The 57671-nt window shown below is 55.0% G+C and carries 36 protein-coding genes and 15 pseudogenes (1 of these 51 only partly in view); 19 read left to right on the top strand and 32 right to left on the bottom strand.

Annotated elements, in window-relative coordinates; translation table 11 throughout:
- From TKWG_RS09420 to rpsB, 5 genes are all read right to left on the bottom strand, one after another.
- Window positions 1–566 carry the 5' portion of an isoprenyl transferase gene (locus TKWG_RS09420; RefSeq protein ID WP_041709281.1) on the bottom strand. It extends 202 nt beyond the left edge of the window, so 566 of the gene's 768 nt are visible here — the first part of the coding sequence; it begins with the start codon at window positions 564–566; the stop codon falls past the left edge of the window.
- A 51-nt stretch (window positions 567–617) separates the two neighbouring features.
- A complete protein-coding gene (gene frr, locus TKWG_RS09415; RefSeq protein WP_014750613.1) occupies window positions 618–1178 on the bottom strand; it encodes a ribosome recycling factor in 561 nt (186 codons plus the stop codon).
- A 9-nt stretch (window positions 1179–1187) separates the two neighbouring features.
- Window positions 1188–1901, bottom strand: a complete 714-nt coding sequence (pyrH, locus tag TKWG_RS09410; RefSeq protein ID WP_014750612.1) for a UMP kinase — start codon at window positions 1899–1901, stop codon at window positions 1188–1190.
- 200 nt (window positions 1902–2101) lie between these two features.
- Window positions 2102–2977, bottom strand: coding sequence for a translation elongation factor Ts (tsf, locus tag TKWG_RS09405; RefSeq protein ID WP_014750611.1), 876 nt, complete (start codon window positions 2975–2977; stop codon window positions 2102–2104).
- Window positions 2978–3170: 193 nt separating this feature from the next.
- Window positions 3171–3920, bottom strand: coding sequence for a 30S ribosomal protein S2 (gene rpsB, locus TKWG_RS09400; RefSeq protein ID WP_014750610.1), 750 nt, complete (start codon window positions 3918–3920; stop codon window positions 3171–3173).
- A gap of 483 nt (window positions 3921–4403) precedes the next feature.
- On the opposite strand from rpsB, the gene map reads away from it, so the two are divergent.
- The 4 genes and pseudogenes from map (at window position 4404) to TKWG_RS09380 (ending at window position 9050) form a co-directional block, all read left to right on the top strand.
- Entirely contained in the window at window positions 4404–5207 is an 804-nt protein-coding gene (map, locus tag TKWG_RS09395; protein ID WP_014750609.1) for a type I methionyl aminopeptidase, read from the top strand.
- A gap of 37 nt (window positions 5208–5244) precedes the next feature.
- Window positions 5245–7846: pseudogene (locus TKWG_RS09390) on the top strand ([protein-PII] uridylyltransferase).
- Between the two features lie 6 nt (window positions 7847–7852).
- Complete coding sequence (locus TKWG_RS09385) at window positions 7853–8566, top strand: MarC family protein (protein ID WP_014750606.1); 714 nt, start codon at window positions 7853–7855, stop codon at window positions 8564–8566.
- Window positions 8563–9050, top strand: a pseudogene (locus tag TKWG_RS09380) (disulfide bond formation protein B). The gene TKWG_RS09385 and the pseudogene TKWG_RS09380 overlap by 4 nt, the downstream one beginning before the upstream one ends.
- A 36-nt stretch (window positions 9051–9086) precedes the next feature.
- Here the strand turns inward: TKWG_RS09380 and TKWG_RS09375 are convergent.
- From TKWG_RS09375 to aceE, 9 genes and pseudogenes are all read right to left on the bottom strand, one after another.
- Window positions 9087–10312 (bottom strand): annotated as a pseudogene (locus tag TKWG_RS09375) (multidrug effflux MFS transporter).
- Window positions 10305–10760, bottom strand: a complete 456-nt coding sequence (locus tag TKWG_RS09370) for a MarR family winged helix-turn-helix transcriptional regulator (RefSeq protein ID WP_050981712.1) — start codon at window positions 10758–10760, stop codon at window positions 10305–10307. Before TKWG_RS09370 ends, TKWG_RS09375 begins: the two are co-directional and overlap by 8 nt.
- A gap of 303 nt (window positions 10761–11063) precedes the next feature.
- Complete coding sequence (purF, locus tag TKWG_RS09365) at window positions 11064–12581, bottom strand: amidophosphoribosyltransferase (protein ID WP_014750601.1); 1518 nt, start codon at window positions 12579–12581, stop codon at window positions 11064–11066.
- A gap of 109 nt (window positions 12582–12690) precedes the next feature.
- Window positions 12691–13116: a CvpA family protein gene (locus TKWG_RS09360; protein WP_407636903.1), complete on the bottom strand. Its 426-nt coding sequence runs from the start codon at window positions 13114–13116 to the stop codon at window positions 12691–12693.
- Window positions 13117–13131: 15 nt separating this feature from the next.
- A complete protein-coding gene (locus tag TKWG_RS21435) occupies window positions 13132–14088 on the bottom strand; it encodes an SPOR domain-containing protein (protein ID WP_014750599.1) in 957 nt (318 codons plus the stop codon).
- Window positions 14089–14120: 32 nt separating this feature from the next.
- Window positions 14121–15428: a bifunctional tetrahydrofolate synthase/dihydrofolate synthase gene (folC, locus tag TKWG_RS09350; protein WP_407636918.1), complete on the bottom strand. Its 1308-nt coding sequence runs from the start codon at window positions 15426–15428 to the stop codon at window positions 14121–14123.
- 206 nt (window positions 15429–15634) lie between these two features.
- Window positions 15635–17514 (bottom strand): annotated as a pseudogene (gene lpdA / locus TKWG_RS09345) (dihydrolipoyl dehydrogenase).
- Window positions 17515–17523: 9 nt separating this feature from the next.
- A pseudogene (aceF, locus tag TKWG_RS09340) lies at window positions 17524–19288 on the bottom strand (dihydrolipoyllysine-residue acetyltransferase).
- Between the two features lie 11 nt (window positions 19289–19299).
- Window positions 19300–22001: pseudogene (gene aceE / locus TKWG_RS09330) on the bottom strand (pyruvate dehydrogenase (acetyl-transferring), homodimeric type).
- Between the two features lie 291 nt (window positions 22002–22292).
- On the opposite strand from aceE, the gene TKWG_RS09325 reads away from it, so the two are divergent.
- The 7 genes and pseudogenes from TKWG_RS09325 to TKWG_RS24795 all read left to right on the top strand — a co-directional run bounded on the left by TKWG_RS09325 (window position 22293) and on the right by TKWG_RS24795 (window position 29248).
- Window positions 22293–24047, top strand: a complete 1755-nt coding sequence (locus TKWG_RS09325) for a PAS domain-containing sensor histidine kinase (RefSeq protein ID WP_041710047.1) — start codon at window positions 22293–22295, stop codon at window positions 24045–24047.
- Window positions 24044–24648, top strand: a pseudogene (locus TKWG_RS09320) (response regulator transcription factor). Before TKWG_RS09325 ends, TKWG_RS09320 begins: the two are co-directional and overlap by 4 nt.
- 15 nt (window positions 24649–24663) lie before the next feature.
- The gene (folD, locus tag TKWG_RS09315) at window positions 24664–25527 is read left to right on the top strand and encodes a bifunctional methylenetetrahydrofolate dehydrogenase/methenyltetrahydrofolate cyclohydrolase FolD (protein ID WP_014750590.1); all 864 of its coding nucleotides are present in this window, start codon (window positions 24664–24666) and stop codon (window positions 25525–25527) included.
- A 2-nt stretch (window positions 25528–25529) separates the two neighbouring features.
- Window positions 25530–27689 carry a M3 family metallopeptidase gene (locus tag TKWG_RS09310; RefSeq protein ID WP_014750589.1) on the top strand — a complete coding sequence of 720 codons (2160 nt, stop codon included), beginning with the start codon at window positions 25530–25532 and terminating at the stop codon, window positions 27687–27689.
- Between the two features lie 18 nt (window positions 27690–27707).
- Window positions 27708–28331: an SCO family protein gene (locus TKWG_RS09305; RefSeq protein WP_014750588.1), complete on the top strand. Its 624-nt coding sequence runs from the start codon at window positions 27708–27710 to the stop codon at window positions 28329–28331.
- 162 nt (window positions 28332–28493) lie between these two features.
- On the top strand, window positions 28494–28886 hold the full coding sequence (locus TKWG_RS24800) for a glutathione S-transferase (protein WP_238534349.1): 393 nt from the start codon (window positions 28494–28496) through the stop codon (window positions 28884–28886).
- Window positions 28883–29248: a glutathione binding-like protein gene (locus TKWG_RS24795; RefSeq protein ID WP_238534348.1), complete on the top strand. Its 366-nt coding sequence runs from the start codon at window positions 28883–28885 to the stop codon at window positions 29246–29248. The genes TKWG_RS24800 and TKWG_RS24795 overlap by 4 nt, the downstream gene beginning before the upstream one ends.
- Before the next feature lie 81 nt (window positions 29249–29329).
- On the opposite strand, the pseudogene TKWG_RS09295 reads toward TKWG_RS24795, so the two are convergent.
- The 6 genes and pseudogenes from TKWG_RS09295 to proC all read right to left on the bottom strand — a co-directional run bounded on the left by TKWG_RS09295 (window position 29330) and on the right by proC (window position 34543).
- A pseudogene (locus tag TKWG_RS09295) lies at window positions 29330–30029 on the bottom strand (ABC transporter ATP-binding protein).
- Window position 30030: 1 nt separating this feature from the next.
- Window positions 30031–30798: a high-affinity branched-chain amino acid ABC transporter ATP-binding protein LivG gene (livG, locus tag TKWG_RS09290; protein WP_014750586.1), complete on the bottom strand. Its 768-nt coding sequence runs from the start codon at window positions 30796–30798 to the stop codon at window positions 30031–30033.
- Complete coding sequence (gene livM, locus TKWG_RS09285) at window positions 30795–32033, bottom strand: high-affinity branched-chain amino acid ABC transporter permease LivM (protein WP_014750585.1); 1239 nt, start codon at window positions 32031–32033, stop codon at window positions 30795–30797. Before livM ends, livG begins: the two co-directional genes overlap by 4 nt.
- Window positions 32030–32955: pseudogene (gene livH, locus TKWG_RS09280) on the bottom strand (high-affinity branched-chain amino acid ABC transporter permease LivH). Before livH ends, livM begins: the two are co-directional and overlap by 4 nt.
- Before the next feature lie 157 nt (window positions 32956–33112).
- Window positions 33113–33673 carry a queuosine precursor transporter gene (locus TKWG_RS09275; RefSeq protein ID WP_238534347.1) on the bottom strand — a complete coding sequence of 187 codons (561 nt, stop codon included), beginning with the start codon at window positions 33671–33673 and terminating at the stop codon, window positions 33113–33115.
- 1 nt (window position 33674) lies between these two features.
- Window positions 33675–34543 (bottom strand): annotated as a pseudogene (proC, locus tag TKWG_RS09270) (pyrroline-5-carboxylate reductase).
- A 227-nt stretch (window positions 34544–34770) separates the two neighbouring features.
- On the opposite strand from proC, the pseudogene ugpB reads away from it, so the two are divergent.
- From ugpB to TKWG_RS09250, 4 genes and pseudogenes are all read left to right on the top strand, one after another.
- Window positions 34771–36080, top strand: a pseudogene (gene ugpB / locus TKWG_RS09265) (sn-glycerol-3-phosphate ABC transporter substrate-binding protein UgpB).
- A 239-nt stretch (window positions 36081–36319) separates the two neighbouring features.
- Complete coding sequence (ugpA, locus tag TKWG_RS09260) at window positions 36320–37201, top strand: sn-glycerol-3-phosphate ABC transporter permease UgpA (RefSeq protein WP_014750581.1); 882 nt, start codon at window positions 36320–36322, stop codon at window positions 37199–37201.
- A 12-nt stretch (window positions 37202–37213) separates the two neighbouring features.
- Entirely contained in the window at window positions 37214–38059 is an 846-nt protein-coding gene (ugpE, locus tag TKWG_RS09255; RefSeq protein ID WP_014750580.1) for a sn-glycerol-3-phosphate ABC transporter permease UgpE, read from the top strand.
- 12 nt (window positions 38060–38071) lie between these two features.
- On the top strand, window positions 38072–39154 hold the full coding sequence (locus TKWG_RS09250) for a sn-glycerol-3-phosphate import ATP-binding protein UgpC (RefSeq protein WP_014750579.1): 1083 nt from the start codon (window positions 38072–38074) through the stop codon (window positions 39152–39154).
- Between the two features lie 215 nt (window positions 39155–39369).
- Here the strand turns inward: TKWG_RS09250 and TKWG_RS09245 are convergent, their stop codons facing one another.
- From TKWG_RS09245 to TKWG_RS09225, 5 genes and pseudogenes are all read right to left on the bottom strand, one after another.
- On the bottom strand, window positions 39370–40491 hold the full coding sequence (locus tag TKWG_RS09245) for a high-affinity branched-chain amino acid ABC transporter substrate-binding protein (RefSeq protein WP_014750578.1): 1122 nt from the start codon (window positions 40489–40491) through the stop codon (window positions 39370–39372).
- A 131-nt stretch (window positions 40492–40622) separates the two neighbouring features.
- Window positions 40623–41569, bottom strand: a pseudogene (locus TKWG_RS09240) (LysR substrate-binding domain-containing protein).
- A gap of 128 nt (window positions 41570–41697) precedes the next feature.
- Window positions 41698–43752 carry an ATP-dependent DNA helicase RecG gene (gene recG / locus TKWG_RS09235; protein ID WP_014750577.1) on the bottom strand — a complete coding sequence of 685 codons (2055 nt, stop codon included), beginning with the start codon at window positions 43750–43752 and terminating at the stop codon, window positions 41698–41700.
- A 13-nt stretch (window positions 43753–43765) separates the two neighbouring features.
- Window positions 43766–44152, bottom strand: coding sequence for a Rid family detoxifying hydrolase (locus TKWG_RS09230; RefSeq protein WP_014750576.1), 387 nt, complete (start codon window positions 44150–44152; stop codon window positions 43766–43768).
- A gap of 88 nt (window positions 44153–44240) precedes the next feature.
- Entirely contained in the window at window positions 44241–44528 is a 288-nt protein-coding gene (locus TKWG_RS09225) for a hypothetical protein (RefSeq protein WP_014750575.1), read from the bottom strand.
- On the opposite strand from TKWG_RS09225, the gene TKWG_RS09220 reads away from it, so the two are divergent.
- The 3 genes and pseudogenes from TKWG_RS09220 to TKWG_RS09210 all read left to right on the top strand — a co-directional run.
- Complete coding sequence (locus TKWG_RS09220; RefSeq protein WP_014750574.1) at window positions 44527–45558, top strand: Fe(3+) ABC transporter substrate-binding protein; 1032 nt, start codon at window positions 44527–44529, stop codon at window positions 45556–45558. The genes TKWG_RS09225 and TKWG_RS09220 overlap by 2 nt on opposite strands.
- A gap of 138 nt (window positions 45559–45696) precedes the next feature.
- A pseudogene (locus tag TKWG_RS09215) lies at window positions 45697–47360 on the top strand (ABC transporter permease).
- Window positions 47360–48030: pseudogene (locus TKWG_RS09210) on the top strand (ABC transporter ATP-binding protein); the annotation flags it as partial. The pseudogenes TKWG_RS09215 and TKWG_RS09210, both read left to right, overlap by 1 nt.
- 85 nt (window positions 48031–48115) lie before the next feature.
- Here the strand turns inward: TKWG_RS09210 and ntrC are convergent.
- The 6 genes and pseudogenes from ntrC to rph all read right to left on the bottom strand — a co-directional run bounded on the left by ntrC (window position 48116) and on the right by rph (window position 55568).
- A complete protein-coding gene (ntrC, locus tag TKWG_RS09205; RefSeq protein ID WP_014750572.1) occupies window positions 48116–49681 on the bottom strand; it encodes a nitrogen regulation protein NR(I) in 1566 nt (521 codons plus the stop codon).
- Complete coding sequence (locus TKWG_RS09200; RefSeq protein WP_014750571.1) at window positions 49678–50817, bottom strand: two-component system sensor histidine kinase NtrB; 1140 nt, start codon at window positions 50815–50817, stop codon at window positions 49678–49680. Before TKWG_RS09200 ends, ntrC begins: the two co-directional genes overlap by 4 nt.
- A gap of 192 nt (window positions 50818–51009) precedes the next feature.
- Window positions 51010–52421 (bottom strand): annotated as a pseudogene (gene glnA, locus TKWG_RS09195) (type I glutamate--ammonia ligase).
- A 251-nt stretch (window positions 52422–52672) separates the two neighbouring features.
- On the bottom strand, window positions 52673–53890 hold the full coding sequence (gene hemW / locus TKWG_RS09190) for a radical SAM family heme chaperone HemW (RefSeq protein ID WP_014750568.1): 1218 nt from the start codon (window positions 53888–53890) through the stop codon (window positions 52673–52675).
- Window positions 53887–54480, bottom strand: coding sequence for an RdgB/HAM1 family non-canonical purine NTP pyrophosphatase (rdgB, locus tag TKWG_RS09185; RefSeq protein ID WP_014750567.1), 594 nt, complete (start codon window positions 54478–54480; stop codon window positions 53887–53889). Before rdgB ends, hemW begins: the two co-directional genes overlap by 4 nt.
- Window positions 54481–54821: 341 nt before the next feature.
- Window positions 54822–55568: a ribonuclease PH gene (gene rph / locus TKWG_RS09180; RefSeq protein ID WP_041709267.1), complete on the bottom strand. Its 747-nt coding sequence runs from the start codon at window positions 55566–55568 to the stop codon at window positions 54822–54824.
- A gap of 159 nt (window positions 55569–55727) precedes the next feature.
- On the opposite strand from rph, the gene TKWG_RS09175 reads away from it, so the two are divergent.
- Window positions 55728–56660 (top strand): YicC/YloC family endoribonuclease, encoded by a 933-nt coding sequence (locus TKWG_RS09175; protein ID WP_014750565.1) that lies wholly within the window; start codon window positions 55728–55730, stop codon window positions 56658–56660.
- Between the two features lie 26 nt (window positions 56661–56686).
- Here the strand turns inward: TKWG_RS09175 and TKWG_RS09170 are convergent, their stop codons facing one another.
- Window positions 56687–57580, bottom strand: coding sequence for a pirin family protein (locus TKWG_RS09170; protein WP_014750564.1), 894 nt, complete (start codon window positions 57578–57580; stop codon window positions 56687–56689).
- Window positions 57581–57671 lie beyond the last annotated feature (91 nt).

The raw sequence follows: 57671 nt of genomic DNA, 5'->3' as shown, positions 1-57671 counted from the left end.
AAATCCGGTTCGGGCGCCCAGTTCATACATAGATATTCGCTAAGCATCTGCTCGGAGACCTGCGCTGCATCCTGAGCCAATTCCGGGTGCGCCTGCAGCATTTTGCGAAATGCCTGCAGGATATCCCAGCGTCCTCCGTAGTTTGCCGCAATAGTCAACGTCAGGCCGGTGTTGCCGTTGGTGGTGGTTTCGGCATCACGAATCAGTTTCTGCAAATAAGGCTCAAAGGGTGAAAGATCACCCACTACCCGCAATCGAACGTTATTGCTGTTCAGACGGGAAACTTCCTTTTCCAGCGCCTGCACAAAAAGCTTCATCAACAGCGACACCTCTTCTTGCGGCCGGCGCCAGTTTTCGGAACTGAAGGCAAACAAGGTCAGGTAATCAATACCATTGGCACCGCAATATTCCACAACCCGCCGCACCGCCTGCACGCCTTTTGCATGACCTGCTGTTCGCGGCATGAACCGGCGTGTTGCCCAGCGCCCGTTTCCGTCCATAATTATTGCAATATGCCTGGGGATGTTGCCGGTCTCTGGAACGCAGAGTGTGGAACTTGGATTCATGAGTTGATCTATTCAGTTAAAAACAATGCCGTCGGAAAGGTGCCGGCACGATCAAACCGTCATGATTTCGGCTTCTTTCTGTGTAACAACCTTGTCGATTTCAGCAACAAAGCGGTCAGTCATTTTCTGGATGACATCCTGAGCGCGACGATCGTCATCTTCAGAAATCTCCTTGTCTTTAAGCAATTTCTTGAAGCCGTCATTGGCATCGCGACGCAGATTGCGCACTGCAACCTTGGCATCTTCGCCTTCGCTCTTGACGACTTTGGCCAGGTCACGGCGACGCTCTTCGGTCAGCGCCGGCATGGGAACGCGGATCGTCTCGCCCATACCTACCGGATTGAGACCCAGATCGGACTCGCGAATCGCCTTTTCAATCGGGCCCGCCATCTGTTTTTCCCAAGGCTGGACGCTCAGTGTACGTGCATCAACAACATTGACCGCGGCGACCTGGCTGACCGGCACCGCAGAGCCGTAATAGTCCACATTGACCTGATCCAGAATGCCAGCGTGCGCACGACCAGTGCGGATTTTGGACAGGTTTGTTTTAAGGGTGTCCAGTGATTTGTTCATGCGGCTCTCGGCCGATTTCTGCAATTCGGAGATACTCATTTCTTTCCTTTATACGTGTACAAGCGTGCCTTCATCTTCACCGCAAATTGCGCGGGCAAGCGCGCCCGGTTTGTTGATATTGAACACCTTGATAGGCAGTTTCTGGTCGCGACAAAGCGCAAATGCTGTAGCATCCATGATTTCCAGGCGACGCGTAATAACTTCGTCAAAACTGATACGGGAATAGCGCGTAGCGGTGGGATCCTTGTTTGGATCAGCTGAATAGACACCATCGACCTTGGTCGCTTTCAGGACGATTTCTGCGCCTATTTCTGCGCCGCGCAAAGCCGCAGCCGTGTCGGTCGTGAAAAACGGATTACCGGTGCCGGCCGCAAAAATGACGACTTTTTTCTCTTCCAGGTAACGCAGCGCCTTGGGGCGGATGTAGGGTTCGATGACCTGGTCAATATTCAGGGCCGATTGCACACGGGTGACCACGCCATGCGCCTTGAGCGCATCCTGCAGCGCGAGCGCATTCATTACTGTAGCCATCATCCCCATATAGTCGGCGGTTGCGCGGTCCATTCCCTGGGCGCCGGGCGCTACGCCCCGGAAAATATTGCCGCCACCGATCACGATGGCCAGCTCCACGCCCATGCGGGAAACTTCAGCGATTTCACCGGTCATGCGATTGATGGTGCTGCGGTTGATGCCATAGGCGTCGTCGCCCATTAACGCTTCACCCGAAAGTTTTAAAAGCACACGTTTGTATTTGCTGCTCATGGCCGAACTACCTTTGAAAATTGACACGCTATTGTAACCACTCTGGCTATGACATTTACGGAATTCAAAAAGAATCCCCTTAAAAGGGGATTCTTTGCACTGACAACCCGTAAGTGATCAGGTGGTCTGTATTGGACGACTGTTTTATAAACGGTGACGCCAGCGGCCCAGCCGCAACACGCAACCGCAATAATGAGAAGTTAGTTACCGGCAGCGGCAGCGGCTACTTCTGCCGCAAAGTCAGTCGTTTTCTTCTCAATGCCCTCGCCAACAACAAACAGAGAGAAGCGATTGATGCCGCTCTTTTTCTCTTTGAGCATTTGCTCAACGCTTTGCTTGTCATTTTTAACGAAAGGCTGGTTCATCAATGTCACTTCCTTGAGGAATTTAGCGACAGAACCTTCGACCATTTTGGCAACGATCTCGGCAGGCTTGCCTGATTCAGCTGCTTTCTGCTCAGCAACAGAACGCTCGGCATCGATATCAGCCTGAGCAACACCGCATGCATCCAGCGCTTTAGGCTTGGTCGCAGCAACGTGCATGGCCAGGTCTTTACCCACTTCGGCATCACCCTTATAGTCAACCAGAACGCCGATACGGCCGCCGTGAACATAGCTGGCCAGTTGGTCTTCGGTCTCGAAACGGGTGAAGCGGCGAATGGCCATATTTTCACCAACTTTGCCGACCAGCGCAGCGCGCGTGGTTTCAACCGTACCCTCGCCCATTGGCAAGTCGGCCAGGGCCGCAACATCGGCAGGGTTCTTTTCAGCAATCAGTTGAGCAACGCTATTGACAAAATTGATGAAATCTTCATTTTTGGCAACAAAGTCTGTTTCGCAATTGACTTCAACAACGGCGCCGGTTTTTGCGTCCTGGGCAATATACAGGCCGATGAGGCCTTCAGCAGTCACGCGCGTAGCGGCTTTGCTGGCTTTGCTACCCAATTTGACACGCAGAATTTCTTCTGCACGTGCCATATCGCCCTCTGCTTCGGAGAGGGCTTTTTTGCATTCCATCATGGGGGCGTCGGTTTTTTCCCGTAACTCTTTGACCATTGAGGCGGTAATCACAGCCATGATAACTCCAGTTAAATTTATTAAACGATCCTGCGATGGCAGGAAAGAGAAGCGACCCGGAACAGGCCCGTGCCACTCGAAACGGTGACAATAGCAGGCGCGGATGACATGATAGCGGCAAACCACGCTGCAGGTATTGACGAATTTGACGAATGCGCCCGTGAGCTACGGGCGCATTGTGCTGCAGTAAAACTTAGTTGTTTTCCGGTACTTCTTCGACGAACTCTTCTTCACCTTCGACAATGGTTTCAACCACGCCGTTCAGGTTCTGCTCGCGGCCTTCCAGAACTGCGTCCGCAATGCCTTTTGCGTACAGCGCGATCGCTTTGGCAGAGTCATCGTTACCTGGGATAACGTACTCAACACCATCCGGAGAGTGGTTGGTATCGACCACGGCGATAACGGGAATACCCAGTGTGCGGGCTTCCTGAATGGCGATTTTGTGATAGCCAACGTCGATTACAAACAGCGCGTCAGGCAAGGTGTTCATATCCTTGATGCCGCCGATGGATTTGTTCAGCTTGTCCATTTCGCGGTCGAACATGAGGCCTTCTTTCTTGCTCATGCGCTCTTTGCTGCCATCGGCAACAGCGGCTTCCATGTCCTTGAGACGCTTGATGGACGTTTTGACCGTTTTGAAATTGGTCATCATGCCACCCAGCCAGCGGCTGTCTACAAAAGGCATACCGCAGCGTGCCGCTTCTTCGGCAATAATTTCACGGGCAGCGCGTTTTGTTCCCACGAGCAGGATGTTGCCGCCACGTGAGGCAATTTGGCGTGCAAATTTCTGGGCTTCCAGAAAGTTGGCAACGGTTTTTTCCAGATTGATAATATGGATTTTGTTACGGTGGCCGAAAATGTACTGAGACATTTTAGGATTCCAGTAACGGGTTTGGTGGCCAAAGTGCACACCAGCTTCCAGCATTTCACGCATTAATGACATGATTTATAACTCCAAAGGGTTAAGTTCCAGCACCGTCTTGATATTGATTTTGTTGTATATAATCAACACCCTAGGAAAAACGGCGCGCTATTAAAATAAAAAACAAACTTTGCTGACATTTTTTTCAGCACTTCTTTCCCATCGCCTGCCTTAACCTACCATTGGTAGTGAGGGTCTGAGGTTACCCAGCCCGGTGGCCGATTTTGCGAATCAGGGCTATTGCCCTGTACACTATGCAATAACGCCTGGCAGCCTTCCAGCAGTCCCAACGAGCAACTCCTGTACCACTAAGGGTGCCCATGAGCTACTATCATGAGCTACTTACCCTGAGCTACTACTTTCAGCCACTCCCGAGTACCTCTGAGCCACCAGCCAACCATCAGATCCGGTAGCCAGATCCGGCGGCTTTTACCAAAGATTCGCCAAACAAATCCGGGAAAGCCTATAATTCTACTATTATTTCACTCATTTACTCAAGCAGTTATGGCCACACTCACAAATCAGCAGGACATCAATGCCATGCGGGCAGCCTGCGAAGACGCCGCCCGGGTCCTTGATCATATCGCTCCGCAGATTAAACCGGGCATCACCACCGGTCAAATTAACCAAATCTGTCACGACTTCATGACAGAGCTGGGTGTCGAATCGGCCACTATCGGCTATCAACCGCCAGGCTACCCCCCCTTTACCGGCGCAGTGTGCACTTCGGTCAATCATGTCATTTGTCATGGCATCCCGGGGGACAAAAAGCTCAAGTCGGGCGATGTGCTCAATATTGATGTCACCATTATCAAGGATGGATGGTTCGGCGATACCAGCCGCATGTTCTACGTGGGTGCCCCGTCCATTCTGGCCCGGCGCCTGACCGACATTACCTATGAATGCATGTGGCTTGGTATAGAACAGGTGCGTCCTGGCGCAACCCTGGGCGATATCGGTCACGCGATTCAAAAACACGCTGAAAGCAACGGTTTTTCCGTTGTTCGGGAATATTGCGGTCATGGTATCGGCCAGCGCTTTCATGAAGACCCACAAGTGCTCCACTATGGCAAACCCGGCGAAGGCCTTACCCTGAAACAGGGCATGGTCTTCACGATCGAACCCATGATCAACGCCGGCCGCCGGGAAACGAAGGTATTGGCCGACCAGTGGACGGTCGTCACCCGCGACCACAGCCTGTCTGCCCAGTGGGAGCATACACTGATCGTGACCGAGAACGGCTACGATGTATTGACACGCTCGCCGGGCATGCCCGCCCCGCCCGCTTTCGTCAAGAGCCTGCCCTGACTGCCAGTCTGCCCGCCATGAGGCCCGAAGGACATTCATGAACATTGTGAGCCCGGCTATCGCGATCCGCAACCGTTTGCAGGCGCTGAAAACGCAGGCCCTGGACAATTACCGCCAGCACCGCTCGCGTCCAGACTCATTGCTGGTGGCGCTCAGAAAACACACCGACCAGGCCATGAAGGAGATGGCAGCCAGCTTTCCCTTGCCGGCCGGCGCCAGCCTGTGCGCCATCGGAGGATATGCCGCGGCGAACTGTTTCCCTATTCGGATATTGACCTGCTTATTCTTTTGCAGCGAGCGCCCGAGGATGGCGACAAAGTACTTCTGGAGCAATTCGTATCGTCCTTATGGGACCTGGGCCTGGATATCGGCCATAGCGTGCGGACCATTGACGAATGCCTGAGCGAGAGCGCCGCCGACATCACGATTGAAACCGGCTTGCTTGAGTTGCGTTTCATTCTGGGCAATCGCAAGCTTGTATCCACGCTGCAGACGCGGTTTCGCGAACAATTGAATCCCCAGGATTTCTTTCTGGCCAAGCAGCTCGAGTTACAGCAGCGATATGCACGTCACAGTGACACACCCTATTCGCTTGAACCCAATTGCAAGGAGTCCCCAGGGGCTTTGCGCGACCTGCAAATGATCCGCTGGATCAGTCTTGCGGCAGGGCTGTCCGGCAGTTGGCGCGATCTGGTCGCACACGGCATGATGACGCGCGACGAAGCCGCCAAATGCGCCAAGGCCGAACAGGCTTTCAAGCGCCTGCGCATAGACCTGCATCTTCTTGCGGGAAAACGTGACGATCGCCTGATGTTCCACAACCAGCCGCTGTTGGCCGAGGTGTACCGCATCAAGGCCACCGATACGCGCGCCCGGGCGAAATCCTCATGCAGCGCTATTACTGGGCGGCCCGAATCGTCTATCTGATGAACCACATCATGATGCAAAGCTTCCGGGAGTACTTTTTCCCGGTCAAAGATTGCAGCGTCATGATCGATGAAGATTTCTGCCGTGTCGGCCAGCAGCTTGATCTTGTCGCAGACGATGCCTTCGAGCGAAAGCCGCAGTTGCTTCTTAAAGCCTTTCTGGTATTGCAGCAACATCCAGAAGTCAATGACATGTCGGCCAAACTGCAACGACAAATCTGGAGCTCACGTCATCGGATTGACGCGCAGTTTCGCCGCAACCCGGTTAACAAATGGCTGTTTCTGCAGATACTGCAACAGCCCACCGGTATTGTGCACAGCTTCAGGCGAATGACCATGCTCAGCATTTTGCCTCAGTACATTCCGGTGTTTCGGAAAATCGTGGGACAAATGCAGCACGACCTGTTTCACGTCTACACCGTAGATCAGCACACGCTGATGGTGATCCGCAATATCCGTCGCTTTACCATGCCTGAACATGCGCAGGAGTATCCTCTGGCCAGCCGGCTGATAGCCGACATGGACCAGCACTGGCTGCTGTACGTGGCCGCCCTGTTCCATGACATCGCCAAAGGACGTGGCGGCAATCACTCGACGCTGGGCGCATTGGAAGTACGTAAATTCGCCCGCGATCATAATCTGGATCCGCAGGATCGTGCGCTGGTGGAGTTTCTGGTAGAGCACCACCTGACCATGTCTGCGTTTGCCCAGAAACGGGATCTGTCCGAGCCCTCGGTCATACAGGAATTTGCCGATATTGTTGGCACGGAACGCCGCCTGACCGCTCTTTATTTGCTGACGGTCGCCGATATTCGCGGCACCAGCCCCAAAGTGTGGAACGCATGGAAAGGCAAACTGCTTGAAGACCTGTACCATTACACGTTAACGGCCCTGGGAAGCAATGTATTTGACCGGCAATCGGTACTGACGCAGCGCAAGAACGACGCGATCGCGCTTGTGCGTTTTTCGGGCATCAGCGACGAGGACCGGGATCGCTTCTGGAATACCCTGGATGTGGCCTATTTTTTACGGCATGAAGCCAGAGATATTGCCTGGCATACCCGGCTTCTGTACCGCATGCTGCCGCAGGTTGGAGCTGAGGTCCGTGCGCGCCCTACCGAAAACAACGAAGGCATTCAGGTGATGGTGTACACACCCGATCGCCCCGATCTGTTTGAGCAAATCTGTTCCTACTTCTACGAACAGCGCATTGATATTCTGGACGCCCGCATTCACACGACGCGCCAGGGCTACGCGCTGGACAGTTTCGTGGTGGACAGCGCAGCCATTGATGCAGACATCCGTTCCAACGTGCCGCTGATCGAGCATGGCTTGCGTAATCGGCTGAATGAACCGCTACCGACCCAGAACGAACCTCTGACCCTGAAAAGCAACCGCTATGTCGTGGGCGCCAATATTCGCCGCTCGCGCACATTTCCGCTGGTACCCCTGATTGAACTTTTACCTGATGAAAACAGTCAATATTGGCGATTGTCAATTACAGCGATGGACAGCCCTGGTATTCTTTATGCGCTTGCCAACACCTTCAAGCGACATCAGATTAACCTGCAAATGGCCAAGGTCATGACGCTGGGCGATCGCGTCGAGGATATTTTCATTCTTGGTGGCAGCGCCCTGGATAACCCCCGCACCCAGATGCAGTTCAAACGTGATTTACTGACCGCCATCAACAACCTGACTGCGCAGAAATAGACAACAATGAGCATCAATGAATATATCCTGATTTTCAGCCGCAGCTTTTTGTTTGTACTTGCCACGCTGCTGCCCATCGTAAACCCGCCGGCAGTTGCGCCTATCTTCCTGACCATGACCGAAGGGGCCAGCGCCTCAACCCGCAGGCAACTGGCCAAACGCATTTCAGTCAACGTTTTTGTGATGCTCACGCTTGCTGCGCTGTTCGGCAATATGGTATTGAGTTTTTTCGGTCTCTCGCTGCCCATTGTCCGTGTCGGTGGCGGCCTGCTGGTTGTGGCCAGTGCCTGGCAACTGGTCAATGCCAAAGATCCGGATACCGATGCCCATGAAAAGCTGGTGGAAAACTATTCACAGGAAAAAGTAAAGTCCAGCGCTTTTTACCCCCTCACCTTCCCGATCGCCTGCGGGCCAGGCAGTATTTCTGCGGCCATTACCGTAGGGGCTTCGTTTGATTTTATCAGCGCAGGCGCGGGTGTCATGAGTGTGAGTGCCATGATCCTGGCCGTGATCAGCGTTAGCGCTATCCTGTTTTTCTGCCTGCGTTTTGCCGCGCGCTTTCTTGCCCGCCTGGGCGCTTCAGGGACGGCCGTCTTCATGCGACTGTCCGCTTTCATTCTGCTGTGCATCGGCGTCCAGATTATGTGGGACGGCGCGCACGAGTTGATCATGCGCCTGTTTGCCGATATTTATTCAACCTACTCCAGAACTTCTCTATGACCCAGTCTCGCCTGAATCTTATTGCCCTGCTCTGCCTGCTTGCATTAGCTGTTGCGCTCGTCAGCCAGCATGTTTTCAATATGCCGCCTTGCGCGTGGTGTGTGTTACAGCGGCTCATTCTATTGGTCATCGCTGCCGTTTGCCTTCTGGGCAACCTGGTTCCTGGGGCAGTCACGCGTGTGGCGGCACTGCTATCGTTCGCGCTGTCGATCGCCGGCATCGTGGCGGCGTGGTATCAGCATACGGTAGCATCAGAAATGGTCTCTTGCGATCGCACATTTGCCGATATTTTCATGTCCAGAACGACCGGACTTGATGGCCTGGCGCCCTGGCTTTTCGGCATTTATGCCACCTGCATGGATGCAAGGTGACCGTATTCGGGGTTGAGTACGTCCTGTGGGCGCTACTGTTGTTTATCGTATTACTGCTATTGAGTGGTTACGCTTTGTTCGGGAAAACGCAGCACGCTTCCCGCCTTGCATAACAGCGCCGGCCGGACACAAATGGATCAGATACAGCTTTAGTGATGTCCGGTAGGCGCATCCGAAGCCAACACATTATGCGCCAGGCGCCGATCCTGTTTCATGCCGAACCATAATCCGGCCTGACCCAGAATAGCGGCACAGGCGAGCACTGTAAACGCCGTCAGGGCGGGATCATCGCCAAGTCCGACCAGTGATGTACAGATAGCTCCCACCAACATTTGCGTAAAACCATACAGACCTGCAGCTGAGCCTATCAGATGGCGATCAACACTCAGCCCTTGGTGAGGGCGGCCGGGCTTGCAATACCGGCGCCGATGGCAAATACGAACATGAGCGTGGTCACGCTCGCGATATGCAGCATATCGGCCAGGGTTAAGGCAAGCAGCAGCAGGGCCGCCACGACACTGAGCGCATTGCCGCCAATTAGCAGTCGCTCCAGCGAATAGCGACCGATCAGCTGCCGCGTTGCGGCATTGCCTAGCGATAGCCCAACGATCAACAGAGCCAGATAGATACCTACTTCCTGCACAGATCGATGCAGATCGCTGGTGACTATGAAGGGCGCGGCTGCAATAAAGGAATAAATAGCCGTTGTGGCGCAACCCCCGCCAAATGCATAAGCCAGAAACGAAGGAGAACGCAGCAGTGCTTTGTAGTCTGCGGCCAGAGCGGCCGGCCGCACTTTGCCGGTTGGCGTGCCGGTTTCCGGCAACAATCGCCAGGTGGAAAGAAAGGTAAATACACCCAGCAAAACGAGCGCATAAAAAACTGCCCGCCATCCGAAATGAAAGGTAAGAAACGACCCGAACAAAGGGGCCAGGCCGGGCCCGGCCATCATGATCAGATTGAGCAGCGCCTGATCCTTGACCGCACTGTCTCCTGTCGCCGTATCACGCACGATGGCCCGTCCCAGCGCCAGGCCGGCGCATCCGCCCAACGCCTGAAACAACCGCGCCAGTACCAGCGTAGATTCGCTTTGCGAGAAGGCAGCTGCCGCGCCGGCCAGCACATAGATCGACAAGCCGGCAAGCAGCAACGGGCGACGACCAAATCCGTCCGATAGCGGACCATAGACCAACTGGCCGAAAGCCAGGCCGAGAATATACAAGCTGATCGTCATTTGCATGGCGCTCATGCTGGCACCAAGATCGGCTGCCGCATCCGGCATGGCCGGCACAAACATATGCATGGCCAGCGTACCACTCAAGGTTATCAGCACCAGCAGCCACAATGGCGCGCGTATGACGTTTTTTTCAGCCATGAGAATCAGCGTCGTCCTCATCGGACCAGAGTGCACCGTCCAGCGATTCCAGCGTGACCAGAAGCTGTTGCAATACCGATCGGGTTATTTCCAGATCTGCGACGTCAATGTCCCGAAACAGGCGACGCCGGCCCTCGTGCACTACCCGCTCGACGCTGGATACCGTTTGCCGGCCAGCATCGGTCAGATGGATGATTTTTTCACGCCGATCCGTGCCTTCCAGACGCTGGATATAACCCGCAGTTTGCAGGCCATCGAGCAGACGCACCACTGACGAGCTGTCCAGCCCCATCAGCGCGGCCAGATCCTTTTGACGCAATGGCTCTGTCGCCCTTGCAATGTACAGCAACGGCAACCAGGTTGCTTCGGTCAGCCCCAAAGGCTGCAAGCGACGATCCAGCGCCTTGCGCCACTGACGATTGATTTGTCCTGAGATAGACAGAAGCACCCGTCTGAAATCCGGTTTTGCGCTTGTATTTGAAAGAGACATAAATGACTTACCAATAGATGATATGTCAATTATATTCCTAAAAATGCCCAACAGCAACGAACTGAGCCGCCGCAGCATATGAAAGAGTGCTTTGGAATAATATCTGTGGTCTGCAACGGTGGGGGGACGGCATCCTTTTGCTATGCCGATAACGTCGCTTGTTGACCAGATGCGTAGTGCCCGGTATCCCCACAAGCCCTACGATATATGAATAGCGTCCCTGCCCGTTTGTGCAGGCAGGGACCAAGGTGCACGCAACGATTACACGTTGGCTGCGTAACCCATATTAAATTGCAGGCCGCCCACCGCCTGACCTTCCTTGACCTGATGCCTGGTCAGGCGCAGCCTTTCCAGGTAAGCGCTATCAACATCACCCGTGATGTACTGACCGTCAAAGCAGGAGGCTTCAAATTGCGTGAGCGCCGGATTCAAATCCGAAATGGCCGCTTTCAGATCCGCCAGGTCCTGATAAACCAGGCCGTCTGCCCCGATCTCGGCAGCGACCTCTTCAGGCGTTCTGCCGTTAGCGATCAGATCATCCTGGGTTGGCATGTCAATACCGTAGACATTGGGAAAACAGACAGGCGGCGCGGCGGATGCGAAAAACACCTTTCTGGCGCCTGCTGCCCTTGCCATATCGACAATCTCGCGACTGGTCGTGCCACGCACAATGGAGTCATCCACCAGCAGCACATTTTTGTCCTTGAACTCAACGCTCATGGCGTTCAGCTTCTGGCGGACCGATTTTTTGCGCACCGCCTGCCCAGGCATAATAAAGGTGCGACCGACATACCGGTTCTTGATGAACCCCTCACGATACTCAAGCTTGAGCTTGGAGGCTAGTTGCATGGCGGCCGGCCGGGACGAATCGGGAATCGGCATCACAACATCTATTTCCCGCAAGCGCAACTGCCTGGCAACTTTGTCGGCCAGGTACTCACCCATCTTCAGGCGCGCATTGTAAACATTCACGCCATTAATAGTGGAGTCGGGACGGGCAAAATAAACATATTCGAAAATGCAAGGCGTGAGCACCGGATTGTCGGCGCATTGCTGCTCGTGCACATTACCATCCAGATCAATGAACACCGCTTCGCCTGCGTCGATGTCGCGGACGAAATCAAACCCACTACCCTCCAGCGCAACCGATTCAGAAGCCACCATCCACTCCGCGCCCAGCTCCGATTCAAACTTGCCCAGGCAAAGTGGCCGGATGCCGAAAGGATCGCGGAACGCCAGCAGGCCATATCCGGCAATTTGCGCAACTACCGAGTATGCACCCTTGACCCGCCGATGCAATGCCGCGACAGCGTTGAACATGGCGGCAGGATCCAGACTACTGCCCTTGGCCGCAGACTGCAGTTCATGCGCCAGCACATTGAGCAGGACTTCAGAATCCGAGTTTGTGTTGATATGGCGCTGATCTACCTTGAACAGCGACTCGCGCAGCTCACGCCAGTTGGTCAGATTACCATTGTGCGCAAACGTAATGCCAAAGGGCGCATTGACATAAAATGGCTGCGCCTCTTCCAGAGAATCGCTGGAACCGGCAGTGGGATAACGTACCTGCCCGATACCGGAATGGCCGGGCAGATCGCGCATATTACGAGTGCGAAATACGTCGCGCACCAGGCCATGGGCCTTGTACATGTTGAAGTGGTTGCCGTAGGCAGTCGCAATGCCGGCTGCGTCCTGTCCACGATGTTGCAGTAACAGCAGACTGTCGTATACCAGTTGATTCACTGGACCGCGCCCGACGATACCGATAATTCCGCACATAAAAAGCCTATCCTGAAAAATACGAGAGAGAAAACGAAAAGATGAAACTAATAAGGTAAATATGAACCGATGCTATCGGGCAGGCGCAACTTGATTTCATGCACCGCCATCATTGCCATGGGGGAAAACCTGGCATTGACCCACCAGGCTCCTTGGGGAACGGCGTATAACCGGCAAGCACAACCAGGATCAGGATAATCATGACGCCACGGGCAATGCCGAACAAAATACCGAGCCCCTGGTCGGCCGGCCCCAGCCCCGTGGCTTCAATCAATGTTGCCAGCGTTACGTTGACCAGACCGACAACCAGTAAAATGGCGATGAACACCACCGCGTACCCAATGCCCATGCTGATCAACGCGTTGTTGATGTATTGCATCACCCAGGGATATACCACCGGGCCCCACCAGATTGCGCCAATAAATGCAGCGGCATAAGCAATTAATGAGAAGGCTTCTTTGAGAAACCCTCTCATTAATCCAAGGAGCCCCGAGATGGTGATAATCCCGAGGCAGGTGTAATCAAATTCGGTCACTTCAGTGCATGGATATCAATTCGACGAAATGAAACCGTTGTCATAACCCAGTGAACGCAGGCGGGTTTGCGCTGCCTGTGCAGCCTCACGTGATTTGAACGGGCCTACCCGCAAACGATAAATCTGCTTGCCGTTTACGACAGAATTCTGGACATACACATTGGATACGCCCTCGGCAGCCAGTTTGCTGCGACGACTTTGCGCATCGTCCGAAGAGCCATAGGAAGCGATCTGCAGAGAATAGTCTCCCGAAGTTACCTTGGGTTTACTTTTTTCTGCGGGTGCCGGTTCGCGGCCTTCCAGAATGGCCAGCGCACGGGAACCATCATCAGTGCGGCTGCTATCCCTGATTACGCCGGGTTTTTTGGGCTGCTCGGCAGCTTTGCTGGCTGCGGCCTTCTTACGTTCGGCTGCCTTTTTAGCGTCGGCCTGGGCTTTAGCCTGGGCAGCGGCTTCCTGCTTTGCCTGCTCAGCCTGATCCTCGGGGGGCACTGGCTGGTTTGCCGTGCCTGATGCGATGGATCGGTTCGGATCAATGGCTTCTGTCAGTCCTGTCAATCCCGGTTCCTGGGTTTCCGGTGTTATTCCTGGCTCCTGCGGTGGCTCAGCAGTGCCGGCAGCGACCGATCCTGTCACCGGTGGCGTTTGCGAGACACTACCATCAACGGTGGCCTGCTGCGATGTGGAACTTGGGCCGCTGGACTCAACGCCCGGCGTAGTCGTCACGGACAGGGAATTGCTGTCACTGCCGCCACCCGATACCAAGGGTGGTTTCTGCGCGGGCGTCGGCGTACTGTCCGTGCCGCCGGTATCGAGCACCATAGGCACGATAATGATCGCCGCCAGAACAAGAATAATCGCGCCGATCAGCCGGTTTCTGGCCTTGACCCGCAGATCATTGGCCTGGTTCTGCTCAGACTGGGTACGGCGTTGTCCCGGCCGATTATTATCTTGTGAATTGAATAAACCCATAACTTATTCCCGACTATTTATAAAGATAAGCTTCAGACGGCTGGACGCCCTAAATGCTGTAAAACTGCGGCTACGGTTAAAAACGAGCCAAACACGACTATTCTATCATTGTCGGAGGCCTTTGAACGTGCAGAATCATAGGCGGCGGCCGGAGAATCAAAAACCGTTACGGTTGGTAACCCTTCGGCATCCGCCGGCAACTGCTTGCGCACTCTTTCGGCGATGTCCTGGCCACTGCGACTACGCTCGCCATCAAGACTGGCACAATACCAGTGATCAACCTTGCGGCCGAATTTTCTGATGACCTCGTCGCAATCCTTGTCATTGACCATACCGACTACCGCATGGGTATAGGGAAAATAGGCCATGCTATCCAGATTATGGGCAAGCACTGCCGCTGCATGCGGGTTGTGCGCCACATCGAGTACGACGGTAGGTTGCCCGGGAATAATCTGAAAGCGCCCGGGGAGCACGGCCTGGATCAGGCCCTGGCGCACAGACTGTTGTGGAACGGCAAGCCGTTCCCGCAATGATTCGATAGCCGCCAGGGCAGCCGACGCGTTGAGCAACTGGTTGGCGCCGCGCAAGGCCGGATACGCCAATGCATTGCGCCGCTGATTGCGTCCGGCAAAAGCCCACTGCTGCTTGTCGGCCGAATAGTTGAAATCGTGCCCGAATAGCCACAGATCCGCTTCAATCTCACGCGCGTAGTCCAGCACTGACTGCGGCGGCTGCGGGTCGCTGCAAATTGCCGGTTTTCCCTTGCGGAAAATATGCGCCTTTTCCCAACCGATTTTTTCCCGGGTATCGCCAAGCCATTCAATATGGTCAACATCAACGCTGGTAACGATGGAGCAGTCTGCATCCACAATATTGACCGCATCCAGTCGCCCGCCCAGGCCGACTTCCAGAATGGCCACATCGGTTTGATGTTGCTTGAACAGCAACAGCGCAGCCAGTGTTGTGTATTCGAAGTATGTGAGCGATATTTCGCCGCGCGCCGTTTCGATTTGCGCCAGCTGTTCGACAATTTGCTCGTCTGTGGCCAGTTCACCCCGCAGACGAATGCGTTCATTGAAATCGATCAGATGCGGAGAGGTATACAGTCCGGTCTTGTATCCTGCGGCCAGATAAATAGCCTCGAGCATGGCGCAGGTGGAGCCTTTGCCGTTGGTACCGCCCACAATAATTTTGACGCCGCCGCCCTCACAGGCCTGCAGGCGCTGGGCTACCGTTCTGACGCGGTCCAGACCGAGTTCGATCGTCTTGGGGTGCAGGGATTCAAGATAGGCCAGCCAATCGGCCAGCGAGTGCTTACTAGTAGGAACGGCAGACATAATAAAAATGAAATACCCGAAAGCAGAATTTTAAGTCATCAAAATGAAAAACACCCCTATTTTCGGTATTAGCCGGAAATAAGAGTGTTCTTTACTTGCCTGCCCGCTGCGTAGATCGCAGAAAGCCGGATGAAACCACAGCATTCTGTCGCGACGGCAACTGCAAGATAAGCGCGATTGCCGTCAGCGCTGAGCGCAAAACAACCGATCTACTTGCGTTTGACCGGAGGCAGATCGGTACATGTACCATGCGCGACCTCTGCGGCCATGCCCACCGATTCACCAAGCGTTGGATGAGGATGAATGGTCTTGCCGATATCAACAGAGTCGGCACCCATCTCCACCGCAAGCGCCACTTCGGAAATCAGATCGCCAGCGTGCGTGCCCACGATGCTGCCGCCAATGATCCGATGCGTCTGGGCATCAAACAGCAGCTTGGTAAACCCTTCGGAGCGACCATTGGCAATGGCTCGGCCCGATGCCGCCCAGGGAAATACGCCCTTTTCATACTTGATGCCCTGCTTTTTGGCTTCTTCCTCTGTTAGCCCTGCCCAGGCCACTTCAGGATCGGTATAGGCAACCGAAGGAATAACACGAACATCAAAATAGCTCTTGTGCCCTGCGATGACTTCCGCAGCACATGCGCCTCGTGCACAGCCTTGTGCGCCAGCATGGGTTGCCCCACGATATCGCCAATAGCAAAAATATGCGGGACGTTGGTACGCATCTGTTCATCCACTTCGATGAACCCGCGTTCAGACACCTGAACCCCGGCCTTGTCTGCCTCGATTTTTGCGCCGTTGGGTGAACGCCCCACCGCCTGCAAAACCAAGTCATATCTTTGGGGTTCGGCTGGCGCCGCTTCACCCTCGAACGTGACCCAGATGCCGTCCGGCTTGGCTTGGGCAGAAACCGTTTTGGTCTTGACCATGATATTATCGAAACGATCTTCGTTTTTCTTTTGCCAGACCTTGACCAGATCACGGTCTGCGCCTTGCATCAGACCATCGAGCATCTCAACAACATCCAGGCGCGCGCCAAGTGCGGAATAGACCGTACCCATTTCCAGGCCAATAATACCTCCGCCTATGATCAGCATTTTTTCCGGGATGCTTTTCAGTTTCAAGGCACCGGTAGAATCGACAATCCGTTCGTCTTCCGGCAGAAACGGCAGTTTCACCGACTGGCTGCCGGCTGCAATAATGGCATGCTTGAAAGCCACTGTTTCGCTTGATCCGTCATCTTTCTTGACGGTCAGATGGTGTGCGTCAGCAAACTGACCCAGGCCGTGAATTACCTTGACTTTGCGCGCCTTGGCCATGCCGGTCAGGCCGCCGGTAAGTGTGGAAACGACTTTGTCTTTGCTGGCACGCAGCTTGTCCAGATCGATCGTCGGCTCACCAAAGGTGATGCCGTTCTGGGACAGGTGTTTCGCCTCTTCCAGTACGGCTACGCTGTGCAGCAGCGCTTTGGACGGGATACACCCAACGTTAAGGCAGACACCACCCAGTGTGGCGTAACGTTCGACCAGCACCACGCTTAGACCCAGATCGGCTGCACGAAATGCAGCAGAATAACCGCCGGGCCCGGCGCCCAGCACCAGCACGTCGCAACCGTCTGCAGGGGCCGACGCTGGCGGAGCGTACTTAACCTCAGTGCTGGCGGCAACGTCTGCGGATTTATTGTCATCCGTGCTCTGTGCTGGCTGCTTGCCTGACGAACCACCCTCGCTTTCCCGGGTTTTGCCTTCGTCAGCGGCGCCAGCCGCTTTCGGAGCCACAGCCGCATCACTGTTTGCAGAAGCCTGGGCCGCCGGCTTGTCGCTGGCAGCGGCCTGAGCGCCCGCTGCTGCAGCTTCCAGCATCAGAATAACGTCGCCCTCGGCAACCTTGTCACCCACTTTGACCGATAGCGACACCACTTTTCCGGCAGCCGAAGACGGGATTTCCATGGACGCCTTGTCCGACTCAACGGTAATCAGACTCTGTTCTTCCTTGACCGTATCGCCTTCGGCAACCAGCACTTCGATCACTTCCACCGCGTCGAAGTCACCGATATTGGGCACCTTGATTTCTACTTGACTCATCAATATCTCCCGTTAGATCAGGACACGGCGGAAATCCGCCAGGACTGCTGCCAGATACGCGTTAAAGCGCGCTGCAGCGGCACCGTCGATCACACGATGGTCATAGGAAAGCGACAGGGGCAGCATCAGGCGCGGCGCAAATTCCTTACCGTTCCATACCGGCTGCATGGAAGACTTGGAGACGCCAGAATAGCCACCTCAGGCGCATTGATAATAGGCGTAAAGCTTGTTCCGCCAATGCCGCCGAGCGAACTGATGGAAAAACACCCGCCCTGCATTTGGGCTGGCGACAGTTTGCCATCCCGTGCCAGTTTGGCCAGCTCGGTCATTTCCTTGGCAATCTGACTAACCGCTTTTTTGTCGGCATCACGAATCACCGGTACGACCAGACCGTTAGGCGTATCGGCCGCAAATCCGACATGATAGTACTGCTTGAGCACCAGATTATCGCCGCTGAGCGAGGCGTTAAATTCCGGAAATTTCTGCAGTGCAGAAACCACCGCCTTGATCAGGAACGCCAGCATGGTGAACTTGACGCCGGCCTTTTCATATTCCTTGTTCATGGCAACCCGGAAGGCTTCCAGTTCGGTAATATCGGCCTGCTCGTTATTTGTCACATGGGGAATCATGACCCAGTTGCGATGCAGGTTGGCGCCAGAAATTTTCTTGATGCGCGACAAAGGCTTGCTTTCTATCGGTCCGAATTTAGAGAAGTCGATATTCGGCCAGTCCAGAACGCTCAGGCCGCCACCACCCACTTGCGAACGGGTTGTCGTAGAGGACGTACTCGTGGCCACGGAAAGCGCGGCCTTGACGAATTTGCGAACATCGTCCTGTGTAATACGTTGCTTTTCTCCGGAACCGGTGATCTGGGTCAGGTCTACACCCAGTTCGCGGGCAAATTTCCGAACCGATGGCGAAGCATGCGGCAAACTGCGGGCAGACACGGCAGAACCAAACGCAGCAGTAGGTGAAACGCGTTGCTGTGCGGCGCCGCTCGCCTGTGGCGCTGGCGCCTTGGCGGCCGCAGCCGGCTCGCCCTGAGCCTTGTCAGCATTGCTATCGGCCGGCTTGCTCTTTGTCTCAGCAGGCGCAGCAGCCGCTTTGGCCGAACCACCGCCAGACTTGAGCTTGACAATGGCAGTGCCTTTGGCCACTTTGTCGCCGACCTTAACCAGGACCGCTTCAACTTCGCCCTCGTCGGACGACGGAATTTCCATCGAGGCCTTGTCCGATTCCACGGTGATCAGACTTTGTTCCTGCGTAACTTTATCGCCTGGCGCAACCAGCACTTCAATGACTTCGACTTCAGAGAAATCACCAATATCGGGAACCGTTACCTCGACCGTGCCACCACCTGCTTGCTGCTCCTGGCCTTCCTGCTTCGCTGGCTCGTCCTTGCCTGGCGGCTGCTCGGGATTATCGGCACCGGGCGTGCGCTCCTGAGATTCGTCGGCAGAATCATCCGCCGCAGCACTTGCTCGGCCCTTGTCCTGGCTTTCGCCTTAGGGGCTTCTTTGTCCGACCCAGAGTCCTGCGCCGCCTCCAGCGTCAGAATGACCTTGCCTTCAGCAACCTTGTCACCAACTTTGACGTTGATGTCCTTGACTACGCCTGCTGCAGACGAAGGAATTTCCATGGATGCCTTATCCGACTCAACAGTGATCAGGCTTTGCTCTTCCTTGATGGTATCGCCCGGCGCCACCAGCAACTCAATGACTTCCACCTCACTGAAATCACCAATGTCCGGAACCTTAATTTCGATTACATTGCTCATAATGATCTGCCTTATGCGTGGTGAGGATTGGCTTTGTTGGTGTCAATGCCATATTTCTGAATGGCTTCGCTCACTTTTGATTTGTCGATCGCACCGTCGTCGGCCAGCGCCTTGAGCGCAGCCAGAACAACGAAATGACGATCTACTTCAAAGTGCTCACGCAGTTTGTAACGGAAGTCGGAACGGCCGAACCCGTCGGTGCCCAGCACGCGGTACGTGCGCCCTTTGGGCATAAAGTCCCGTACCTGGTCTGCAAACAGTTTCATATAGTCGGTCGACGCAATGATCGGACCTTCTGAAGTTTCCAACTGCTTGGTAATGTAAGGCACTTGCGGTTTGCCATCGGGGTTCAGCAGATTGTGACGGTCCACGTCCAGACCTTCGCGGCGCAACTCAGTGAAACTGGTCACGCTCCACACATCCGAAGAAATGTCCCAATCCTGCTTGAGCAGTTCCTGGGCTTTCATGACTTCGCGCAAAATGGTGCCAGATCCCATCAACTGCACATGATGCTTGCCGCCACTTGTTGACTGCAGCTTGTACATACCCTTGATAATGCCATCCGCATCGCCCTCTTTGAGGCCAGGCTGAGCATAGTTTTCGTTCATCAGCGTGATGTAGTAATACACGTTTTCCTGATTTTCCACCATGCGCTTCAGACCATGCTGCATGATCACGGCCACTTCGTGCGAAAACGTCGGGTCGTAGCTGACGCAGTTTGGAATGGTTGAGGAAAGAATGTGGCTATGGCCATCTTCATGCTGCAAACCTTCGCCGTTGAGCGTGGTGCGACCGGCCGTTCCACCAAGCAGGAAGCCGCGGGCCTGCATATCGCCGGCAGCCCAGGCCAGATCACCAACCCGCTGGAATCCGAACATCGAGTAGTAGATGAAGAACGGAATCATGATGCGGTTGTTGGTCGAATAGGACGTTGCGGCGGCAATCCATGAAGCAAATGCCCCTGCCTCGTTAATCCCTTCCTGCAGCAACTGGCCGTCAGCCGATTCCTTGTAGTACATCACCTGGTTTTTATCCACGGGCGTGTACTTCTGCCCTTCCGGCGCATAAATACCGATTTGGCGGAACAACCCTTCCATACCAAAGGTGCGTGATTCGTCGGCCAGAATCGGCACAACCCGCTCACCCAACTGCTTGTCGCGCAGCAGTTGATTCAGAAAGCGCACAAACGCCTGTGTTGTTGAAATTTCGCGGCCTTCGCTGGTCGGCTCAAGCACAGCCTTGAAGACATCCAGTGCCGGTACTTTGAGCTTTTCCTCCGCCTGGGGACGGCGGCTTGGATAGTAACCGCCCAATTTCTCGCGCTGCTGGCGCAGGTACTTCATTTCAGGCGAATCTTCAGACGGCTTGTAATACGGCAGGTTCTCGAGCTGTTCGTCGGTTACCGGAATATTGAAGCGGTCACGGAAGCCCTTGAGCGAATTGATGTCCAGTTTCTTTTGCTGGTGGGCCGGGTTCTGACCCTGCGCGATTGCGCCCAGGCCATAACCTTTGATGGTTTTGGCCAGAATGACGGTAGGCTGGCCGACTGAGTTCTGTGCGGCATCAAATGCAGCATAGACCTTGTAGGGATCGTGGCCGCCACGGTTCAGACGCCAGATTTCCTCGTCGCTCATGCGGCTGACCATTTCCAGCAGACGTGGATCCTTGCCGAAGAAGTGTTCACGAACGTAGGCGCCATCATTGGCCTTGCAGGCCTGATACTCGCCGTCAACGGTTTCCTGCATGACCTTGCGCAAAATACCTTCTTTGTCACGTGCCAACAGAGGATCCCAGTATCCGCCCCAGATGAGCTTGATTACATTCCAGCCACTGCCACGAAATTCGCCTTCCAGTTCCTGAATGATCTTGCCGTTGCCGCGCACTGGCCCGTCAAGGCGCTGCAGGTTGCAGTTGATCACAAAAATCAGGTTGTCGAGTTTTTCACGCGCAGCCAGGCTGATCGCACCCAGGGATTCGGGTTCGTCCATTTCGCCATCGCCGCAGAAGACCCAGACCTTGCGCTTGCTCGTGTCGGCGATGCCGCGGGCATGCAAGTACTTCAGAAAACGGGCTTGGTAAATAGCCATCAATGGGCCCAGGCCCATTGATACAGTTGGGAACTGCCAGAATTCCGGCATGAGCTTGGGGTGCGGATAGGACGGCAAACCCTTGCCGCCCACTTCCTGGCGGAAATTGTCCAGCTGGTCTTCAGACAGGCGCCCTTCAAGATAGGCGCGTCCGTACACGCCGGGCGAAGAATGACCCTGGAAATACACCAGATCGCCGCCATGGTCTTCAGTCGCAGCGTGCCAGAAATGGTTCTGGCCGCAACCGATCATCGTGGCCAGTGAGGCAAAGGAGGCGATATGGCCGCCCAGATCACCGCCATCCTCAGGATTGTGTTTATTGGCCTTGACCACCATCGCCATGGCATTCCAGCGCACATAAGAGCGAATGCGCTCTTCCATGGCCATATTGCCAGGATGTCGCGGTTCCAGTCCGGGTGGTATGGTGTTTACATAGGCAGTATGGGGGGAATACGGGATATTGGAGCCCGACCTGCGGGCCAGATCTGTCAGTTGCTCGAGCAGAAAGTGCGCGCGTTCAGGCCCTCTCTGTCCAGCACCGCTTCCAGTGAATCGAGCCATTCCTGGGTTTCTACGCTATCCACATCTGTGGACTTGCCTGTCTGAGGTTTATCTGATGTAGACATTCAGTTCTCCATATCGATTTTTTATGCTGGCCACGGCACTATCGTGTTGTGTAACCATACCATTTTCGGTGCGCAGGGCAACCCGGTTTGCGGATTTGTACACCTGACTGCTGCCCATTCTAAAAGAGCAGGCCGCCTCTGACAAGAAATATTTTATATAATGATATTGAATTTTATAATGTGAAATTTACATTGCAGCGCAACATGACTAAATGACAAAATTTGCGCAGTTGCTGTGAATTTGCATTTAACTCCTTTAAAATGTCCAGGTTACGAATTGTGATTATGAGCATGCCCGAATTACCAAGCAAATCTTTGCTTACCTCGTCTTTTTACGATAGTGCAAAATTCAGAAAACGCGGCCTGTACTGGATCACCCCCGTTTTTGTTCTGGTACTGTACCTGCTGGTTATGGCCGGTTTTTTCTGGCTGCAGCGACTGCACAGCCAAAGCGTCATGTTCATTACCATGGATGAAGAAACCAGGCAGCAACGGCTGCTTTTTTTCGTCATCGCCCTCTCCCTGATCATCATTATCAGCCTGCTTGCGTTATGGCGCTATACGCGTTTTCGCTCACATGCCGAAGCTGCCCTGCAAGCTGAAACCAGTTTTCGCCGCGCCATGGAAAACTCCATGTCAACCGGCATGCGCGTACTGGACATGCAGGGTCGTATTGCCTACGTTAACCCGGCCTTTTGCCGCATGATGGGATGGAACGAGGCCGACCTGCTGGGCAAAAGCACCCCCTTTCCCTATTGGGTGCCCGGCCGCTACGACGAACACCAGCGCACCCTCGATATCCTGATGTCCGGCAAAACGCCCAGCACCGGCCTGGAAGTGGAAGCGCAGCGGCGCGATGGCTCGCGCTTTACTTCGCGCATGTATGTATCAGCCCTGCGCGACCCCAATGGCGAGCAGATCGGCTGGATGACCTCCATGACCGACATTACCGAACCCAAGCGTGTGCGCGAAGCCCTGGCCGCAGCACACGAGCGTTTCATGACGGTTCTTGAAGGGCTGGACGACGCCATCTCTGTGGTTGCAGACACCGTGAACGGGCGCGAATTGCTGTTCGCCAACCGCACCTATCGCCGCCTTTTCGGCTCCCAGCCCCAGGGACATGCCGAACTGCTGGCTGGCCGACGCGGCCGTTTTACCGAAGACTCCATCGAACAGTATGCGCCCAGTGTCAACAGCTGGTTTGAAGTGCAGCATCGCATGCTGGTCTGGACCGATGGGCGGCGCGTTCGTCTGCAGGTAGCGCGCGACATTACCGAGAGGCGCAAGCACGAAGAAGAGTCGCGCAACCAGCAGGAGAAAATCCAGCTCACCAGCCGCCTGACCACCATGGGGGAAATGGCCTCATCGCTTGCGCACGAACTGAACCAGCCGCTTACTGCCATTGCCAATTACAATATGGCCGCTGTGGCCATGCTCAAATCTGGACGCGCTACCAACGAAACATTGCTTTCCGCGTTGGAAAAGGCTGCGAACCAGGCCGAACGCGCCGGCAAAATCGTCAGTCGCATCCGCGAATTCGTCAAACGCAGTGAACCGCGCCGCCAGCGCGTGCCGGTTGAAGAGATTGTCGAGCATGCGCTGGACTTCGCCGAAATTGACGCCCGCAAGCGGCAGATTCGTATAGAGGCGATTATTCCCGATCATATCCCCCATGTATTGGCAGACCCGATTCTGATCGAACAGGTACTGCTGAATCTGGTCAAGAACGGCCTGGAAGCGATGAACCATTCCGAGCACGATCTGCTGACCGTAGAAATCAAACAGCAGAACCAGCTGGTCGAATTTATCGTGACCGATAGAGGCCATGGCATACAAGAGCCCGAACGCCTGTTCGAACCTTTTTTCAGTACCAAATCCGAAGGACTGGGTATGGGCCTGAATATATGTCGCACCATTATCGAATCACACCACGGCAGACTCTGGGCACAGGCCAATCCCGACGGAGGCACCCTGTTTCATTTCACCCTGCCCTGTGCTCCACAAGAGCCCAATGACACACCTATCAAAGAGGAATTAACCGTATGAATAACCCAAGCAGCATTGTATATATCGTAGATGATGACGAAGCGGTGCGCGATTCGTTGCGCTGGCTCCTTGAGGCTAACGGCTATCAGGTCGTGGCCTTCGATAGCGCGGAAAAATTCCTCGAAAACTATAATCCGAATATCATTAGCGTGTTAATTGCCGATGTGCGTATGCCGGGCATGTCCGGCCTGGAGTTGCAGGAAACCCTGGTAGCCCGCAAGGCGACAATTCCAGTGGTGTTCATTACCGGCCATGGCGATGTACCCATGGCAGTGTCCACCATGAAAAAAGGTGCCGTCGACTTTCTGGAAAAACCATTTAACGAAGCGGATCTTCGCGAAATCATCGCACGCATGCTGGAACAGGCCGTCAGTAACGCCTCCGAGCAACAGGCGCGCAAAAACCACGAAGAGCTGGTTGGTCGCTGACGGCCCGTGAACAACAGGTGCTTGAACGCATTGTGGCCGGCAGGCTGAACAAACAAATTGCCGACGATTTGAATATCAGCATCAAAACCGTCGAAGCGCATCGCGCCAATATTATGGAAAAACTGGAAGTGACCACGGTGGCCGACTTGATGAAAGTGGCTTTGGTAAAGTAGGACTACACAAACAACATGACAGCACGTATCATCGATGGCAAACAGCTGGCCGAAAAACTCAAGCTGCAAATGGTCCCGCACCTGGCCCGTCTCAAAGAACAGAGCATCGTCCCTTCCCTTACGGTTATTCTGGTTGGTGACGATCCCGCTTCGCAGGTGTATGTCAATCACAAAGCCAACACTTTTAAAAAACTCGGCCTGATTTCTTCGGTTGAAACCTATCCGGCCCAGATGACCGAAGCCGAGCTGCTGGACCGCATCAGGACACTCAATAATGATGCATCGGTCAATGGCATTCTGGTTCAGTTGCCTCTGCCACCGCATTTCAATGCTGATACCGTGATCGAAGCGATCTCGCCGGCCAAGGATGTCGATGGCTTTCATGTCAGCAACGCCGGAGCACTAATGATCGGCAAGCCCACCTTCATTCCCTGCACGCCGTACGGGATCATGAAAATGCTGGAAGACGAACAGGTAACCATTCGCGGCGCCGAAGCCGTCGTGGTGGGCGCCAGCAATATCGTTGGCAAGCCAATGGCATTGTTGTTGCAAAAGGCCGGCGCGACCGTCACCATATGCAATTCGAAAACCCGCGATTTGGGCGCCCAGACCCGACGCGCCGATATCCTGGTGGTCGCTACCGGCAAACCGGAAATGATCACGGGCGATATGATCAAACCCGGCGCGGTTGTTATTGACGTCGGCATCAATCGCGGCCAGGACGGCAAGCTAAAGGGCGATGTGCAGTTTGAAAGCGCACGGCAAGTGGCCGCTGCCATCACTCCCGTGCCCGGTGGCGTAGGCCCCATGACAATTGTCATGTTGCTCCTCAACACCGTACACGCAGCCGAACAACAGAATCTGAAACAGAAAGCTTAACTATGACGCAAACTCAGGTTGTCCAGACCATCGCCACAACCGGCAATCCACTGCTCGCTCCCATTTCCGATCTGATCGACTACGCCGCGATCAAACCGGAACATATTGCGCCTGCCATCGAGCTGCTTCTGGCTGAAACGCGCCAGGGAATCGAAGCCCTGGTCAGCACTAACACACAGCCAGGCTGGGATAATTTCATTGAACCCATGGAGGCGTTGTCCAGCCGCCTGTGGCGTGCCTGGTCGGTGGCCGGACACCTGAACGCAGTCATCAATACCGCGACGCTGCGTGAGGCCTACAACAGCATGTTGCCGGTCATTACTGAGTTTTCAACCTGGATTGGCCTGAACCGGGATCTGTTCGAGCGCTATCTTGCCGTTTCCCAGAGTGCCCAATTCGCTGAATACACCCCCACTCGCAAGCGCATCATTGAACTGGCCTTGCGCGATTTCCGATTAAGCGGCGTTGAACTGGAAGGTGAAAAAAGGCAACGTTACGCGCAACTGAACGAAGATATTGCCCTGACCTCGCAGAAGTTTTCCGAGAATGCGCTTGACGCCATGGACAATTGGCACTATCAGGTCCATGACGCCGCCATGCTCGAAGGCCTGCCACAAGACGTCATTGACGCCGCAGCCCAGGCCGCTAGCGAGGCCGCCACCCAATCGACCGAGGCCGACGACGCCGCAGGATCCGATAGTACTGACAACGCCCTCCAGCCTGCGCAAGCGGGATGGCGCTTTACCCTGAAAATGCCGTCGTATCTGCCGGTCATGCAGTATGCAAAAAGCGCTACCTTGCGTGAAGCACTCTATCGCGGCTACGCCACACTGGCTTCGGAACTGGGTGAACCGCAATACGATAACTCGCCTGTCATTGAAAAACTGCTCGACTTGCGGCTGGAAGATGCACATCTGCTGGGCTTTGCCAACTTCGCACAAATGCGCCTGCAAACCCGGATGGCCCAGTCGGCAGATCAGGTCATTGCATTCTTGCGTGATCTGGCGGCAAAGGCGCGCCCTTTTGCCCAGCGGGACGTTACCACCTTGCGCGAATTCGCGGCCTCGGAACTGGGTATGACCGCCCTGGAACCCTGGGACTACACCTACGTTTCGGAACAATTGCGCCAGGCCCGATACGCCTACTCGGATGAAGAAGTTCGGCAATATCTGAGCGAAGCAAACGTCATGAAGGGGCTGTTCGGTGTCATCAAAACGCTATTCGGTATAGATCTGGTGCCCTTCGAGGCCCCGGTGTGGCATAGCGACGTGCGTGTTTTTGAAGTACAGGAACAGGGGCGCGTCATTGGGCATCTGTACACTGACCTGTATGCCCGCAAGGGAAAACAAAGCGGCGCGTGGGTTGACAGCGAGCGCAGCAGGCACGTCACCGGTACGCTCAGCATCATGCCGGTTGTTTATCTTAACTGCAATTTCTCGCGTCCCCAGGGGAACAAGCCTGCGCTGCTGACCCACGACGATGTCATTACCCTGTTTCATGAAACCGGGCATGCCTTGCATGCGCTACTGTCAAAAGTAGACGAACCTGCAGCCTCGCCTTTTGCCAGCGTCGAGTGGGACGCAATCGAACTGCCCTCCCAGTTCATGGAAAATTTTGTCTGGGAATGGCCAGTCATGCGCAGTATGGCCATGCATTGGGAAACGGGCAAACAAATGGATCGCGATTTGTTCGAACGCCTCCTTTCGGCTCGCAACTTCCAAAGCGGCATGCAAATGGTGCGCCAGATCGAATTCTCTTTATTCGATATGCTGATCCACACTCGCACAGAGCCGACTACGATCGACGCGGTGATGCAGATCCTCAATCAGGTTCGCCAGGAAGTGGCCGTCATTATGCCGCCTTCATGGAACCGATTTGCGCACAACTTTTCCCATCTGTTTGCCGGTGGCTATGGCGCAGGCTATTACAGCTACAAGTGGGCCGAAGTCTTGTCGGCCGATGCCTATAGTCTCTTTGAAGAGCACGCCGACGGCGATCGGGGAACTTTGAATCCGCAAATCGGTCAATTGTTCAAAGAGCAGATTCTGGCTGTGGGCGGATCACGTCCCGCTGCAGAATCATTTGAAGCTTTTCGCGGTCGCGGCCCTTCGCCCGAAGCCCTGCTGCGCCACAGCGGGCTTGTGGCCGACGCCGCAGCCTGACTTTTTAATGGAAGTATCATGCGTTTTTGCCTTTCCCTGATGCTGGCCCTGGCCACACCTTTTGTGTTGCATACTGCTGTTGCCCAGGGCATCCCCGATGTTCCCGGTGCGACACAAACCCAGCGTCCGACAACCATCTATCCAATAGCCAATCACTTGCCTGATCTGTCGTTCTCGCTCAATGCAAGCGAAGGTAAGACCCTGACCGAACAAGCGGTAAAAGGCAAGGTCGTGATGCTGTTTTTCGGCTACGCAAGCTGCCCTGACATCTGCCCCACAACCATGGCGCAGTTATCCGAAGTGATGCAGCAACTCGGGCCCAAGGCCAAAGAGGCGCAAATCCTGTTCATCAGTGTTGACCCGCACCGCGATACGCCTGAAGTGCTGCAGGCCTATGTCAATGCATTCAATAATGGCGCGATCGGGCTGACCGGCAGCGAGCAGCAGATTGCCTCTGTCGCGCGCCGTTACCGGGTTGCCTACCAGATCAGCAAGCCCAAGGATGCCAGCAATCCGCAGGCATACGAAGTGATGCACGGCCGCGGCATTTATATTTTTGATAAAGACGGTCGCGCCCGTTATCTGGCCTCTGACAGCGAAACACCGGAACAGGTGACAGAGAAAATCCGCACCCTGCTCTGAAAGCCCAATGCAGCTGGCTCGTACGGCCTGCATTGTGCCAAAGCGCAGCAATTCAGACCGCAGTGATGCACGGGCGACCTGCGCAACGAGTGATACCCGGCAACAACTCACGCATTTTGGTAAACTGGCACTTACCTGTAATCAAATTGACCTGGGAAAGCTATGATCACATTACACCATCTGGAAGCCTCACGTTCGTTCCGCATCATCTGGCTGCTGGAAGAGCTTGAGCTGAGCTACCAGATTGAGCGTCACGAGCGTCATCCGGAAACCATGCGAGCGCAAAGTTCCTTAAAGGCCGTACACCCATTGGGTAAAGCGCCTGTGCTGTGCGACAACGGCTTCACCCTGATCGAATCCGGCGCCATTATCGAGTATCTGCTTAACCGCTACGACACTCGCGGATTGCGTCCACCTATCAGTTCCGAAGACTACTTGCGTTATTCGCAATGGATGCATTTTGCCGAAGGCTCGCTCATGCCGCCCGCCTTGCTTACGCTGGTGCTCAACAAAATGGCCAATGCCGGGTACCTTTTTTTGCACGCTCCATTGTGAAGAAAACAGTCAACAGCACACTCGAGGGCTTTGTCATCCCCGATTTGAACGTCAAGCTCGATTTCCTGGACACTGAACTGGGCAATACAGGCTGGTTCTGTGGCAGCCACTTTAGCGCCGCCGACATCCAGATGGGATTTGCGCTACAGGTACTGCATGGTCGTGGCCTTGTCGGCGACAACCTGCTCAACATCAAGGCATTTCTGGAAGCCATTCGCCTGCGCCCGGCCTATCAGCGTGCAAAAGAAAAGGCAGGCTTGCTCACGCTGTCTCTGCCTGGAAAAAATGAACCACAGGAACCCACGGTGGCACCGCCTGTAGATGCAGCCAACGCATCGGCCTCTACCGACGCAAGCCGATAGCCGTCGTGTTATAGGTTGTTGCGCAACGCCGCTAGATCAATGGTCACTGACTCAAGACCATGAGCCAATGACCAGACAGACTTAGTGTCCCAGATAGGCTTTGCGCACGTCATCATTCACCAGCAGATTGGCGCCCGTGTCGGCCAGTACAACACTGCCCGTTTCAAGTACGTATCCGCGGTCGGCCACTTTCAACGCCTTGTTCGCGTTCTGCTCCACCAGAAAGACCGTCACACCCTGCTCGCGGATGGTCTGGATAATTTCGAAAATCTGCGCAATAATCAGCGGCGCAAGGCCAAGCGTGGGCTCATCCAGCAGCAGCAGGCGTGGCTTGCTCATCAACGCCCGGCCAATGGCCAGCATCTGCTGCTCTCCGCCCGACATGGTGCCAGAACGTTGCGAAGCTCGCTCTTTCAAGCGGGGAAACAATCCGAACACATGATCAATCCCCTGCTCTATCTGCTCACGCGGCAGGAAAAAACCGCCCATTTTCAAATTATCCAGCACGGTCAGGTCTGGAAAGACACGACGCCCTTCCGGTGACACTGCGATACCCCGGCGCATGATCAATGATGTTGGTTCTGCGGTAATATCCTGATCCAGAAACCGGATCGTACCTGAGGAGGCCCTGGGTTGCCGCAGACGGTCATCAGCAAGGTTGTTTTACCCGCTCCGTTGGCGCCAATCAGTGTGACGATTTCCCCTTCATTGACTTCAATAGAGACGGAATTGAGCGCTGGATAGCGCCATAGTGCGTACTTACATTGTCCAGTTTCAGCATATTATTCTTCTCCCAGGTACGCCTTGATGACCCGTGGATCAGCACGTACGACTTCAGGTGCGCCGGTTACGATCGGCTTGCCATGCTCCATGACCAGGATCCTGTCGGATATACCCATGATCAGGCTCATGTCATGCTCAATCAGCAAGACAGACAGGTCAAATTCGTGCCGCAGGCGATCGATCAGGCCCGACAGATCCTTCTTCTCTTGTGGATTGAGCCCTGCTGCAGGTTCGTCCAGCAGCAGCAAGGTCGGCTTGGTAATCATGCAGCGGGCAATTTCCAGCCGGCGTTGATGGCCGTATGCCAGGGTACCGGCTTCGCGATTCGCATATTCGCGAATGCCCATGAAATCAAGCCAAAACAGTGCTGCCTCCAGCGTCTTGCGCTCGGCTCGACGGTACGATGGTAAATTGAGCAGGCCGGCCAGAAAGTTAGACTCGTGCTGTGTATGCTGCGCCACCAAAAGATTCTCCAGGGCCGTCAGCGTCTTGAACAGGCGCACGTTTTGAAATGTCCGCACCACTCCGCGCTGGGCAACCTTGTGACTGGGTAAACCGGTAAGCGCCTTGCCGTGCAGATCAACACTACCTTCTGTCGGTTTGTAAAACCCACTGATGCAGTTAAAAACTGTGGTCTTGCCGGCTCCGTTGGGGCCGATAATGGCAAAAACCTCGTTTTTTTGCACTTGCAGGCTGACCGAATCGACAGCCAGCAGACCGCCAAAACGCATTTTAAGGGATTCGACACGCAGGACTACATCGCTCATTTTCCAATCTCCACGTGATGACGTTTGACCGGCAGCAGACCTTGCGGGCGCCAGATCATCATCAGCACCATTACCAGGCCAAATATCAACATCCGATATTCAGCAAACTGACGCGCCAGTTCTGGCAGGACGGTTAATGCGATGGCGGCCAGGATTACGCCAATCTGCGAGCCCATGCCACCAAGCACGACAATGGACAGGATCAGTGCTGACTCAATAAACGTAAACGACTCGGGATTGACCAGGCCTTGTCGCGCGGCAAAAAAGGCGCCGCCAAAGCCGGCAAACATGGCGCCCAGGGTGAAGGCCGATAATTTGATTTTTGTGGGATTCATCCCCAGGGAGCGACAAGCGATCTCGTCTTCGCGCAATGCTTCCCAGGCCCGACCGACAGGCATGCGGATCAGTCTGGCGGATATAACAAATGTAATAACTGCAAGCACCAGCGCCATCAGATAAAGATAAATCACTACGTCTACCGTTTCGAACTTCCAGCCCATCAAGTCATGAAAGGTCTGTTCGCCTTCGGGTGCACGACGGGCCATCTCATAGCCGAAGACCGAAGGCTTGGGAATACCCGAAATACCGTCGGGACCACCGGTCAGGCTGGTCAGATTGGTGAGCAACAGGCGGATAATTTCACCAAACCCCAGCGTGACGATAGCCAGATAGTCGCCACGCAGACGCAGTACCGGAAACCCCAGGACAAAGCCAAAGAGCGCGGCAAACAGCCCGGACAGGGGCAGCGCTTCCCAGAACCCCCAGCCTGCCCAGTGATATAACAATGCGTAGGTATAAGCGCCAACAGCATAGAACCCGACAAACCCCAGGTCCAGCAACCCCGCAAAGCCAACCACGATATTCAGTCCCAGGCCCAGCATGATGTAAATTAGTACCAGCGTGGCAATATCAATCTGGCCACGGTCACCAAAAAAGGGCCAGACAACGGCGATAACCAGCATCAAGGCAAACAAGCCGAACATGGTCTTCTGACCAAGAACAGCATGTTTGTCCGAACGCAGCTTTTTGGCCGGCGCTGTCTTGCTGCCTTTGAAAACCAGTGGCTTGACCAGTTGCACGACAAATACGATTGCCATGCCTATTAAAACGATGCTCCAGTCAGGCACAATCGCCATGCTGATGCCCTGGCGAACCAGGCCCAGCCCGAAAATGGGCGTCAGAAGAATACCGGCCACCAGCGTAGCAATAACGGCGTTTTTCAGATTCTGCGTCATACTTTTTCCACCTCCGGTTTACCCAGCAACCCAGTCGGTCTGAATAACAGGATCAGCACCAGCAAGCCAAAAGCCACAATATCCTTGTATTCCGAACCAATGTAGGCGGCAGCCATGGTTTCCGCTACCCCCAGCAACAGGCCACCCAGAATGCGCGCGGTACACTGCCGATGCCGCCAAGCACCGCAGCTGTAAATGCCTTGATACCGGCAATGAAGCCAATGAACGGATTCAGTTTGCCTATGGTCAATGCGATCAGTACGCCACCGACTGCAGCCAGCACGGCGCCCAGAATGAACGTGAACGAAATGACACGGTTAGTGTCAATACCCAGCAGGCTGGCCATACGCATATCCTGGGAACAGGCACGAGACGCACGCCCCATGCGGGAGTGGCGAATGAAAAGTGTCAGTGCGATCATCAACGCAAACACCACGCCCATGATCATCAGCCGGGAATAGGTCAGCGTAATGGCAAAATCACCACCCAGGCTGAACTGGAACGATCCGGCCAGCAGATTGGGAACCGCCATATCGCGCGAACCCTGCCCGATCGCGACCCAGTTCTGCAGAAAAATGGACATACCGATGGCGGAGATCAATGCCACCAGTCGCGGGCTGCCACGCAGCGGCCGATAGGCAATCTTCTCGACCGCATAACCGTAAAAACCGGTAACAACGGCCGAGATCAACAGCATGGCGATAATTACCAGCGGTATCGGAATCCCATGATTAATACCCAGTGCCGAGAGCGTCACCAGCCCCACATAGGCGCCAATCATATAGATTTCGCCGTGGGCAAAGTTAATCATGCCGATAATGCCATACACCATGGTGTAACCGATGGCGATCAGTGCATAGATCGCACCCAGCGACATGCCGTTGATCAGTTGTTGAATGAATTGAGGTAGAAATTCCTGCATAATGTGCTCCCCGTGCCGTCCTCACCCCGCTGCAAACAGGTCTGAAATGAGTGAGTGGCGGTCCCGATGCTCTTATTGGATTAGTCGTTTCTGATGAAACAAGCGTAACGGTTAACCCTTACGCTCGTCTGGCTCCCTTATGCTGCGTTTATTGCCGTTACGCCTGGACACTGCGTGGGCGACCAAGATTCCACATCAGGACCCGGAACGGTGCCAGCAGCATCGCATTGATGATCAATTTGATGCCCACATCGCCCGTGGCCAGCGTCACCCAGGGTACATCGGTGCCAGCAAAGGCCACACCGAAAAACAGGAAAGTGTCGATAATAGCTGCCAGCCAGCCTGCGATGAACGGCGCCTTCCACCAGGATTTGTCGCGCAGCCTGTCAAACACCAGGATATCGAGCAACTGCGCCGTGAGAAATGCCACGCCGGAGGCGATCGCGATGCGCGAGTCAGCCACGGCATAGGAAGCCAGCACGGCAAAGATAAACCCGATAGACACCACACGGCGGGCTCTTGCGGGGCCGAAGCGCCGGTTCAGCAGATCGGTTACCAGAAAGCAGATGGGATACGTGATGGCACCCCAGGTCAGCCAGGCATTGATATGGAACTGCGGCTGCACCAGAATATTGGACGACACGATGATCAGCCCCATGATGGCAACAGCCAGCAGCGTCTGCTTGATCGTCATTTTTTCAAATCTTGTGGTATTCATGTTATTTCTTTCCTGAATCTTGAGCGGACTGGCCGGCTGCGGCCGACTCCTGTGCCATTTGGGCAGCGCGGTCATTAGCCGCCTGCATGGCCGCCTGTACCAATCCTGCAAAATCGCCTGTGCGAACCGATTCAGCGCGGCAGCCGTGGTGCCGCCTGGCGAGGTGACGTTTTCCCGCAATCGTGCCGGCGGATCCTCAGAGCCGGCGGCAAGCAGGCTTGCGCCCTTGAGCGTGGACAGAGCAAGACGCTGCGCCTGTTCCTGGCTGAGCCCCAGGCTGATGCCGCCGGCAATCAACGATTCAATAAACAGGAAAACATACGCAGGACCACTGCCCGAAAGTGCCGTGACTGCGTCCAACTGCGCTTCATTGTCTACCCAGACCACTTCGCCAATAGAACTGAGCACATCCTGAGCCAGATCCCGGTCCGATGACGGTACGTCAGGCATGGCGTACAGCCCCGTGATGCCCTGACGGATCAGCGCCGGAGTGTTGGGCATGCAGCGAATAAGCCGGGTGGCGCTTGCGGGCTCTGCCTGGTCAAGCCAGCCGGCAAGTGATGTCGTGGTAAGACCGGCGGCAATACTGATTACCAGCGTGTCTTTCTGCAAAAACCGGTGCGACGCATGGATGGCCTGCTGCATGACTTGCGGCTTGACGGCATAAATCCAGACTTTATATTGACTGAGCACCTCGGAAGCGGCGGCTGCGGTGGCTACGCCCTTGCTTTCCCATGCCGAACGCGTCTCCTGGTTCGGGTCCACGACAAGAATATCCTGGGGCTGGCACAAGTTTCCAAGCAGGCCGCCCAACATGGCGCCTGCCATATTTCCGCCGCCAATAAAAGCGATAGTAAGTGAATTTTTCATGGTCAGGGATTGTACTCTGCTAATGCCCGACCGCACATCAGAAAATACGCTGAGTCAGACAAAAAGACAAGCAAACGGGTGATTTTACTGGACTTTCACGACAAACGCCGGCACCACGGACGGGTTAGGGATAGTCACTATTCTGTCACAAACAAGTCATACTATAATGCCGTTTATCACGTTCCCGTTTTGCATCGGGACATCCCTTTCCCCCGGAGAATCCAACCATGCGCTATACGATCCGTACTTTGTCCCTGGCCAGTGCCATGTCTTTTGCCAGCTTCAGCGCCCTAGCAGCTACCGATGTTACCTTCTGGCATTCCATGGAAGGGCCACTGGGTGAGCGGGTCAGCGACATTGTCAAAGATTTCAACGCTTCCCAGAAAGACTATGTCGTCAAGGCGACCTACAAAGGCAATTACGGGGAGTCCATGAACGCGGGGATCGCTGCTTACCGTGCGGGACAATCGCCAGATATCATCCAGGTGTTTGAAGTGGGCACGGCCACCATGATGTACTCCAAGGGCGCCATCGAACCCGTACAGGAAATGGCACAGAAAGCCGGCAATCCGCTGGATCCGAAAGCCTTCGTGCCTGGCATTGCCGGCTACTATTCCGATACCAGCGGCAAACTGGTTTCCATGCCTTTCAATAGTTCAACGCCGGTGATGTTCTATAACAAAGACCTGTTTGAGAAAGCCGGCCTGGATCCGGAACAGGGACCCAAAACCTACGCAGATATCGAAGCCTTTGCCAAAAAACTCAAGGCAGCCGGGGTCGAATGTGGTTACACCACATCATGGCCGGCCTGGGTGCTGATCGAAAACTTCGCCGCCCTGCATAACGTTCCCTACGCATCCAAAGACAATGGCTTCGGCGGTCTGGACGCCCGGGTCGAGTTGCAATCGGACGCATTCCTGAAGCACTTTGAATTTCTGAGCAAGATGTCCAAGGAAGGCACCTTCACCTACGGTGGTCGCGGCGATGCTGCCAACGCCCTCTTTATCTCCGGCAAATGCGGTATGTTTACCGGATCCAGTGCACGCGGGCCAACATCCTGAAAAACGGCAAATTCAAATTCGGCGTTGCCAAGCTGCCCTATTACAGCGACATCAAGGGCGCGCCTCAAAATAGCGTGATCGGCGGCGCTTCGCTGTGGGTATTCTCCAAGAAGTCTCCTGAAGTCTACAAAGGCGTAACTGCTTTCTTTCACCACCTGACTAAACCTGAAGTTGCTGCCAAATGGCACCAGGACACCGGTTATGTGCCGGTAGTCAAAGCCGCTTACGAAGCTACCAAAGCTTCCGGTTACTATGACAAGAACCCTGGTACCGATGTCCCGTTCCAGCAATTGAATGTGGAGACAACCGCACAATCTCGCGGTGTCCGTCTGGGCTTTTTGCCACAAATCCGTGATATCGAGGAAGGCGTCATGGAATCAATGTTCGGCGGCAAAGTGTCTATCAAGGATGGGGCTGCCGACATGGAAAAACGAGCCAATGAATTGCTGGTCCGTTTTGAAAACGGCAATAAGTAAAGTAGTCTGAACGTTCAGGCAGCGAGGGTACAGTATTATTTCCCTCGCTGTTTTTGTTTTATCGCAATCATCATTTATCTCATTCAAATGCTGCCGGCCTTGCCGGCACAATGGCAACTGCATTACAGTCTTCGGATTGAACAGACCTGCTTTCCCGGCCATTGACGTCCTGCGCGTCCGCCTGTCGCCATATATCCGGGTTGCGTCATTTTTCCCGGATATTGCATCGGAACACTCTCATGGAAAAACGCGTTGTTTTCAACCATAAACTGCTGCCTTATCTGCTTCTGGCACCGCAGTTGCTCATTACCGTTATATTTTTCTTCCTGCCCGCCGGTCAGGCTATCTGGCAATCGTTTTTTATCGAATCGGCTTTCGGCGGTGATCAACAGTTTGTTGGCCTGGACAATTACACCAGCCTGTTTAGCAACAGTACTTATTATTCCTCGTTCTGGGTAACACTGCTGTTTTCCGGACTGGTCGCCATCATCGGTCTGGCGGTCTCGCTCTTGCTGGCGGTGATGGCCAATCGTGTAGTACGCGCAGCCGGTGCCTACAAAACCCTGCTGATCTGGCCCTATGCCGTTGCACCGGCCGTCGTAGGTGTGCTGTGGGCATTCCTGTTCTCCCCCGCTGTGGGCACGCTGGCAGTGTATATGGCCAATCTTGGCATTAGCTGGAATCCGCGCTTAAATTCGACCGACGCCATGACGCTGGTTGTTATCGCTGCCGTATGGAAACAGATCTCCTACAATTTTCTGTTTTTCCTTGCCGGCCTGCAGTCCATTCCCACCTCGTTGCTGGAAGCGGCAGCCATCGATGGCGCGAGCCCGTTCCGGCGCTTTCGCACCATTGTGTTTCCTTTATTATCACCCACCACGTTTTTCCTGCTGGTCATCAATATCGTCTACGCCTTTTTTGAAACGTTCGCGATTATCGATACGACGACCCAGGGCGGCCCTGGCACGTCTACCAACATACTGGTTTACAACGTCTATAAGACTGCATTCAAGTCATTCGATTACGGCTCCTCCGGCGCGCAGTCGGTCATATTGATGATGATTGTGATTGCGCTGACGATCATCCAGTTCCGCTATGTCGACCGTAAAGTCCAGTACTAAGGAAACACCGCAATGATTGAACGACGCCCCATGCTGGACCTGCTGGCCCACCTGATCCTGATCATCGGCTTGGTCGTAGTGGCCTTTCCACTTTATATTGCCATCGTGGCCTCCACGCAAACTGCCCAGGAAGTGGCCAATGCCCCCATGTCGCTCTGGCCGGGCAAACATTTCATAGAAAACTACACCAACGCACTGCTTGGTGGCTCCAGCTCCGTGCCAAGCAGTGTTGCCCATATGCTGTGGGTCAGCTTTGTTACCGCTATGACGATTGCCATAGGAAAAATCACCATTTCCATGCTCTCGGCCTTTGCCGTGGTCTATTTTCGCTTTCCGTTTCGCATGCTGTGTTTCTGGATGATTTTCATCACACTGATGCTGCCGGTGGAAGTTCGCATATCCCCCACCTTTGAAGTGGTTGCCGGCCTTGGCCTGACTAACACCTATGCCGGCCTGACGCTGCCATTGATTGCCTCGGCCACCGCCACCTTCCTGTTCCGGCAGTTCTTTCTGACTGTGCCCGACGAACTGATCGAGGCCGCGCGCATTGACGGCGCCGGTCCCTTGCGCTTTTTCCGCGATATTCTGCTGCCCTTGTCAAAAACCAGCATCGCCGCCCTGTTCGTGATTCAGTTCACCTACGGCTGGAACCAGTATCTGTGGCCCCTGGTTATGAAAACGACAGACGACATGACCCCGATTGTGGTCGGCATCCGCACCATGATAGGCGGTGGCGACAGCGTGACCGACTGGAACATTGTGATGGCAACTGCCCTGCTTGCCATGATTCCGCCCGGGCTGGTTGTCGTGCTGATGCAAAAGTGGTTTGTCAGGGGTCTCGTGGATACCGAGAAATAAAGGATTATCAAAATGGCAACACTACAATTTAACGACATCAAAAAAACCTATCCCGGCAATGTTGCCGTGATCCACGGCGTAGACCTTCAAGTGCAGGACGGTGAATTCATTGTGATCGTCGGCCCGTCCGGCTGCGGCAAGTCTACCCTGATGCGCATGGTCGCCGGTCTGGAATCGGTCACAGAAGGCCAGATTCTGATCGACGGCAGCATCGTCAACGGACTGGAACCGGCAGAGCGCGATATTGCCATGGTCTTTCAGAACTATGCACTCTACCCTCATATGTCGGTCTATGAGAATATGGCTTATGGCCTGAAAATCCGCAAGCTGACCAAACAACAAATTGATGAGCGGGTACAGCAGGCGGCCGGCATTCTGGAGCTGGGCAGCCTGCTTGACCGCCGGCCCAAGCAATTATCTGGCGGACAGCGCCAGCGCGTGGCCATGGGCCGCGCCATCGTAAGGGAACCCAAAGTGTTTTTGTTCGATGAACCGCTGTCCAACCTGGACGCCAAGTTGCGGGTACAAATGCGCCTGGAAATCCAGAAACTGCATCGACGCCTGCGCACTACCAGCCTGTATGTCACCCACGACCAGGTCGAAGCCATGACGCTGGCCGACCGCATGATCGTGATGAACAAAGGCGTTGCTGAACAGATTGGCACGCCGATTGAAGTATTCGAAAAACCGGCCACGACGTTTGTGGCGGCCTTCATTGGCTCGCCGCCGATGAATCTGATCCCGGTATCAGTGACCGCCAGCGGCGATATTTTAACCAGGGACGGCCAGAAAATGGCCATTCCCGCGGCGCAAGTGCCGGAACGTGCCCGCGGCAAAGAAATTATTCTGGGCTTTCGTCCGGAACATGTCGAACTTGATCAACCCGGCATCCCGATGACAATTGAAATGATCGAGATCCTGGGCTCTGAAAAACTGATTCACGGACGGGTTGGCGATACCCTGGTCGTCATTCGCTGTGATGTTCATGAAACGGCCTCCGCCAATTATAAAATCGGCGATACGATTAATGCCGGTGCGGACGCACGACATCATCTGCACTGGTTCGATCCGGTAACGACACGCCGGATTGATTGACCGGCGCGCATCCTTGCATCTTTTTGCATCGTCTCTAAGCATCTTGATACTGGCTGAATCAGATTGGCTATAGCGGTGCGTTCACTTATGCACAAGACTGGAAATCGTCGATAAAAAGACCGGACCCCATTTATGGATCCGGTCTTTTTATAGCCTGGCCAGACAGCCAATTCGTTGAATGCGGCTGCACACCGCAGCCACTGACGCGAAGCCGTTTACTTCACAGCCGTTTTGCTACCGTCTTTATGCCAGGTGTAGATGTCAAATTTGAACTCGTTCAGGTCGCCCTGTTTATTCCATGACAGATCACCAATCACAGACTTCACTGTATTGCCGTGCAGCCACTCGGCTACTTTCTCAGGATCGGTACTCTTGGTAGCCTTGATTCCTTCGAAGATAGCTTGTGTTGCCGCGTAGGAGGTCAGCTGGAAAGCGCCGGACGCATTGCGTTTTTTGGCCTTGAATGCTTCAACCACGGCTTTGTTTTCCGGCAGCGCAGAATAATCTGCAGGCAGCGTTAACAGCATGCCTTCCACCGCATCACCCGCGATCGCATTGATTTCAGGGTTGCCGGCGCCTTCCGGTCCCATGAATTTGACTTTCAGACCCTGCTCTGCTGCCTGGCGCATCAGCAAGCCCATTTCAGGATGGTAGCCGCCGTAATAAACAAAATCGACACCGGCCGACTTCATTTTGGTGATCACGGAAGAATAGTCGGTTTCACCGGCATTAATGCCTTCGAACAGCGCAACCGCCACATTGGCCTTTTTCAGATTATCCTGTACTGAAGAGGCAATGCCCTGTCCATATGACTGCTTGTCGTGCAGGATCGCAACCTTGCTGGGTTTGACGCTATCGATAATAAATTTTGCCGCTGCGGGGCCTTGTTGATCATCGCGTCCGATGGTGCGGAAAACAAAATCAAAATTCTTGCCATCGGTCACATTGGGTGCCGTTGCGGAAGGTGTAATCATGACCACCCCTTCCTGGTTATAGATGGAGGCGCCACCGACCGTTGCGCCCGAGCATACCGGTCCGACGACAAAGCCGATTTCCTTGTTGACCACATTATTGGCAGCGATGGGTCCCTGTTTGGGTTCGCAGGCATCGTCGACTTCAACCATTTCGAACTGCTTGCCATCGTATCCGCCTGCGGCGTTGATTGACTCGATTGCTGTGCGGATGCCTTCGCGTACCATATCGCCATATTGCGTTACCGGGCCAGTCACCGGCCCGACTGCCGCGATTTTAATGGTATCTGCAGCCAGTGCCTGGGTCGACAGCATCAGGCCGGCAGAGATGGCCATGGTCAGTGCAGATGCTTTCAGATAGTTCATTTCTAATACTCCGGTAATGTAAGAATACGTAATAACGTTTAACGCTGCTATTCTCGCACTTTTTTTTGCAATGATTCAATTTTGTCTGAAATTTCAAGGTAAACCCTGATCTGTGTTTACATCAAAATAAACTACAGGCTGCGAACCTTGCCGTTGAGCATTCTGACACCGGTCAGATCGCATCGATAGATGCAATCGGCCAGGGCATCAATTGCCTGCAGGCGCGGGAAACTGCGACGCCAGATAAGCACGACTTCCCGGTTGGGTACCGGTTCCTTTAATGGCACATAATGCACCAGATCGTCCGCAGAACGAGGCTTCTCGGGCAAGGCCGTCATCGGCAGCAGTGTAATGCCCAGGCCAGCAGCCACCATATGGCGGATGGTCTCCAGGGAGGAGCCCTCGAAGGAACGCTGGATACCATCTGCAGCAGCAGAGAATCGCGACATTTCCGGGCAAACCTCCAATACCTGATCGCGAAAGCAATGGCCGGCACCCAGCAAGAGCATGGTTTCCTGCTTGAGCATTTCTGTGTCAATTTGCGCCAGGCCCGCCCAGCGATGATTACGCGGAACTGCAGCAATGAAGTCCTCTTCATAAAGCGGGCGCACCTCTAAGCCGGCTTCCGGTAGCGGCAACGCCACGATGGCGCAATCGATTTCGCCTGGCGCAGCAACTCCAGCAGGCGCACCGTAAAGCTTTCCTGAAGAATCAGCGGCATCTGCGGTGTGATGCGCAATTGCAGCGGGATCAGCTTGGGCAGCAAGTATGGTCCGATCGTATGGATTACACCGACACGCAATGCACCGGTGAGCGGATCGTTGCCCTGCCTGGCAATCTCTTTCAGATTGGCGCTTTCTTCAAGAATCTTCTGGGCCTGTGTGACAATCCGCAGCCCGGTTGGCGTAACGCCAACCTCATTGCCGCCACGTTCGAAAATAACCACGCCCAGTTCATCTTCTAATTTCTTGATCGCAACCGACAAGGTTGGCTGGCTGACAAAGCACGCCTCTGCCGCACGACCGAAATGTCGTTCCCGTGCCACTGCAATGATATATTTGAGTTCGGTAAGCGTCACACCAGGCTCCGCATAAAATAAGGGTCAAGTTGGCCGCAACGGGCAGCCAGGGACAGGATAGTCCTGTTCAATCGCACATTCTGAGCCTCGCGCGGAGGACCTGAACGGATACATCTGGGTCAAGCACTTCATATTCTGAGCAGGTCCGCCCGCTGCCGCGCCCAGCGTTGCAAATGCGCCGCGGCTGCCTCGGGATGCGTTGCCTGCAGCCACTGCGCCGTCTCCCGCGCCTGCTCGGCAATCGGCGCGTCCAGATCGATATCGGCAAAGCGCAATAGCGCCATACCCGATTGCCGCAAGCCAAGAAATTCACCCGGACCACGCTGTTCCAGATCGCGCCGGGCAATTTCAAAGCCGTCCTGTGTCTCATACATGGCTTTGAGTCTGGCCGTTGCTACAGACGACAGGGGCGCCTGATATAACAGCACACACAGCGATTCATTTTTGCCACGGCCGACCCGACCGCGCAGTTGATGCAATTGCGCCAATCCGAACCGCTCGGCATGTTCAATAATCATCAGCGAGGCATTAGGCACATCCACGCCAACCTCAATCACGGTGGTAGCAACCAGCAAATCCAGCTCATGGCCATGAAACGCAGACATGATCGCTGTTTTTTCCTGTGTCGGCAAGCGTCCGTGAAGCAAACCGATACGCAATTGAGGTAACTCCTGCTGCAACCGATTGAAGGTATCGGTCGCCGTCTGCAACTGCAGGGCCTCACTTTCTTCGACCAGCGGACAGACCCAGTATACCTGCCTGCCCTGGAGGATCACCTCATGCACGTGTTCCAGCAATTGGTCGCGACGGGAATCGGCAAATAACTTGGTGATCACCGGCGTGCGCCCCGGCGGCAAGGTATCAATCACCGACACATCCAGATCGGCGAAAAAAGTCATGGCCAGTGTACGCGGAATCGGCGTGGCGCTCATGCTTAACTGATGAGGCGCGATGGCTTCCTGCTCCTGTTCGCCTTTGCGGGCCAGGCTCAGGCGCTGCCCGACGCCGAAACGATGCTGTTCGTCGACCACCATCAATCCCAGTCTGGCGAACGTCACATGCTGCTGAATCAATGCCTGGGTGCCGACCACCAGTTGCGTAGTGCCGTCAGCGACCAGCGCCGCTGCCTGCTGCTTTTTTTTCGGCGTCAGGCTGCCGGCCAGCCAGCCGGTGCTGATGCCCAGCGGTTCAAACCAGGCGGACATTTTTCTGAAATGCTGTTCAGCCAGGATTTCGGTGGGCGCCATGATGGCAACCTGAAACCCCTGATCAATCGCGTGTGCCGCCGCAATGGCAGCCACCACGGTTTTACCGCTACCCACATCCCCCTGCAGCAATCTTTGCATGGGGAAGGTGCGTTGCATATCAGCCAGAATTTCTTTGCAAACGCGTTCCTGCGCTGAAGTCAGAGTAAAGCCTACTTGGGCAAGTAAGCGTTGCACCAGGCCGGAACGTTTACCCTGCATGGCATAGGCCTTCTTGTTCTGTCGCGTGGCACGCGCCAGCGCCATCGCCAGTTGCTGAGCCAGCAGTTCATCGAATTTGACCCGTTCCCATGCCGGATGCGTCTTTTCAATCAGCGCCAGCGTATCAGCCTGCTTGGGCGGATTGTGCAGCAACTGGATGGACTCGGCAAAGGGAGCAAGCTGATATTTGCGCTGGACCGCTATGGGCAACGTGTCGTCCAGTCGCACCCGAGACAGCGCCGCGTTGACCGCCTTGCGGATTTGTGGCTGGTTCAAGCCTTCTGTTGCCGGATACACCGGCGTTAAGCGATCCGAGAGCGGCGCGCCGGCGCGGCTGACTTTGGGGTGCACCATTTCAAAGCCCCAGAACGATCCGCCCCGCACTTCACCGCGCACCCGAATAAGCCTGCCTTCCTCCACCGCTTTAATCTGGCTCGGATAAAAATGCAGCCAGCGCAGCGACAACTGGCCGGATCCGTCGTCGATTGTCGCGGTCAGCTGGCGCCGCCCACGGATAAGTACCTGAGCCTTGCGCACGATTCCCTCAACCTGCGCCATTTGGCCAGGATACAGCGAATCAATGCGATGCAGTGCCGTTTCGTCTTCATAACGCAGCGGCAAATGCAACACAAAATCAAAATCCTGGACCAGCCCCAGGCTTGCAAATTTCTTGCTGATGGCGGTGGGACTATCCGTTCTCGCGGAAGCAGCAGGCATGACAACGAGATGATCAGACGATGATGATGGCCTCTACCTCGAACAGGGCGCCTTTGGGCAAAGCACTGACCTCTACCGTTGAACGGGCGGGAAATGGTTCCGGGATCAGTTCAGACATCACCGTGTTCGCAATGCCAAAATTGGCCAGGTCGGTCAGAAACAAAGTGAGTTTCACAATACTATGCAGTGAGCCGCCGGCAGCATGAATGACTGCGCTCATATTGCTGAATGCCTGGCGCACCTGTTCTTCGACCTGTTCGGAGACCAGATCGCCCGTGGACGGGTCCAGACCAATCTGGCCGGAAAGGTAGACGGTGCTGCCAGCCGGTGCAACGACTGCCTGGGAATAAGGGCCAATGGCGCTGGGGGCTTTGTCTGTCTGAATGACTTGTTTGGTCATGAGATTCTCCAATGAACGGGGCGTTTACTATAGGCAATGACAATAGTATATACACTTTCAGACCGAAAATAATCGTGTGCCGACCAGCTCAACCTACCGATTTTTGCCCTGCAGTGTCCCGAAGCGGATCTTGCCCAGTCGTCCCGGCAGAGCACGCGTGACTGGGAAAGCCGGGCTGCCAGAATAAAAGCTGTCGTTTTTTTTCATTTTTCTGACAAAATTTTAGAAAAAATTGATTTATTTCGTAGCTGAAATTTTGCTGAAGTAATATAGTGAAAATCATTCTTATTTTCAGCAACATTCGATTTGCGATTGCCAGATTGATCGCAACGAGTGACCCGGTTGGATTTATTCTCACATCAATAAAGGCAGTCATGAAATCTCTCTCGATCCTTACTCAGGCGCTCACATGCGCTGGTGTTCTTTGTGGCGCTCAGGCCTACGCTGCGGGTGAAGTCAATATTTACACCACGCGTGAACCCAAGCTGATTCAACCCATTCTGGATAATTTCACCAAGGAAACCGGCATCAAGACCAATACGGTATTCATGAAGGACGGACTGGCTGAACGCGTCAAGAGCGAAGGTGAGCGTTCACCCGCCGACCTGCTCATGATGGTCGATTACGGCAACCTGATAGATCTGGTGAATGCCGGTATTACCCAGCCAGTGCAGTCGGATGCGCTGAACCAGGCCATTCCTGCCAGTTTGCGCGATCCGGGCAACCAATGGTTTGCCTTGTCAACACGGGCCCGAGTGCTGTATGCCGCAAAAGACCTGAACCTGGACAAGTTTACTTATGAAGAGCTGGCCGATCCCAAGTGGAAAGGCAAGGTGTGCATCCGCTCGGGCCAGCATCCGTACAACACCAGCCTCTTTGCTGCAATCATTGCCCATGACGGCGCGGAAAAAGCGCAGGCATGGCTCAAAGGCGTCAAGGCCAACCTGGGCCGCAAGGCAGCCGGCGGCGATCGTGATGTTGCCAAAGATATTCTTGGCGGCATATGCGACATTGGCATTGCCAATTCCTATTACGTAGGCCAAATGCGCAATGCAAAACCCGATTCAGACCAGTATAAATGGGGTAATGCAATCAAGGTCATTCTGCCCACCTTTGCCGGTAGCAAAGACGGCGGCACCCATGTCAACGTAAGCGGCGCAGCCATCGCCAAACATTCAGCCAACAAGGACAATGCTGTCAAACTGCTGGAATACCTGGCTTCGGAAAAAGCACAGAGCCTGTATGCTAGCGCCAATTACGAATACCCGGTACGCCAGGGCGTACAACTGGATCCGACAGTAGCCAGCTTCGGCACCCTGAAAGCCGATACCCTGCCATTGGCAGAGATCGCCAAGCACCGTAAGCAAGCCAGCGAACTGGTCGATCAGGTCGGGTTCGATCAATAATTATCGTTTATTGCGCTCGGAGAACGGCAAGCCTGGCAGTCCCGTCAGGCGCTGGTCAAGGCCGATCAGCCGTTCTCTTTTTTGCATTTCCCTGTCTGGCGGGCATCAAGCCCGCCGTATGCATTTGGTAAACTCGGTATGGTCACCCCCTCTTCCACCGCCTTGACCGCTACCCATCGTTGGCCACCCAGCCAGTGGATAGCCGCCGCCCTGGCATTGTGCGTGCTTTCGCCGGTATTGGTATTGGCTGCGCTGGCGCTGTCCGGCGAGACCGGTCACTGGCTGAACCTGTTGCACAATGTGCTCCCGGTTTCATTGTCGAACACCGTGCTCTTGCTGCTGGGCGTGGGTATTCTGAGTGCACTCATTGGCGGCGGTAGCGCCTGGCTGACTACTGCCTATCTGTTCCCTACCCGCCGGCTGGTCACCTGGGGCCTGCTGTTGCCGCTGGCCGTGCCCACCTACATCATGGCGTTTGCCTATCTGGACGTGCTGCACCCACTGGGACCGATACAAACCCTGATCCGCGACCTGCTGGGCTATGACTCGCCACGCCAGTTCCGCCTCCCCGACTTGCGCTCCATGGCGGGCGCCATTATTTTGCTGGGGCTGGTGCTGTATCCTTATGTCTATTTAAGCGTGCGGGTGATGTTCATGACGCAGGCCGCCAGCCTGCTGGAAGCGGCCAGGACACTGGGATGCTCGCGTCGCGAAGCTTTTTGGCGCGTGGTGGTGCCGCTGGCTCGTCCGGCCATGGCGGTGGGCTTAAGTCTGGTGTTGCTGGAAACACTGAACGATGTAGGCGCCTCGGAGTTTCTCGGCATCCAGACCATGACCATCTCCATTTATACTACCTGGATCACCCGTTCCAATCTGGAAGGTGCGGCGCAAATTGCGATTGTCATGCTGGCCGTGGTTACGCTACTGATCTATATGGAGCGCTATGCCCGGCGCCGCCAGCGCTACGCCATTACCCAGCGCATGCATCCAATACAACCGGTGCAACTGCGCGGCATTGCGGCTCTTGTGGCCGTGCTGTTAGGCTGGTTCCCCATCATTACCGGCTTTATTATTCCTTTCTGGTTTCTGGTGAACGAATCAATCAAGCGTTTATCATCATTGCAGGCAGTCTCCCTGGAACTGGTCCGGGCCACCTATAACACAGTATCGGTGTCGCTTGCAGCGACCGTCGTCACCATCTGCTGCGGGCTGATCATCGCCTGGTCGGCGCGACACGCACGCAGCGGCACGGCTCGCCTGCTGGCCCGTTGCAGCAGCCTGGGCTACGCCATTCCAGGTACCGTCCTGGCTACCGGCTTGCTGATTCCCTATTCGTGGTTTGATCAACTCATTTCAAGCACCTTGAACGCGCTGGCCGGTATTCCGCCACAGTTGTATATCATGGGCTCGGCAGCTGGCATTGTCTGCGCCTATACCCTGCGCTTCATGGCCATTTCAGTTGGCAGCATTGAATCGGGCCTGGCCCGGATTCCGCCATCGCTGGAACAAGCCTCGCGCAGCCTGGGGCACAGTGCATTTCGCAGTTTCGTGCGCGTTCACTTTCCGTTGCTGCGTCCGGCGCTGGGCGCAGCAGCGCTGCTGATTTTTGTAGATGCCATGAAAGAATTGTCGGCCACCCTGCTGCTGCGCCCGCTCAATTTTGAAACCCTGTCGACATGGCTTTACGCTGAAGCGGCACGCGGGACCTATGACGAAGGGCAATTGCCGCCCTGATCATTGTATTTGCCGGGCTGATTCCGGTGATCTTGCTGGCCCGTACCCAATTGAAGGCAAACTACTAATGCACGCAACACCCATTTTGCAAATCAATGATATCCGACTGGGCTATAAACATGACCATCGGATGAAAGTGGTGGTCGACGGCTACACGATGCAGGTTCCGGCGGGTGAAATCGTCTGCCTGCTGGGCCCGTCTGGTTGCGGCAAAACCACGGTCCTGCGCGCCATTGCCGGGTTCGAACCGGTCTACGCCGGGCAGATTTTGTTGGACGGCCAGGTAATTGCCGAGCCCGGTCGCATGGTCGAACCGGAGCATCGCCGCATTGGCATGATGTTCCAGGATTATGCCTTGTTCCCGCATTTGACGATTGAACAGAATGTCGCGTTCGGCCTGCGCAAGCAAGCACAACAGGCGCGCAGACAGCGGGTTGATGAATTGCTGGAATTGGTACGCCTGTCTGATCTGCGTGACCGCTATCCGCACGAACTGTCCGGTGGCCAGCAGCAGCGCATTGCGCTGGTGCGCTCACTGCGCCCTCGCCCAAACTGCTGTTGCTGGACGAAGCCTTTTCCAATCTGGATACGGAAATTCGCCAGCAACTGGTTGTAGAAGTGCGCAGTATTCTGAAGCACAGTGGCATCAGCGCCATTCTGGTTACACACAACCTGGAAGAAGCCGAAGCCATTGCCGATCATATTGGCACGATGAAAGATGGCAAGCTGCAGGCCTGGCGTCGCATGGACAAGCTCCCCACCCAATAACTGCACACGCGTTGGCCGGCGGTTAAAGCGGCGCCGCCGCAAGCCACGCTGGCGATCAAAGATGCTCTATTCCCAGTTCCTTGAGCTTTCGCGTCACCGTGTTGCGACCTATGCCCAGCCGTGCCGCTGCGTCAATACGCCGCCCTCGGCAATTTTCCAGCGTCGTGGTCAGCACGATCCGCTCAAACTCCTGCGTCAGATGCGCCATGATGTCCTGCTCATCGCTTTGCAACCGTTGCTGAACTTCAAGCTCCAGTTTGTCCAGCCAGTTCTGCTGACTGTTGTCACTCCCAGCTAACGGCGTATAAGGGCCTTGGCTTGCGGCTGTAGGCGTGGCTGCCGAAGACCAATGGGCCGCAGTAGCCGATGCGTCCCCGACACTGCCCGCTGTCGGCGCGACACCTTCGGTGGTGCGTTCCGTACCTGGTGAAAAACTCAGGCTTGCCATGAGCTCGGGTGGCAGATCGTTCTTATCGATCCGCTGCGCCGGCGACATGACCGTGAGCCAATGACAAAAGTTCTCCAACTGGCGCACATTGCCCGGAAAATCGAACTGCTGGACAATAGCCAGCGCCTCCGGGCTCAATTGCTTGGGCGCCACACCCAGGCTGCTGGCTGCGACCTTAAGAAAATGCGTTGCCAGCTGACCGATATCTTCCCGACGCTCACGCAATGGTGGCACCCGCAAGCGAATAACGTTCAGGCGATGGAACAGATCTTCTCGAAAGGTGCCCTGCTCGACCCGTACTTCGAGCGGCTGATGCGTCGCAGCAATAATGCGCACGTCCACACTCACCGGCTGTGAACCACCGATTCTGTAGAAATTGCCTTCGGCAAGCACCCGCAAAAGACGGGTTTGCAACTCCAGCGGCATGTCGCCAATTTCATCCAGGAACAGCGTCCCGCCATTGGCCTCTTCAAAACGGCCACGGCGTTGTGCGCTGGCGCCAGTAAACGAACCGCGCTCATGTCCGAACAGTTCCGCTTCAAGCAGGTCACGCGGAATCGCCGCTGCATTCAGCGCCACAAAAGGTTTCCCGGCTCGTGTGCCATGCTTGTGCACGGCGCGGGCGATCAATTCCTTGCCGGTGCCCGATTCGCCCGTGATCAGCACGGTGACCTTAGAGGGCGCCAGGCGACCAATGGCGCGAAAAATCTCCTGCATTTGCCTGGATGACGATTGGGTCATCATTTTGTCGTAATCGGCTGCCAGATTCGGGGCCAGCACGGCTTGTTCCGTCCCATGTCCTGCGTTCTCACGACCATGTTCATATGCGCGCTCAATCAGCGCCACCGCTTCATTCACGTCAAACGGCTTGACCAGATAGTCAAACGCGCCTTCATGAAAAGCCGTCACCGTACTGTCCAGGTCGGTATAGGCCGTCATCACAATGACCGGCAAATCTTCCGCGCGCTGTTTGATTGCCTTGAGCAGATCAATCCCCGACATATCCGGCATGCGAATATCCGTTACCAGCACATCGGGTCGTTCCGTTTGCAATGCATCGAGCACGTCTCTGGCACGCTCAAAACAGGTGGGCGCCATTCCGGCACGCTGCAGCGCCTTGTCCAGCACCCAGCGAATGGCCTGATCATCGTCGACAATCCAGATTGTTTTCATACTTGCTCCAACGGTAACAGCATTCTGAACTCGGTATGACCCGGTTCCGAATCAAATTCGATAAGTCCGCCATGCTGATGCACCAGTTCCTGGGCCAGGCTTAGTCCCAGGCCTGTGCCCTCTGCACGGCCAGTGACCAGAGGGTGAAAAATCCGGTCTTTCAATTGCTTTGGCACGCCTGCGCCGTTATCCACGACAGAAACCACCACCACCAGGCGGTGCACCTTATTGAGCAGATAAAATTTATTCAGTATGCGAGTGCGTAGCGTCAGCAGCGGCCCTACGTGCGCCAGACTATCACCGGCGCGCAGGTCAAAGCCGTTGTCGTCAGCGACCTCGCGCCCGCTGGCCGATAGCGATCGTGATGGCGCCTCACCAAGCAGCGACTGCGCAGCATTGCGCGCCAGATTCAGATAGGCCTGCACCAGTTTGGCCATATCGGCTTTCATATCCGGCACCGAGGCGTCGTAATCTTTCACAATCGTGATACGGTCCTGATACTCTGCCTTGATCAGTGCATGTACCCGCTCACATACTTCATGGATATTGATCACCGACAGGGATAACTGCGACTGACTGGGTCGAATCAGGCGATCCACCAATCCTTGCAGACGATCGGCTTCATCAATAATAACCTGGGTATATTCCTTGAGCGCCGGATCCTGCAGCTCCATTTCCAGCAACTGGGCTGCGCCGCGCAAGCCGCCCAGCGGGTTCTTGACTTCGTGCGCCAGGTTGCGAAACGTGTCCTTGTAGATTTCGATTTCGTGAAACAGCCGTTCATTGCGCTCCGCCAGTGCATGCTGTTCAAACTCGCGTATCTCAATCAATATGCGCCAGGGCATGGCCTCCAGGCGCGTAAGCGTTACATTGGCAGGCACGTTCTCCAGGGCCTTGCGCAAAGCGAGCGTCAGGCGCACAGTCGAGAGCTTTCTTCCCGAGACGTAATCGAGGGCCTTGTTGAAGGCTTCCGCATCGGTAAACAGATCGGCTGCAGCTGATTTTTCCAGGGATTTGAGCGAACGCTCCAGCAGGTCCTGTGCAGCGCTATTGATATGCAGAAGGCGCCCGTCGTCATCCACCAGCAAAACGGATGTGGCAAGAAGATCGTAAGCGTCTGTGAGTTTCGTTGCCATTGGGAGTCCAGAAGTACCCGCGCCGAATAAAGCGAGGTGAATGACCAAGCGTCACCCTGCCAGCCCGAAGCGGCCAAGCGTGCCGGGTTCAATCGTAAGACGACAGATGCCGGTCTGTCTTGGGGGAGAAACAATCGGGCCGGATGGCAAACGCCATCCCCCTTTCAGGTATGACAGGCCCGTATGCAGCAATTACAACGAGTAGTACAGATCGTATTCAACAGGATGCGGCGTCTGGCGAAGACGAGTCACTTCCTGCATTTTCAGTTCCACGTAGGCATCCAGCATGTCGTTGCTGAATACGCCGCCGCGGGTCAGGAATTCGCGATCCGCATCCAGCGCAGCCAGCGCTTCTTCAAGCGATGCGGCCACGGTCGGAATTTTCTTGTCTTCTTCGGGTGGCAGATCGTACAGGTTTTTGTCTGCAGGATCGCAGGATGGATCTTGTTCTGCACACCGTCCAGGCCAGCCATCATCAGCGCAGAGAACGCCAGGTACGGGTTGGCCAGCGGATCGGGGAAGCGCGCTTCAATACGACGGCCTTTCGGATTGCCTACATAAGGAATACGAATTGAGGCCGAACGGTTGCGGGCAGAATAAGCCAGCTTGACCGGGGCTTCATAGTGCGGCACCAGACGTTTGTAGGAATTGGTGCCCGGATTGGTAATCGCGTTGAGTGCACGGGCATGCTTGATGATACCGCCGATATAGAACAGGGCGAACTCGGACAAACCGGCATAACCATTACCGGCAAACAGGTTCTGGCCATCTTTCCAGATAGACTGGTGAACGTGCATGCCTGAGCCGTTATCACCAAACAGCGGCTTGGGCATGAATGTCGCGGTTTTGCCGTACATATGGGCTACGTTGTGCACTGTGTATTTCAGGATCTGGTTCCAGTCTGCGCGCTGCACCAGCGTAGAGAACTGAGTACCAATTTCCAGTTGGCCGGCGCCAGCCACTTCATGGTGGTGGATTTCTACCGGCACGCCCTGCTCTTCCAGAATCAGGCTCATTTCAGAACGCAGGTCGGCAAAGGAATCAACCGGTGACACGGGTACATAGCCGCCCTTGACGCGCGGGCGATGCCCCAGATTACCAGACTCCGACTCGGTGCCGGATGACCATGGCGCTTCGTCAGATTTGATTTTGAATGAGCAACCGGACATGTCGTCAGTCCAGGTAATGCCATCAAACACAAAGAATTCCGGCTCGGGGCCAAAGTAAGCGGTGTCGCCCAGGCCACTGGATTTGAGGTAGGCTTCGGCGCGCTTGGCCAGAGAACGAGGATCGCGATCATATCCTTTCAGATCCGACGGTTCTACCACGTCGCAGGTCATGATCAGTGTGGGTTCTTCACGGAACGGGTCCAGACGCGCAGATTTCGCATCGGGAATCAGCAGCATATCGGAAGCCTCAATGCCTTTCCAGCCGGCAATGGACGAACCATCAAAAGCCTGACCGGATTCGAATTTGTCTTCGTCCAGCAGTTTGGACGGGATGGTCATGTGGTGTTCTTTACCAACCGTATCCGTAAACCGGAAATCGACAAAAGTCACTTCGCGATCGCCAATCAGCTTTAGAACGTCTTGAGGGGTTGTCATACTATCTCCATGAGTAATGTCCAATGACAGGGCCTGAGCCGGCCGTATGCCGTACTTAAAAGCAAGTATCATGCCAGCTATTGATGACCGGATGCGTGGCAGATTCGTGATTTATGCGCACTATTTTAGTGCCTGAAATTGTCACTCATGCACTTATTTGGTGCCTTGTGGCAAAAACGCACCAACAGCGTACGAACTTAGCGGATCGCACGAAAACAGCTGCAGGTGATTTCCCTAGAGACAATATGCCTTCAAGTTGCCTTTTTTTCAGGCAAAAACATCGCCTGCAGATCGTTCAGGAACGCCTGACCGCGTTCGGTAGGCCGAATGGTCATGGGATCGGGTTCCATCAGGCCGCGCTCTACCGCCTTGCGAATAGTCGGGGCCACGCTCAGCAGTGAAAGGCTGGTTCGCTCCTCAAACAGCGTCGCGGGAACGCCCTTTACCAATCGCAATGCATTGAGCATGAATTCAAAAGGCAAATCTGCGACAGCCAGGCTCTGCTCGGTCATGATCCGGCCAGCGCCGTCTGCCTCAAGCGCGCGATCCATCCAGGTCTGCGGATTCTTGACATTGGCGCGCCGGACAATGCGATCCTGAAACGACAATTTGCCATGCGCCCCAGGTCCAATTCCAATATAGTCGCCAAATTCCCAGTAGTTGAGGTTATGGCGCGCACGGCAACCCGGGCGGGCGTAGGCCGAAATTTCATATTGTTCGAAACCGGCGTCCCGGGTCTGCTCAAGGAGCATATCCTGGATGTCGGCAGCACTATCTTCATCAGGCAGGTCTTTCGGCGGGAACTTGGCAAAGACCGTGTTCGGCTCCATGGTCAGATGATAGAGCGACAGGTGCTGGGTACCAAAGGCAAGCGCCCGCTGTACATCGGCCCGGGCTTTGGCGATCGTTTGCCCTGGCAAGGCATACATCAGATCGATGTTGACCTGAGATACCGCGTTCATGGCCAGCTCAATGGCTTTCTCAGCCTGGCGAGCATTGTGAATACGCCCCAGCTGCTGCAGCGCCTTGTCGTCAAAACTTTGCACGCCCAGGGAGAAGCGGTTGACACCGGCCGCTGCATACTGCGCGAAACGATCTGCCTCGGCTGTCCCGGGATTGGCTTCCATGGTAATTTCCGCAGATGGTGCCAGGGGCAGATATGAGCGTACCATGGCCAGCATCTGCTCGATCGCTTCACCAGACAAGAGGCTGGGCGTGCCACCACCGATAAATACGGTATAAACCGAACGTCCCCAGACTAATGGCAGCGTCTCTTCAAGGTCGCGACGCAACGCCGCCAGAAAACGCGCTTCGGGAATGTCCTGTTTTTTCTCATGAGAGTTGAAATCACAGTATGGACATTTGCGCACGCACCACGGCACGTGAATATACAAAGACAAGGGCGGCAGGCCGATGTTGAAATTGATTGCCGGTTTCAGCCGCTGCACAGGGACGATATTTTCGATCACGCGGCACCCAGATCCGCCAGCAAACGCTTGAGCGCCATGGCACGATGACTCACGCTGTTCTTGACTTGAGGATCAAGCTGAGCAGCGGTTTTTCCCAACTCGGGAATATAAAAATAGGGATCATAGCCAAACCCGTGCTCGCCGGCTGCTTGCATGGCGATTTCCCCATGCCAGGTACCCTGCGCAATGACAGGACAGGGATCATTTTCTGACCGCACAAAAACCAGCACGGCTATATAGGCAGCCCGGCGGTTTTCATGATTTTGCAGCTCCAGCAGAAGGCGGCGGTTATTGGCGGCATCCGATTTTTCTTCGCCAAATAGCGTAGCATACCGCGCCGATAGCACGCCCGGTGCGCCACCCAGCGCTTCGACTGACAGGCCGGAGTCATCTGCCAGCGCCGGCAGGCCGGTGTGATGACTGGCATGGCGCGCCTTGGCCAGCGCATTTTCAACGAAAGTATGAAAAGGCTCGGGAGCCTCCGACACATTCAATTGCTGCTGCGGAATAAGACGCATGCCCAGTGGCGCAAACAGCGCACTAAATTCGCGCAATTTTCCCTTGTTTCCGGAAGCCAGTACAACATCCATATATTTACACTCTATATTCAATAATAACAATCTACGCAGACGACCAGCCTTAGCGAAAGTCAGGCAACGATCGCCAGCAGGCCGACTGGCGTCGGCAAACGACCTCACACCATTCGCGTCATCTGATCCGTGTGGCACCCGTCAGGTACGAAACATCAATCACGGATCAGAAATCACAAAAAGCAAATCAAGAAAGGCGGATCATGAATGTGATATCCGCCAGTTACACATAGATATCGCCGTCAAATATCACAGTCGCCATACGTGAGCCACATCACTGCACAGGCCACACCGATGCCGGTAACGCAATTGCCGCCAGCCACCTGGGGCCCGATGCGATACTAAGCCGGCCAGGCCGACTGCTGTTCCCGCAATAGTCGTGCAATGCCCGATTCGGCCAGCGCCAGCAAACTATCCAGATCCTGGCGGCTGAACACCTGGCCCTCGGCTGTACCCTGCACTTCCACGAACTGCCCCGAGCCGGTCATGACGACATTCATGTCGGCATCGCAGGCCGAATCTTCTTCATAATCCAGATCCAGGACCGCGTGCCCCTTGTACATACCGACAGAAATCGCTGCAACCCGGTCTCTTAGCGGATTGGTCGTCAATCGTCCATCCTTGAGCAACAAACTCACGGCGTCGGCCATGGCGATCCACGCGCCGGTTATACTCGCGCAACGGGTTCCGCCATCGGCCTGGATCACATCGCAGTCAATCTGAATGGTACGCTCACCCAGCTTTTGCATATCAATGACGGCGCGCAGACTGCGACCGATCAAGCGTTGAATTTCCTGGGTACGGCCGTTCTGTTTGCCGCGCGCGGCCTCGCGGTCGGAACGGGTATGGGTTGACCGCGGCAGCATGCCGTATTCTGCCGTTACCCAGCCCTGGCCTTTGCCGCGCAAAAAAGGCGGCACGCTCTCAATCACACTGGCATTGCATAGTACGCGTGTATTGCCGGCCTCGATCAGCACGGACCCTTCCGCATAGTTGGTGTAACGCCGTGTAACTGACAGCGGACGGATCATATCGTGTTCCCGACCCGAAGGACGAGCAAAGGTTAGGTTGAGATCTGCGCTGGGCATAATATCCTCATCGATTATCAATAGTTACATTGTAGTGCGCCGTGCGCATAAAATGGTCATTTGCATCACTTATAATCGGATCAGTCATCCCGTCGCTTTTTGAATCGGCTGGAACGACGCCTTACCTGGACACCTAATCTTAATAATAGCGGATAACATATGATCCACAGCATGACGGCTTTCGGCAGTGCCCGTTCCGAATTTCTGCTTGGCAGCGTAAGCGTAGAACTCAAGGGCGTCAATAGCCGCTATCTTGATTTGGCCTTCAGAATTCCCGATGAACTGCGTCATGCGGAAACTGCGCTCAGAGAACTGCTTGGCAGCCATCTGAAACGCGGCAAACTGGAAGTACGCGTCTCTTTTGCCCGATCCGGCAGCCTGCAGCAGCGCGCCTTCGAGGTCGATCAGTTAACGCTGATTAACGAACGCTACCAGGCCGCGCGCAAAATTATTCCCGATCTGGCCGCCCCAGGCATGACCGATCTGCTGCACTGGCCTGCCCCCAACGAATACAACGAGGATGACTCACCCGCGATGTGGCTGAACCAGTGCATGCAGGCGGGACGCAGCGCCCTGCAGGAGCTGATTCTTGCCCGCGCCAGGGAAGGTCAGCGCCTGGCCACTGCCATGCTTGAGGCTGCCGAAGAAATGAAAAAAGTGATCGGCACCATCGAGCAGCGGTTGCCCGGTATTCTTGACGAATACCGCAAGAAACTGGCAGGAAAACTGACCGACACCCTGAATGCGGCCTGCCCTAACGGATTTGAGCAGATCAGCGGCGCCGAACTTTCTGCACGCATTGCTGCAGAATCGTCCCTGTTTTCCCTGCGCATTGATGTAGCAGAAGAACTCACCCGGCTGGACTCTCATCTGACCGAACTGCGTGTCATTCTCTCTTCAGGCAAGTCCGAGTCCAAATCAGCGGCCAAGTCGCTCAGCCTGGGCAAGCGCCTGGATTTTCTCTTTCAGGAAATGAATCGGGAAGTTAACACACTGGGCTCCAAGTCCAGTTCCCTGGAAATCACGCAATCGGTTATCGACCTTAAACTGCTTATCGAGCAGTTGCGTGAACAGGCACAGAATATCGAATAAACTGCGCTGCTGTAAGCCCAAGCGGCTCAGGCCGCTGGCGGCGCCTTGTCCACCCAGGGCAAATCGGGCGGCGTCAGGCGTTGCATATCCGTGTCCACCTTCCCGAAACGAGGATCATGGGCATTCCAGTCCTTTTGCGCCTGAATAATGTCGGCACGCGAACCCACAAAATTCCACCAAATCTGAAAATCCGGCACATCAATCGGCGTGCCGCCCAGCAACAACAAACGTGACTCGGCAGTGGTGTCGATGCGCACTGTATCGTTGCCCGTGCCAAGAAAAGCCACTTCATTCAATTCGAACAGCTCATCGTTGATGCTGGCCGGCGCGCCGGTAATCAGGAACAGGCCATACTCGAACTCCGGGTTCAATGTCAGCGCAATGCTATCGGCCCCCAGGGCCTCTATATCCACACAGACCAATGGCGTGAACTGACGGGTAGGGGCTCGCCGTCCCGCAAATTCACCGGTCAGCAAGGTAAATCGCGTGTTGGCCTGCATCCACTCCGGCAATTGGGGATAATGTTCAAAGGCCGGGGCAATGGGCGTTTCCGACTGAGGCAAGGCAATCCACAGTTGCACCGCATGCAGCGCATTGATGCCCGGCGGGGTCTGTTCGGTGTGTGCAATCCCGTGGCCGGCAGTCATAAGATTGACCTGCTTGCGGCGAATCAATTGCTCATTGCCCAGACTATCCTTGTGCAAGACTTCCCCTTCAAGCATCCAGGTAAAGGTTTGAAGATTGATATGCGGATGTTCTCCCACCTGCATGCCCGGGTTGCCTTCTTCGAAGCGGGCCGGGCCTGCATGATCCAGAAAACACCAGGATCCGATAGTGCGCCGCTCCCGATTGGGCAACGCGCGGGCAACGGGAATGCCGCCGACATCGGCAATACGCGGTTTGATTTTCTGAATGGTCATACCCTGCTCCTGTTAAATAAGATTAGCGTTTTTACATGGATGTTTGAAATAAGACTGGCGTCTGCATGTCCAGGCAACCGGGCACCCGCCC

Origin of the sequence: Advenella kashmirensis WT001, assembly GCF_000219915.2 — a bacterium.
GTDB classification, from domain to species: Bacteria; Pseudomonadota; Gammaproteobacteria; order Burkholderiales; family Burkholderiaceae_B; genus Advenella; species Advenella kashmirensis.
Note: the sequence above shows the minus strand (reverse complement) of the source record. Positions and strands in the feature narration are given on the sequence as shown.

Bases quoted from the DNA above. Each gene is read 5' to 3' on its own strand.
- frr (WP_014750613.1), bottom strand. From the start codon at position 1,178: ATGAGTATCTCCGAATTGCAGAAATCGGCCGAGAGCCGCATGAACAAA.
- pyrH (WP_014750612.1), bottom strand. From the start codon at position 1,901: ATGAGCAGCAAATACAAACGTGTGCTTTTAAAACTTTCGGGTGAAGCG.
- tsf (WP_014750611.1), bottom strand. From the start codon at position 2,977: ATGGCTGTGATTACCGCCTCAATGGTCAAAGAGTTACGGGAAAAAACC.
- rpsB (WP_014750610.1), bottom strand. From the start codon at position 3,920: ATGTCATTAATGCGTGAAATGCTGGAAGCTGGTGTGCACTTTGGCCAC.
- map (WP_014750609.1), top strand. From the start codon at position 4,404: ATGGCCACACTCACAAATCAGCAGGACATCAATGCCATGCGGGCAGCC.
- TKWG_RS09385 (WP_014750606.1), top strand. From the start codon at position 7,853: ATGAGCATCAATGAATATATCCTGATTTTCAGCCGCAGCTTTTTGTTT.
- purF (WP_014750601.1), bottom strand. From the start codon at position 12,581: ATGTGCGGAATTATCGGTATCGTCGGGCGCGGTCCAGTGAATCAACTG.
- TKWG_RS21435 (WP_014750599.1), bottom strand. From the start codon at position 14,088: ATGGGTTTATTCAATTCACAAGATAATAATCGGCCGGGACAACGCCGT.
- TKWG_RS09325 (WP_041710047.1), top strand. From the start codon at position 22,293: ATGCCCGAATTACCAAGCAAATCTTTGCTTACCTCGTCTTTTTACGAT.
- folD (WP_014750590.1), top strand. From the start codon at position 24,664: ATGACAGCACGTATCATCGATGGCAAACAGCTGGCCGAAAAACTCAAG.
- TKWG_RS09310 (WP_014750589.1), top strand. From the start codon at position 25,530: ATGACGCAAACTCAGGTTGTCCAGACCATCGCCACAACCGGCAATCCA.
- TKWG_RS09305 (WP_014750588.1), top strand. From the start codon at position 27,708: ATGCGTTTTTGCCTTTCCCTGATGCTGGCCCTGGCCACACCTTTTGTG.
- TKWG_RS24800 (WP_238534349.1), top strand. From the start codon at position 28,494: ATGATCACATTACACCATCTGGAAGCCTCACGTTCGTTCCGCATCATC.
- livG (WP_014750586.1), bottom strand. From the start codon at position 30,798: ATGAGCGATGTAGTCCTGCGTGTCGAATCCCTTAAAATGCGTTTTGGC.
- livM (WP_014750585.1), bottom strand. From the start codon at position 32,033: ATGACGCAGAATCTGAAAAACGCCGTTATTGCTACGCTGGTGGCCGGT.
- TKWG_RS09275 (WP_238534347.1), bottom strand. From the start codon at position 33,673: ATGAATACCACAAGATTTGAAAAAATGACGATCAAGCAGACGCTGCTG.
- ugpA (WP_014750581.1), top strand. From the start codon at position 36,320: ATGGAAAAACGCGTTGTTTTCAACCATAAACTGCTGCCTTATCTGCTT.
- ugpE (WP_014750580.1), top strand. From the start codon at position 37,214: ATGATTGAACGACGCCCCATGCTGGACCTGCTGGCCCACCTGATCCTG.
- TKWG_RS09250 (WP_014750579.1), top strand. From the start codon at position 38,072: ATGGCAACACTACAATTTAACGACATCAAAAAAACCTATCCCGGCAAT.
- TKWG_RS09245 (WP_014750578.1), bottom strand. From the start codon at position 40,491: ATGAACTATCTGAAAGCATCTGCACTGACCATGGCCATCTCTGCCGGC.
- recG (WP_014750577.1), bottom strand. From the start codon at position 43,752: ATGCCTGCTGCTTCCGCGAGAACGGATAGTCCCACCGCCATCAGCAAG.
- TKWG_RS09230 (WP_014750576.1), bottom strand. From the start codon at position 44,152: ATGACCAAACAAGTCATTCAGACAGACAAAGCCCCCAGCGCCATTGGC.
- TKWG_RS09220 (WP_014750574.1), top strand. From the start codon at position 44,527: ATGAAATCTCTCTCGATCCTTACTCAGGCGCTCACATGCGCTGGTGTT.
- TKWG_RS09225 (WP_014750575.1), bottom strand. From the start codon at position 44,528: ATGACTGCCTTTATTGATGTGAGAATAAATCCAACCGGGTCACTCGTT.
- ntrC (WP_014750572.1), bottom strand. From the start codon at position 49,681: ATGAAAACAATCTGGATTGTCGACGATGATCAGGCCATTCGCTGGGTG.
- TKWG_RS09200 (WP_014750571.1), bottom strand. From the start codon at position 50,817: ATGGCAACGAAACTCACAGACGCTTACGATCTTCTTGCCACATCCGTT.
- rdgB (WP_014750567.1), bottom strand. From the start codon at position 54,480: ATGGATGTTGTACTGGCTTCCGGAAACAAGGGAAAATTGCGCGAATTT.
- rph (WP_041709267.1), bottom strand. From the start codon at position 55,568: ATGCCCAGCGCAGATCTCAACCTAACCTTTGCTCGTCCTTCGGGTCGG.
- TKWG_RS09175 (WP_014750565.1), top strand. From the start codon at position 55,728: ATGATCCACAGCATGACGGCTTTCGGCAGTGCCCGTTCCGAATTTCTG.
- TKWG_RS09170 (WP_014750564.1), bottom strand. From the start codon at position 57,580: ATGACCATTCAGAAAATCAAACCGCGTATTGCCGATGTCGGCGGCATT.